Below are 57,016 nucleotides of genomic sequence, written 5' to 3'. Positions count from 1 at the left end.
CAGGTACATCAGCAGGCCCATGGAGAGCGGGACGAGGAGGATCGCGAGGACGAGGAACGGGGTGCCGGTGAGCTTCACATCAGCTCATACGGACGGCAGCCGCTGTTCGGTTGCGCCCCGGCCCGGCGTATGTCGCCAGAAGTCGGACGGGCCGACTTCCTGCGACGTACGGCTCGACAAAAAGCATGAGGCGGGCGCGGTCAGTCGTAGAAGAACTGGCGGAGGTCCTCGACGGAGCCCGGCCCGAAGAGAAAGGCCTCCGCCTTGAGGACCTCGGCGACCGGCGGCGGGCCGTCCGCCGGGAGGCCGCGGAGCCAGATCTCACCCTGCTCTCCGACCGCGTACACGGCGGAGAGCAGGGCCGCCATGCCCGCGGGCCGGGGCGGGGCCGCTCCGGCGACGGGCGCCAGCTCCCAGCCGCCGGCCCCCGCAGCGAGCCGCAGTACGGCGGCCCAGCGGACGATGCGGGCCAGCCGGGCGCGCCACGGCAGTTCATCGGGCGAGGGCGGGCAGCCGACGGCCGCGGCGGCGATGTCGTCGATGATCCGGCGCTCGTCGTCGGTGCGGATCCACCGGCCCTCCTGGGAGCCCTCGATCGCGGCGCCCCACCACTCCCAGGCGCTGTCCATGCGCTGCTCGAACCCGTCCATGAGAGGAGGGTGTCACACCGGCAGGCGGGGGCCGGAAGACGGGCGGCGCACCATGCTGACCGGTGGCCCCCTGCGCCGGTGGCCGTCGAGGTCCCTGGGCCGATCCGCCGAGGTGGCACACGGTTCGGGCACGTGTGATCACGACTCGGCATCCCTTGTCACGGACCTGCGAGGGAGTCGTCACGGGGCCGTCAAGACGGGATCGAAATCGTGGCGGGCGCGTTGACCACTGCGCTATGAACGTCCCTCAGGAGGGCTGCCGCCACGGCGGTCCGCATTGACGGGGGACGTCACGTGAAGACCATCCGCAACAGTCGCACCATGGCCCTGGCCGGCCTGGCCGTGGTGGGCGCGCTCACCATGACCGCCTGCAACGACGACGCGGCGTCGTCCGACAGCGCCAGCACCCCGCCGGCCACCCGGGCGCCGGCCGCGCCGACCGGCGCGCCCACCACTGCGGCGGCCTCCGGTTCGGCGGCCGCGCCGGGCGGCGACGCCACCGGTGCCGTCCCGGGCGGTTCCACCGCGGGCTCCACCGGCGGGGCCCCGGCCCAGGCCGGCCCCACCGCGGCGCCCGGGACCACCCTGAAGATCGGCGACGCCGCGACCGTCCCGTTCAGCTCGGGCAGCACCAAGGGCACCGTCTCGCTCGCGGTGACCTCGATCGACAAGGGCGACCCGGCCGACCTCGCCCCGCTCAAGCTGGGCGACAAGGTCACCGGCATGGTGCCGTACTACGTCCGGTTCAAGGTCACCAACACCGGCAGCACCGACCTGTCCTTCGCCAGCCTGACCCAGGTGAAGGGCACGCTGCCGGACGGCTCGGAGGCCTCCGAGGTGATGCTGATCGGCACCTTCGACAAGTGCCCGCACCCGTCCTTCCCGAAGGGCTTCACCAACGGCCAGTCCATCACCTCGTGCGTGCTGGCGCTGGCGCCGACGGCGACCAAGGTGGCCGGCGCGGAGTACTGGGGCGAGCCGTACACCCTGGGCAAGGGCGTCAACTGGAAGTGACGCGGGACGGCCGGTGGGCGGGGCGGCGTCAGGCCGCCCCGCCCACCGGCCGCTTCTCCGCGACGGCGGCCGCTCAGCCCGCCGGCCGGCCCGCCCCGGGCCCGCCGTGGATCCGCAGGAAGGCGTCCACGCCCGCCGTCGCGATCCGCTCGACCTCCTCCGAGGCCACCGGCAGCGCGCCCCAGAAGGAGCGCTCGGCCACGCCGTGGAAGGTCAGCAGGGTGAACTGCTCGGCGGCCAGCTCCCCGTCCTCGACGGCCAGCAGTCCGCGCCCGCTGAGCGCCGCGAAGTGCTGCGCGAGGTCCCGCTGGGAGGCCACCGGACCGGCCTCCAGCCAGGCCTCCAGCACGTCCACCGGGATGTTGGCCACCTCGGCGCGGATGGCCCGGCCGAGCGCGCCGTGCTCGCCCGCGGAGAGGACGGCGTTCGCCCGCTCGACCGCGAAGTCGGTCAGGTCGCGGCGCAGGTCCACCACCCGGTCGAGGTACTTCGCCATCAACTCACGGATGCGTTCGGTGAGTTCGGCTGAGTTCTGGAGCGCCACCGACAGGAAGAGGGTCTCCTTGTCGGCGAAGTGGTTGTAGACCGTGCGCTTGGACACCCCGGCCTCGGCCGCGATCGCGTCCATGCTGGCCCGGACGTAGCCCTCGCGCCCGAAGACCGTCGTCGCGGCCCGGGTGATCGCCTTGCGCTTCTCCGGTCGTCCCGCTCCGCCTGTGGTGGCCACGGCCCTCCTCCTTCTCCGTCGGCGCCCTCGCCGACCGCTCAGAAACTGCTCGGTGTAGTGTATGCAGATCCGTTCGCGATCGGACTTGCCACCGAACAGGCGTGCTCTATGCTGCGTACGATCTCTACACCTCTGTAGAGCGAATCCGAAAACGTGCCCGCCCCCGAGCAGCGACGGGAAACCGAGAACGGGAACCGGCCGGCCGAACACCAGCGTCCCGTACTGGCAGCGCCGCTACCGCTCTTCCACGGCTGACCCGGCGCAGCGTCGAGCGGCGCGCGAAGCACGGGAACACCGGGGGTGAGCGAGTGGCGGGGCAGCGAGGACGGTCGTCCGACCAGGGTTCACGGCGGCGGGCGACGGGCCGCCCCGCAGGCCCCGCGCGGCCCTTCTCCGGCGGGCCGGCCCTGCCCGGGGTGGTGGGCGTCGGGCTGCCGCTGGTCGGCGCGGTGGTCGACGAGTTCTCCGGGCCGGGCATGGGCATCGTCTTCGCGGTGTGCGCGGTGCTCGGCACCGGCTTCGCGGCCGCGCTCAGCACCCGCCGCGGCTGGTGGTGGGTGCTCGCCGCCTCCCCGCTGGTCGTGCTCGGCGTGACGGCCGCGGTCGAGTTCTCGGCGAACTCCGAGAAGTACCGGGGCAACGCCTTGGCGACCGGCTCCGCGAAGTGGGTGGTGCACGGTTTCCCGGTGATGGCGCAGGCCGCGGCCGCGGCCGCGGTGGTGATCGTGGCCCGGGTGGTCCTGGACCGGAGGGGGCAGCAGCATGGCTGAGGACCGCGAGCAGCAGGGGGGCCGTCGGCCCGCCGCCCGCAGGAGCACGGACGACGCCCCGGCGGGCCGCCGCGGCCCCTCCCCGCTGCTGATCGCCACCCGGGTGCTGGCCACCACGGTGGGCCTCACGGTGTTCGCGGCCAGCGGCGTGGTCTGGTACGAGTACACGTCCCTCACCGACGGCATGACCACCTCCAACGCCATCGCGCAGACCAAGAAGGACGCCCCCAAGCACCTGGACAACTCGGTCAACCTGCTGCTGATCGGCCTGGACAGCCGCAAGAACATGGACGGCTCCGACCTGCCCCCGCAGTTCGTCCAGGACGAACTGCACGCCGGCCACAGCTCGGACGTCGGCGGCTACAACACCAACTCGCTGATCCTGCTGCACATACCGGCGGGCGGCGGCAAGGTGCAGGCGATTTCCATCCCGCGCGACGACTACGTGATGACCCTCAACGGGGACGGCTCCCAGCAGGGCATGCACAAGATCAAGGAGGCGTACGGGATCGCCAAGGAGAAGTTCAACGGCGGCTCGAAGGCCAAGGGGCTCAAGGGTGCCGACCTGGAGAAGGCCGGCCGCGACGAGGGCCGCGCGGCGACGATCCGCACCGTCCAGACCTTCGTCGACCAGCCCATCGACCACGTCGCCGAGGTCAACCTGATGGGCTTCTACGACATCGCCAAGGCCGTCGAGCCGATCCAGGTCTGCCTGACCCACGACACCAAGGACCCGGCCATGGAGGGCCAGGGCTCCGGCGCCGACTTCAAGAAGGGCATCAACACCCTCAACGCCTCCCAGGCGCTCGCCTTCGTCCGCCAGCGCCACAACCTGGACGACGGCAAGGGCAACACCGGCGACTTCGCCCGCACCCACCGCCAGCAGGCCTTCATCTCCTCCGTCGTGCACAAGCTCAAGCAGGACGGGATCATCAGCGACATCGGCAAGCTCAAGGACCTGTTCGGTGTCGTCCAGAAGGACCTGGTGATCGACAACGAGTGGAACGTCCTGGACTTCGCCCAGCAGGCCCCGGCCCTGACCGGCGGCAATGTCGAGTTCAACACCCTGACCTTCGACGGCTTCGGCACCAGGAACGGCCAGGACGTGAACCTGGTCACCCCGTCGAAGATCCAGAAGGTGGTCAAGCAGGTGTTCGGCTACGCCGACGCCGCCGCTCCCGCCGCCCCGGCCGACGGCGCCACCGACGCCCCGCCCACCGAGGCCGCCGCCCCTTCGCCGACCGCGACCACCCCGGCCAAGGCGGTCGCCCCGGCCACCGTCGAGGTGTTCAACGGCTCCTCGGCCGCCGGGGTCTCCTCCGCCACCGAGGCCAAGGCCCTGGTCGCGATGGGGTTCAAGGAGGGCAGGACCGGCCCGGCCGCCGGCAAGCCCAAGGCCACCACGGTCACCTACGGCAAGGGCGCCAAGGACGCCGCCGACCAGATAGCCGCCCGCTACGGGGTCACCGCCACCGAGTCGGCCGCCACCCCCGCGGACCACGTCGTGGTCACCCTCGGCAGCAGCTTCACCGGCGTCGCGGGCGACAAGCCCGCCGCCCCCAGCGGCCCCGCCCCCACCGGCGACCCCGCCGCCAACCTGCCGATGCAGGGCCCCGGCGTCGACGCCGAGTCCGACGGCGGCATCCCCTGCGTCTTCTGACGCGACCGGCACCGCAGCGAGGGAGGCCCCCATCGGGGGCCTCCCTCGCTGCCTTTCCCCCACCGGTGTTCCGGGCCGGGCACCTCTGGCGCAATTCTCCGTACTATGTATAGTGTACTGCGTACGGGATAACCGTGCGCCATGACGAGAGGGCTCCGCCATGCAGATCACCGACACCGCCGTCTCCCTGACCGTCGAGGACACCGGGACCTCCGCCGCCTTCCTCCGGCGGCACTTCGGCTACACCGAGCAGATGTCCGCCGACGGTTTCGTCTCGCTCGCCCACCCGGGCGGCGGGGTCAACGTCGTCTACCTGCGGCGCGGCCTGGAGGTGCTGCCCGAGGAGCAGCGTCACCGCACCGCGGACGGGGTGGTCCTGGCGTTCGTGGTCGAGGACATCGCCGCCGAGGAGCGGCGGCTGCGCGAGGAGGGGGTCGCGATCACCCTGCCGCTGCGCGAGGAGCCGTGGGGCGAGAAGCTGTTCCAGGTCACCGACCCGAACGGGGTCGTGGTCGAGCTGGTCGAGTGGGTGAAGCAGTAGCCGTTCCGCGGAACGCGGGCGCCCCCGCCCCGGGAGACCGGGACGGGGGCGCCGAACTCGCGGCGGCGGACGGTCGGCCCACCGCCCGGGTGGGTCAGTCCACCGTCCAGGTGTCGCTGCCCGCCAGCAGCGTCGCCAGGTCGCCCGGACCGCGCTGCTCGACGGCCGCGGTCAGCTGGCTCTCCATCAACTCGTCGTAGACCGGCCGCCGGACGTCGCGCAGCACGCCGATCGGCGTGTGGTGCAGGGTGTCCGCGTCGGCGATCCGGGAGAGCGCGAAGGCGGTGGCGGGGCTGGCCGCGTGGGCGTCGTGCACCAGCAGCCGCGCCTCGTTGTCCGCCGTGACCGGCGCCGTGAACAGCTCGCCGTCCGGGCCCCGGAAGACGCCGTTGGCCGCCTGCGCGCCGAAGCGGATCGGCTGACCGTGCTCCAGCCGGATCAGCGCCTCGTCCCGGGTGCCGGCCTCCTTCAGCACCTCGAAGGCGCCGTCGTTGAAGATGTTGCAGTTCTGGTAGATCTCCACCAGCGCCGTGCCCTCGTGCTCGGCCGCGGCCCGCAGCACCGACTGGAGGTGCTGGCGGTCCGAGTCGATGGTCCGGGCGACGAAGGAGGCCTCGGCGCCGATCGCCAGCGACAGCGGGTTGAACGGCGCGTCCAGCGAGCCCATCGGGGTGGACTTGGTGATCTTGCCCAGCTCGCTGGTCGGTGAGTACTGGCCCTTGGTGAGGCCGTAGATCCGGTTGTTGAACAGCAGGATCTTCAGATTGACGTTCCGCCGCAGCGCGTGGATCAGGTGGTTGCCGCCGATCGACAGCGCGTCGCCGTCGCCGGTCACCACCCACACGCTCAGGTCCCGCCGGGAGGAGGCCAGCCCGGTGGCGATCGCCGGCGCCCGGCCGTGGATCGAGTGCACCCCGTAGGTGTTCATGTAGTACGGGAAGCGCGAGGAGCATCCGATCCCGGAGACGAACACGGTGTTCTCGCGCCTGACGCCCAGCTCCGGCATGAAGCCCTGCACCGCGGCCAGGATCGCGTAGTCCCCGCAGCCGGGGCACCAGCGCACCTCCTGGTCCGTCTTGAAGTCCCGGGCGCTCTGCGGCGCCTCGGCCTTGGGCACCAGTCGCAGCGACGGGAAGCCGCGCTCCTCGGAGTCACCGTCGCTCATGCGCCGCTCGACGGGTCGCTCGCTCCGCTCGCTCATCGGTGGTCCTCCTCGTCCAGGCTGCCGATCGCCGCCCACAGCACGTCCGCCAACTGGGCCGCCTTGAACGGCAGTCCGCGCACCTGGTTGTAGGACTCCGCGTCCACCAGGTACTTCGCCCGCAGCAGCAGCGCGAGCTGCCCGAGGTTCATCTCGGGCACGATGACCTTCTCGTAACTGCGCAGCACCGCACCCAGGTTGGCCGGGAACGGGTTGAGGTTGCGCAGGTGCGCCTGGGCGACCTCGCCGCCGTCCGCGCGCACCCGGCGCACCGCCGCGGTGATCGGGCCGTACGTCGAACCCCAGCCGAGCACCAGGACCCGGGCGTCGCCGGTCGGGTCGTCGACCTCCACCGGCCTGACCGTGATGCCGTCGACCTTGGCCTGCCGGGTGCGGACCATGAAGTCGTGGTTGGCCGGGTCGTAGGAGATGCTCCCGGTGCCGTCCTGCTTCTCGATGCCGCCGATCCGGTGCTCCAGGCCGGCCGTGCCGGGCACCGCCCAGGGCCGGGCCAGGGTGTGCGGGTCCCGCAGGTACGGCCAGAAGGCGCCGTCCTCGCGGTTCGGCTCCGTCGCGAACTTCGGGTCGATCTCGGGCAGTTCACCGATGTCCGGAATCCGCCACGGCTCCGAGCCGTTCGCCAGGTAGCCGTCCGAGAGCAGGAAGACCGGGGTGCGGTAGGTCACCGCGATCCGGGCCGCCTCCAGCGCCGCGTCGAAGCACTCGGCGGGCGTGGCCGGGGCCACGACCGGCACCGGCGCCTCGCCGTTTCGTCCGAACATCGCCTGCAGCAGGTCCGCCTGCTCGGTCTTGGTCGGCAGGCCGGTGGACGGGCCGCCGCGCTGGATGTCCACCACCAGCAGCGGAAGTTCCAGCGACACCGCCAGGCCGATCGTCTCGGACTTCAGCGCCACGCCCGGCCCCGAGGTGGTGGTCACGCCGAGCGCCCCGCCGAAGGCCGCGCCGAGCGCCGCGCCGATGCCGGCGATCTCGTCCTCGGCCTGGAAGGTGCGCACCCCGAAGTTCTTGTGCTTGGACAGCTCGTGCAGGATGTCCGAGGCCGGGGTGATCGGGTACGAGCCCAGGTAGAGCGGCAGGCCCGAGCGCTGGGCGGCGGCGATCAGCCCGTAGGCCAGCGCCAGGTTGCCGGAGATGTTGCGGTAGCGCCCGGCAGGCAGGGCAGCCGGGGCGATCTCGTAGGAGACCGCGAAGTCCTCGGTGGTCTCGCCGAAGTTCCAGCCCGCCCGGAAGGCGCTGATGTTCGCCTCGGCGATCTGCGGCCTCTTGGCGAACTTGCCGCGCAGGAAGGCCTCGGTGCCGTGGGTGGGCCGGTGGTACATCCAGGACAGCAGCCCCAGGGCGAACATGTTCTTCGCCCGCTCGGCGTCCTTGCGGGCCAGCCCACTGTCCTTGAGCGCCTCCAGGGTCAGCGTGGTGAGCGGCACCTTGTGCAGGTGGAAGCCGTCCAGCGTACCGTCGCCCAGCGGGTCCGCCGGGTAACCGACCTTCGCCAGCGCGCGCTTGGTGAACTCGTCGGTGTTGACGATGATCTCCGCGCCGCGCGGCAGATCGGGCAGGTTCGCCTTCAGTGCGGCCGGGTTCATCGCCACCAGCACGTTCGGGGCGTCGCCCGGGGTGAGGATGTCGTGGTCGGCGAAGTGCAGTTGGAAGGACGAGACCCCCGGCAGCGTGCCGGCCGGCGCCCGGATCTCGGCCGGAAAGTTCGGCAGCGTGGAGAGGTCGTTGCCGAACGCGGCCGTCTCCGAGGTGAACCGGTCACCGGTGAGCTGCATCCCGTCACCGGAGTCGCCGGCGAACCGGATGATCACCCGGTCGAGTCTGCGGACGGGCTTGGCACCGCCGGGCGGCGGGCTGCCCGGGGCGTGCGGACCGGCGGGGCCGGCTGCTCCGGGGCGCTGCGCACCGCTGCCGGTGCGACCCCCGTCGCCGTCCGATCCGTCCACTGCCTCTGACTGATCGACCTGACTGGTCACTGCCGCGGACCTCCTCGTGGGCACACCACCGCGGGCGCGGCCCCGTGCCCCGTCCGCCTGGTGCACCGCTCGCATCCTATGCGCGCGCACACGAGCCCGGTCGGAACTCCGGCAGGAAATTCCACCCGCCCGCGACTCTCGCCGCATCCACCGACAACGCTCGGCCACCGGAGATCATTCCGCGTACGGAGCACCGCGCCGCGGCGGCTCCCCGGGCCGCGGGCGGGCACGCCCGGGGAGCCGTCGCGGTCAGGAGTTCAGGTAGGTGAGCACCGCGAGCACCCGACGGTGGTCCTCCGGGCTCTGTGCCAGGCCGAGCTTGAGGAAGATGTTGCTGACGTGCTTCTCCACCGCCCCGTCGGAGACCACCAGCTGCTTGGCCACCGCCGCGTTGGTGCGCCCCTCGGCCATCAGCCCGAGCACCTCGCGCTCGCGCGGAGTCAGGTTGGCCAGGACGTCGCCCTTGCGGCTGCGGCTGAGCAACTGCTGCACCACCTCCGGGTCCAGCGCGGTGCCGCCCTCGGCGACCCGCACCACCGCGTCGGCGAACTCGCGCACCTCGGCGACCCGGTCCTTCAGCAGGTAGCCGACGCCCCGGGTGGAACCGGCCAGCAGCTCGGAGGCGTACCGCTCCTCCACGAACTGCGACAGCACCAGCACGCCCAGGTGCGGGTAGCGCCCGCGCAGTTCCACGCAGGCGCGCAGGCCCTCGTCGGTGTGGGTCGGCGGCATCCGCACGTCCGAGACCACCACGTCCGGCAGGGCGTCGGAGGCCGCCAGGTCATGGACGGTCTTCACCAGGGCGGCGCCGTCCCCGACCCCCGCCACGACCTCCAGGCCGCGGTCGGTGAGCAGCCGGGTCAGACCTTCCCGCAGCAGTACGGAGTCCTCGGCGATGACGACGCGGCGCATGGCGACCTTCCGGGCAGGCGTGAACTGACGGGAGCCAGTCTCCCCCATCCCTGCGGCGCCGTGGGCGGGGATCACATGGTGCGGATCGCCACCGCGTCGCACAGCCCGTCCAGGGCCGCCTTCGCCGCGCAGTCCGGCAGCGGGGCCAACAGCGCCCGGGCCTCCTCGGCGTGCCGCAGGGTCTCCCGGCGGGCGCGCTCCAGGGCGGGGTGGGCGCGCAGCAGGCGCAGCGCCTCGGCGTGCAGGTCGTCGTCGGAGAGGTCCTTGGCGAGCAGTTCGCGCAGCCGGGTGTCGTCCGGGTCGCCAGGGTCGGCCGGCATCTGCTGGAGCAGCAGGGTCGGCAGGGTGGCCACGCCCTCGCGCAGGTCGGTGCCGGGGGTCTTGCCGGACTCGTCGCCGTCGCTGGCGATGTCCAGCACGTCGTCGGCCAGCTGGAAGGCGATGCCGATCCGCTCGCCGAAGTCGCCGAGGGTCTCCACCAGCCACGGCTCGGCGCCGGCCATCAGCGCTCCTATCCGGCAGGAGACGGCGATCAGCGACCCGGTCTTGCCCGCCAGCACGTCCAGGTAGTGCAGCAGCGGGTCCCCGTCCGGGCCGGGGCCACGGGTCTCCAGGATCTGGCCGGTGACCAGCCGCTCGAAGGCCTCGGCCTGCATCCGCACGGCCTCCGGGCCGAGATCGGCCAGCACCTGGGAGGCGCGGGAGAACAGGAAGTCGCCGGTGAGGATGGCCACCGAGTTGTCCCAGCGGGAGTTGGCGCTCTCCGTCCCGCGGCGCACCGGAGCCTCGTCCATCACGTCGTCGTGGTACAGCGTGGCCAGGTGGGTCAGCTCGACCACCACCGCGGCCGGCACCACGCCGGGCGCCCCCGGGTCGCCGAACTGGGCGGCGAGCAGCAGGAGCAGCGGACGGAAGCGCTTGCCGCCGGCCTCCATCAGGTGGCTGGCGGTGACGGTGATGAAGGGGACGTCGCTCTTGACGGCCTCGGAGAGCGCCGCCTCCACCGCTTCCAGCCCGGCCTGGACGTCACGGGTCAGGTCGCGGTCCTGCACGCTGAGCCCGAAGGGTCCCACGACGGTCACGAAGACCACTCCTCTGTCCCTGGTCGATCTAGCGGCCTGGTCCCTGAGTGCCGCCGCTGGCCATACAGGCAGGGTATCCGGTCGTGAGTGGATCACTGCACGGGCGTGCGGATCCTGTCATGACCGAGCCGGAAGGCCTGGTCAGGAGCGCTACGCGGGCGACGCGGCGGTGGGGGCGAATTCGTCTGGAAACAAAGGCTGGAGATCGGCCCGGACATCCGGACCGACCTCCAGCAAACCGACCGGTGACGGTCAGTACGCGAACAGCGAGGCCTTGGACGCGAGGTCCAGGAAGTACTGCGGCAGCAGACCCAGCCCCAGCGTCACCAGCACTCCCACCCCGATGGCCGTCGCCGTGAAGGCGCTCGGGATCGCCACCGTCGGACCGCCCGGCTTCGGGTCGGAGAAGAACATCAGCACGATCACCCGGATGTAGAAGAACGCGGCCACCGCCGAGCTCAGCACACCGACGATCACCAGCGGCGTCGCCCCGCCGGCCGCCGCCGCCTGGAACACCGCGAACTTCCCGGTGAAACCGGAGGTCAGCGGGATCCCGGCGAAGGCCAGCAGGAACAGCGCGAACACCGCCGCCACCAGCGGCGACCGCCGGCCCAGCCCCGCCCAGCTGGACAGGTGGGTCGCCTCGCCCTTGGAGTCCCGCACCAGGGTGACCACGGCGAACGCACCGAGCGTCACGAAGGAGTACGCCGCCAGGTAGAACAGCACCGAGGACAGGCCCTGCTTGTTGACAGCGATCACCCCGGTCAGGATGAACCCGGCGTGCGCGATCGAGGAGTACGCCAACAGCCGCTTGACGTCCTGCTGGGTCACCGCCAGCACCGCGCCCACCACCATGGTCAGGATCGCCACGCCCCACAGCACCGGTCGCCAGTCCAGCCGCAGCCCGGGGAACGCCACGTAGAACAGCCGCAGGAACGCCCCGAAGGCCGCGACCTTGGTGGCCGAGGCCATGAAGCCGGTCACCGGGGTCGGCGCGCCCTGGTAGACGTCCGGCGTCCAGGAGTGGAACGGCACCGCGCCGACCTTGAACAGCAGGCCCACCGCCAGCATCGCCAGGCCGGTCAGCAGCAGCACGTCGCTCCGGGTGCTGCTCAGCTGCGCCGCGGTGGTCATCGTCTTGCCGGAGACGATGTCCGCGATGTCGACCAGCTTCACGCTGCCGGCGTAGCCGTACAGCAGCGCCGTGCCGAACAGGAAGAACGCCGAGGCGAAGGCGCCGAGCAGGAAGTACTTGACCGCCGCCTCCTGGGACAGCAGCCGGCGGCGGCGGGCCAGCGCGCAGAGCAGGTACAGCGGGAGGGAGAAGACCTCCAGCGCCACGAACATGGTCAGCAGGTCGTTGGCGGCCGGGAAGAGCAGCATCCCGCCGACCGCGAACATGGTCAGCGGGAACACCTCGGTGGTGGTGAAGCCGGCCCGGACCGCGGCCCGCTCCTGCTCCCCGCCCGGGGTGGCGGCCGCCTGGGCGGCGAAGGCGTCGGCGGGCTCGCCGCCGGCCTTCGGCTCCAGCCTCCGCTCGGCGTAGGTGAGCACCGTGACGACCGCGACCAGGAGGATCACGCCCTGCAGGAACAGCGCCGGGCCGTCCAGCGCGACCGACTCCATGGCCAGCAGGTCGATCCGGGGCGCGCCGTGGCCCTGCGCGGCCAGCACCACCACGGCGACGAAGGCGCCGACCAGCGCGACCAGGGAGAGCGAGACCTGGGTCCAGCGCCGCAGCCGCCGGGGGACGAACGCCTCCACCAGGACGCCGGCCACGGCGGCGCCGAACACCACCAGCATCGGGGAGAGTTGGCCGTACTCGACGTGCGGTGCGGGGATGCTCGGGGTGTTGCCGCCGGCGGCGGCGAGCACTGCGCTGGCACTCACTTCTGCTCACCTCCTGAGGTGGCGGCGACCGGGTGGGCCGGCGCCGGGTCGGTCCGGTGGACCTGCGAGAGCGTCGCGTCCACCGAGGGGTTCACCAGGTCGGTGAGCGGCCTGGGGTAGACGCCGAGCAGGATCGTCAACGCCACCAGCGGTGCCACCACGGCCAGTTCGCGGACCTTGAGGTCGGGCATCGACCGCACGCCCTCCTTGACCGGGCCGGTCATGGTGCGCTGGTACAGCAGCAGCGCGTACAGCGCGGCCAGCACGATGCCGACGGTGGCGATCACGCCGATCGCCGGGTAGCGGGTGAAGGTGCCCACCAGCACCAGGAACTCGCTGACGAACGGGGCCAGCCCCGGCAGCGACAGGGTCGCCAGACTGCCGATCAGGAACGTCCCGGCGAGCACCGGGGCGACCTTCTGGACCCCGCCGTAGTCGGCGATCAGCCGCGAGCCGCGGCGGGAGATCAGGAAGCCGGCCACCAGCATCCACGCGGCGGTGGAGAGGCCGTGGTTGACCATGTAGAGGGTCGCGCCGCTCTGGCCCTGGCTGGTCAGCGCGAAGATGCCCATGATGATGAAGCCGAAGTGCGAGATCGAGGCGTAGGCGACCAGCCGCTTGATGTCCTTCTGTCCGATCGCCAGCAGCGCGCCGTAGACGATCCCGATCAGCGACAGCACCAGGATCGCCGGGGCGAAGGTCTTCGAGGCGTCCGGGAACAGCCCGAGGCAGAAGCGCAGCATCGCGAAGGTGCCGACCTTGTCCACCACGGCGGTGATCAGCACGGCGGTGCCCGCGGTGGCCTCGCCCATCGCGTTCGGCAGCCAGGTGTGCAGCGGCCACAGCGGGGCCTTCACCGCGAAGGCGAAGAAGAAGCCCAGGAACAGCGCGTTCTGGGCGGTGCCGGACAGCTTCAGGCTGCCTCCGGCGACCGCGTCGGTCAGGGTCGGCAGGTCGAAGGTGCCGAAGCCCTGGTCCTGGGCGATCACGTACAGGCCGATCACGGCGGCCAGCATCACCAGGCCGCCGAGCAGGTTGTACAGCAGGAACTTGACGGCCGCGTAGGAACGCTGGCGCGCCGACTCGGGGCCGCCCGCCCGGTCGCCGAAGCCGCCGATCAGGAAGTACATCGGGATCAGCATGGCTTCGAAGAACACGTAGAACAGGAAGACGTCGGTGGCGTAGAAGGAGACGATCACCATCGCCTCCACCGCCAGGATCAGGGCGAAGAAGCCCTGGGTCCTCCTGCGCCGCTCAAAAGTGCCGGGGTCCAAGGTCCCGTCCGGCGCTGCGGGCCCCGGGTCGGCGTCGTGCCAGGAGGCCAGCATCACCATCGGCACCAGGACGGCCGTGAGCAGGGCGAGCACCGCGCCGATGCCGTCCACGCCGAGCGAGAAGGTGATGCCGAAGGAGCGGATCCAGCTGTACGACTCGGTCAGCTGGTAGCGGGCGCCGTGCGGGTCGAACCGCAGCGCCACCGCGGCGGCCAGCGCCAGGGTGACGGCCGAGACGGCCAGCGCGACGGTCTTGGTGGTGCGGCGCCGGGCCTCGGTCGCCCCGGCGGGCAGGGCGGCGGTCAGCACCGCACCGGCCGCCGGGACGGCGCAGGTGGTGGTCAGCAGGACGCTCATGGCCGCACCTCCCGCCGCGTCTCCCCGCCCCGAGCCGAAGGGCGCGCCGGTGCCGGAAGTGATGAGCGACGAGCGACCGACGCAGGAGGGACTGCCGGAGCGAAGAGTGTCGGCGCCGGGTCGGAGCGCCCGGAGGCGAGCGGGCGAGCAACTGTCATCAGACGGACCTCATCAGGAGAGTCGAGGCGACCAGCACCAGCGTGCCGCCGAACATGGAGAGCGCGTACGAGCGGACGAAGCCGTTCTGGACCCGCCGCAGCCGGCCGGACAGGCCCCCGATGACGGCGGCCAGGCCGTTGACGAAGCCGTCCAGGCCGCGGCTGTCGAAGAAGACCAGGGTCGCGGTGAGCGCCGAGCCCGGCCGCACCAGCACGGCGTGGTTGAAGTCGTCCTGCAGCAGGTCGCGGCGGGCGGCCCGGGTGAGCGGGGAGCCGACCGGCGGCACCACCGGGACGGGCGAGCGCCCGTACATCACGTACGCGAGGCCCAGGCCGGCCAGCATGCAGACCGTGGTCAGCCCGGTGACGGTCCACGAGCTGAGCGGCGAGTTGCCCTCGCTGTGCCCGGTGACCGGCTCCAGCCACTTCAGGAAGGAGTCGTTGATGTCGAACAGCGCGCCCGCGAACACCGAGCCGACGGCCAGCAGCACCATCGGGATCACCATGGTCCTCGGCGCCTCGTGCGGGTGCGGGAGGTTGCCCTCCGCGTCGGGCTGCCAGCGCTTCTCGCCGAAGAAGGTCAGCAGCATCACCCGGGTCATGTAGAACGCGGTGACCGCCGCGCCGACCAGCGCGCACAGGCCGAGGATCCAGCCCTCGGTGCCGCCCTCGGCGAAGGCCGCCTCGATGATCCGGTCCTTGGAGAAGAAGCCGGACAGGCCGGGGAAGCCGATGATGGCCAGGTAGCCGAGGCCGAAGGTGGCGAAGGTCCAGGGCATGTGCTTGCGCAGGCCGCCGTAGTGACGCATGTTCACCTCGTCGTCCATGCCGTGCATGACCGACCCGGCGCCGAGGAACAGCCCGGCCTTGAAGAAGCCGTGGGTCACCAGGTGCATGATCGCGAAGACGTAGCCGATCGGGCCGAGCCCCGCCGCCAGCACCATGTAGCCGATCTGCGACATGGTCGAGCCGGCCAGCGCCTTCTTGATGTCGTCCTTGGCGCAACCGACGATCGCACCGAACAGCAGCGTCACCGCGCCCACCACCACCACGGCGGTCCGGGCGTCCGGCGCCAGGTTGAAGATCGCCGCCGAGCGGGTGATCAGGTAGACCCCGGCGGTCACCATGGTGGCCGCGTGGATCAGGGCCGAGACCGGGGTCGGGCCCTCCATCGCGTCCCCCAGCCAGGACTGCAGCGGCACCTGCGCCGACTTGCCGCAGGCCGCCAGCAGCAGCATCAGGCCGATCGCCGTCAGCTTGCCCTCGCTCGCCTCGTGCGCCGAGTCGAAGACCGGGGTGAAGGCGAAGGAGCCGAACTCCGCGAACATCAGCATGATCGCGATCGACAGGCCCATGTCGCCGACCCGGTTGACGATGAAGGCCTTCTTCGCCGCCGTCGCCGCGCTCGGCTTGTGCTGCCAGAAGCCGATCAGCAGGTACGAGGCCAGGCCCACGCCCTCCCAACCGAAGTACAGCAGCAGGTAGTTGTCCGCCAGCACCAGCAGCAGCATGGCGGCCAGGAACAGGTTCAGGTACGCGAAGAAGCGGCGCCGGCGCTCGTCGTGCGCCATGTAGCCCACCGAGTACAGGTGGATCAGCGTGCCCACCCCGGTGATCAGCAGCACGAAGGTCATCGACAACTGGTCCAGCCGGAACGAGACGTCCGCCTGGAAGGCGTTCACCGGCACCCAGCTGAACAGGTGCTCCGTCACCGCCCGGTGCTCGCCGTCGCGGCCGAGCATGTCCCAGAACAGCGCCAGGCCGAAGCCGAACGAGAGCGCGGCGAGCGCGGTGGCCAGCCAGTGGCCGAACCGGTCGAAGGCCCGGCCGCCGAGCAGCAGCAGGGCGGAGCCGGCCAGTGGAGCCGCCACCAGCAGCGGAATGAGAGAGTTCACCGAAGGTCCTCCGCCTACAGCTTCATCAGGTTGCTGTCGTCGACCGAAGCGGAGTGCCTGGTCCGGAAGATGGAGACGATGATGGCGAGGCCGACCACGACCTCCGCCGCAGCGACCACCATCGTGAAGAAGGCGATGATCTGGCCGTCCAGCGTCCCGTGCATCCGGGAGAACGTCACCAGCGCCAGGTTCGAGGCGTTCAGCATCAGCTCCACGCACATGAACAGCACGATCGCGTTGCGCCGGATCAGCACCCCGGACGCCCCGATGGTGAACAACAGGGCCGACAGGTACAGGTAGTTGACCGGGTTCACTGCGCGTCCTCCTCGCCGTTCTCGTGGTTGGGCACCGGTTCCAGGGACTTGCGCGGACCGGCCACGGCGGGCCGCTCCGAGGACGGCCGGCCCAGCCAGTCCGCCGTGCTGTTCTCCAGCTCCGCCATCCGCTGCAGCATCGCCTGGCTGACGTCCCGGACCTGGCCGCGCTCGCGCAGCGTCGCCATCACCGAGTCCTCGGCGACCGTGCCGTCCGGCAGCAGCGCCGGGACGTTCACCGCGTTGTGCCGCGCGTACACGCCCGGCGCCGGCAGCGGCGGCACCTGGATGTTGTCCCTGACCCGCTGCGCCGCCAGCTCGCGCTGGGTCCTCGGCGCCTTCACGTGCTCGCGGTGGGTCAGCACCATCGCGCCGATCGCCGCCGTGATCAGCAGCGCGCCGGTGACCTCGAAGGCCCACACGTACCGGGTGAAGATCAACCGGGCCAGGCCCGGCACGTTGCCCTCGGCGTTCGCCTCGGCCAGCCCGGTGAAGTGGTCCAGCCTCGCGTTGGCGATCCCCGCGATCAGCAGCACGCCGAAGCCCAGCCCGCACAGCACCGCGGCGAACCGCTGGCCCTTCAGCTGTTCCTTCAGCGAGTCCTCGCTGGTCACGCCGACCAGCATCACCACGAACAGGAACAGCATCATGATCGCGCCGGTGTAGACCACGATCTGCACCACGCCCAGGAACACCGCGCCCTGGGCCATGTAGCAGACCGCCAGCGCCATCATGGTCGCCGCCAGGCACAGCGCGCTGTGCACGGCCTTGCGCATCAGCAGCATGCCCAGCGCGCCGCCGACCGCGATCACCGCGAGCACCCAGAACTGGACGGCCTCACCCGTGGAGGTCGTCCCGGTGGCCGCCGCCAGATGTGCGATCACGGCCGCACCTCCTTCTCCCGGTCGGTGCGCTCCTGCTGGACCGTCCCCGGCGCCGCCGCGGTGACCTCACCCCGGTAGTAGGCGCCCTCGTCGGTGCCCGGGAAGATCGCGTGCGGGGTGTCGACCATGCCCTCGGACAGGCCCACCAGCAGCTGCTCCTTGGTGAAGATCAGGTCCTTGCGGGAGGAGTCGGCCAGCTCGTACTCGTTGGTCATGGTCAGCGCCCTGGTCGGGCAGGCCTCGATGCACAGCCCGCACAGGATGCAGCGGGCGTAGTTGATCTGGTACACCGCGCCGTAACGCTCGCCCGGCGAGTAGCGCTCCTCGTCCCGGTTGTCCGCGCCCTCCACGTAGATCGCGTCGGCCGGGCAGGCCCAGGCGCACAACTCGCAGCCGACGCACTTCTCCAGACCGTCCGGATGCCGGTTCAGCTGGTGGCGGCCGTGGAAGCGCGGAGCGGTCGGCTTCTTCTGCTCCGGGTACTGCTCGGTGAGCCGCTTCTTGAACATGGCCCTGAAGGTCACGCCGAAACCGGCGGCCGGGCCGAGGATCGACGGCCGGTCGGCCCGCTCAGGCCGGCCCGTCTGGTCGGACGACATCGCGGATCAGCTCCCTTCGGAATGGTCGGCCCCGTTGAGGGCGTCCTGGAGTTGCTTCGGGGCGCGGCTGGGCCGGCGTGGCACCGGCGGGAGCACCTGGCCGGGCAGCGGCGGCACCGGGTACCCGCCCGCCATCGGGTCGAACGCCTCGGCCGGCCCGTCCTCGGACGCCGCGGCCTCCTCGGGCTGCTTCCTCAGGGCGTCCCGCACCAGCGCCAGCAGCAGGACCGCGCCCACCGGCGCCCCCACGTACAGCACCACCTGGCCGAAGCCGTACCCCTCGTTGCGCAGCGCCCGCACGCTGGTGATCAGCACCAGCCACACCAGCGAGACCGGGATCAGCACCTTCCAGCCCAGCTTCATGAACTGGTCGTAGCGGAACCGGGGCAGCGTGCCGCGCAGCCAGATGAAGAAGAACAGCAGCAGCTGGATCTTCAGTGTGATCCACAGCATCGGCCACCAGCCGTGGTTGGCGCCCTCCCAGAAGGTCGACACCGGCCACGGGGCGCGCCAGCCGCCCAGGAACAGGGTCGAGGCCACCGCCGAGACCGTCACCATGTTGACGTACTCGGCCAGCATGAACATCGCGAACTTCAGCGAGGAGTACTCGGTGTTGAAACCGCCCACCAACTCGCCCTCGGCCTCCGGGAGGTCGAACGGCGCCCGGTTGGTCTCGCCCACCATCGCGATGATGTACACGATGAACGACACCGGCAGCAGCGCCGCGAACCAGGTCGGCTGCTGGTGCGCCACGATCTCCGAGGTCGACATCGAACCCGAGTAGATGAACACCGCCGCGAAGGACAGGCCCATCGCGATCTCGTAGCTGATCATCTGCGCCGAGGAGCGCAGCCCGCCCAGCAGCGGGTACGTCGAACCCGAGGACCAGCCCGCCAGCACGATCCCGTAGATGCCCACCGAGGCCGTCGCCAGCACGTACAGCAGGGCCACCGGGAAGTCGGTCAGCTGAAGCGGCGTCCGGGTGCCGAAGACCGACACCTCGTTGCCGGGCGGACCGAACGGGATCACCGCGAAGGCCATGAACGCCGGGATGGCGCAGACGATCGGGGCCAGGACGTAGACCACCTTGTCCGAGCCCTTGACCACCAGGTCTTCCTTCAGCGCCAGCTTCACGCCGTCCGCCAGCGACTGCAGCAGGCCCCACGGGCCGTGCCGGTTCGGCCCGATGCGCAACTGCATCCAGGCCACCACCTTGCGCTCCCAGACGATCGCGACCAGCACCGTCAGCACCAGGAAGGCGAAGCAGAACACCGCCTTCAGCAGCACCAGCCACCACGGGTCCTGGCCGAAGAAGTGGAGCGTCTCGTACGGCTGCGAAGTCATCGGACCTCCCCTTCCCGGGCCCCGGAAGCGGCCGCGGAACCGGCCGCGGAACCGATGCCGGTGCCGGCGCCGGCCGCGGAACCGGTCGCGGTTCCGGTGCCGGCGACGGCCGCGGAACCGGCCTGTTCGAGCTCGGCCGCGGCGATCGTCACCAGGTGGCCGACGGTGGTGCCGAGCGCGCGATGGGCGCCGCCCGGCGTGGAGTTGAGCGGGATCCAGACCGTACGGTCCGGCACCGACTCGGTGACCTCCAGCGGAAGCACCAGCGACCCGGCCGGGCCGGTCAGCCTCAGCGCACCGGCCGCCTCCGCCCCGACGCCCTGCGAACCGGTCACCAGCGCACCGACCTCCTTCGCGGTGGCCGCCGAGAGCCGGGCCACCGCCCGGTGCCGGGTCCCCGCCAGGTGCGGATCGCCCTCCTGCAGCGAGCCCCTGTCCAGCAGCAGGCGCCAACCCGCCAGCACCGCCTGGCCGGTGGCCGGCCGCGGCAGCACACCCGGGTGCGCCGCCGGAGCGGCCGCCCGGTCGCCCCGCCACGGCTCGAAGCGGTCCAGCTCCAGCCGGGCCGCCCGCACGTCCGTCAGGCCCAGCCGGTGCCCCAGCGCGTCCGCCAGCATCGACAGCACCCGCAGGTCCGACTGGAGGTGCCGGCCCATCTGCTGGTCCGGCTTCAGCGCGGCCTCGAACATCCGCACCCGGCCCTCCCAGTCCAGGAAGGTGCCCGCCTTCTCCGCCACCGCCGCCACCGGCAGCACCACGTCCGCCCGCTCGGTCACCGCCGACGGACGCAACTCCAGCGACACCACGAACGCCGCCGCCAACGCCTCCACGGCCAGCGCCGGATCCGACAGGTCCTCCGGATCCACCCCGCCGACCAGCAGCGCGTCCAGGTCGCCCTGCACGGCCGCGGTCAGGATCTGGCCGGTGTCCCGGCCCGGGCGCGACGGCAGCTCCGCCACCCCCCACACCGCGGCCGCCTCCGCCCGGGCCGCCGCCGCGGCCACCGGACGGCCGCCCGGCAGCAGGCCCGGCAGCGCACCGGCCTCCACCGCCCCGCGCTCGCCCGCCCGGCGCGGCACCCAGGCCAGCTCGGCCCCGGTCGCCTGCGCCAGCCGCAGCACCGCCGTCAGCGCACCCGGCACCGACGCCAGCCGCTCACCCGCCAGGATCACCGCGCCCGGGCGGCGCAGCAGCTCCGCCACCCGGCCCGCGTCGTCGTTCAACGGCTCGTCCGCGGCCAGCGCCGCGAACCACTCCGGCTCGGTGCCCGGCGCCGCCGGCAGCAGCGCACCGCGCAGCTTCGCCAGCCCCCGGGAGGCGAAGGCCGCCACCGAGAACACCTTCATGCCCTTCGCCCGGCTCGCCTTCCGCAGCCGCAGGAAGACGATCGGCGACTCCTCCTCCGGCTCGAAGCCCGCCAGCAGCACCGCCGGGGCCTGCTCCAGCCGCTCGTAGCTCAGCCCGGTGCCGTCCACGTCCACCCCGCGCCCGGCGACCGCCGCGGCCAGGAAGTCCGCCTCCTCACCGCTGTGCGGGCGGGCCCGGAAGTCCACGTCGTTGGTGCCCAGCACCACCCGGGCGAACTTCGCGTACGCGTACGCGTCCTCCACCGTCACCCGGCCGCCCGCCAGCACACCCGCACGGGCCCCGCGTAGCCCCTCCGCCGCCCGGGCCAGCGCCTCCGGCCAGGACGCCGGCACCAGCTCGCCGTCCACCCGCACCAGCGGAGTCGTCAGCCGGTCGCGCTGCTGGGCGTAGCGGAAGGCGAACCGGCCCTTGTCGCAGTTCCACTCCTCGTTCACCGCCGGGTCCTCGCCCGCCAGCCGGCGCAGCACCTTGCCCCGCCGGTGGTCGGTGCGCTGGGCGCAGCCCGAGGCACAGTGCTCGCACACGCTCGGCGAGGACGTCAGGTCGAAGGGGCGCGAGCGGAAACGATAGGCCGCCGAAGTCAGCGCACCCACCGGACAGATCTGGATGGTGTTCCCGGAGAAGTACGACTCGAAGTCGTCCCCCTCGCCCGTGCCCACCTGCTGCAGCGCCCCGCGCTCCACCAGGTCGATGAACGGGTCCCCGGCGATCTGCTGCGAGAACCGGGTGCAGCGCGCGCACAGCACGCAGCGCTCCCGGTCCAGCAGCACCTGACTGCTGATCGGCACCGGCTTCTCGTAGGTGCGCTTCATGCCCTCGAAGCGGGAATCCGCGTCGCCGGTGGACATCGCCTGGTTCTGCAGCGGGCACTCGCCGCCCTTGTCGCAGACCGGGCAGTCCAGCGGGTGGTTGATCAGCAACAGCTCCATCACGCCGCGCTGCGCCTTCTCGGCCACCGGCGAGCTCAGCTGGGTGCGCACCACCATGCCCTCGGCGACCGGGATCGTGCAGGAGGCCACCGGCTTGCGCTGGCCCTCGATCTCCACGATGCACTGCCGGCAGGCGCCGGCCGGGTCCAGCAGCGGGTGGTCGCAGAAGCGCGGGATCTGGGTGCCGATGGTCTCGGCGGCCCGGATCACCAAGGTGCCCTTGGGGACCTTCACTTCGACGCCGTCGATGGTGAGCGTGACCAGTTCGACCGCGGTGTCGTCGCTCCTGGAGGCGGTTGGCTCAGTGATCGTCACGCGTGCACCTCCCTTTCGGTGGCGGACTGGTGGCCGGGGCGGGGGCCGTCGGCCCAGACGGTGGAGGCGGCCGGGTCGAACGGGCAGCGGCGCTCGGCCAGGTGCTGCTCGTACTCGGCCCGGAAGTACTTGAGCGAGGAGACGATCGGGCTGGCCGCGCCGTCGCCTAGCGCGCAGAAGGACTTGCCGTTGATGTTGTCGGCGATGTCGAGGAGCTTCTCCAGGTCCCCGTCGACGCCTTCGCCGGCCTCGATCCGCCGCAGCAGCTGGACCAGCCAGTAGGTGCCCTCCCGGCAGGGGGTGCACTTGCCGCAGGACTCGTGGGCGTAGAACTCGGTCCAGCGGGTGACCGCCCGCACCACGCAGGTGGTCTCGTCGAAGACCTGCAGCGCCTTGGTGCCGAGCATCGAACCGGCCGCACCGACGCCCTCGTAGTCCAGCGGGACGTCGAGGTGCTCCTCGGTGAACATCGGGGTGGAGGAGCCGCCCGGGGTCCAGAACTTCAGCCGGTGGCCGGCCCGGACGCCGCCGCTGAGGTCCAGCAGCTGGCGCAGGGTGATGCCCAGTGGCGCTTCGTACTGGCCCGGGTTGGTGACGTGGCCGGAGAGCGAGTACAGCGTGAAGCCCGGGGACTTCTCGGTGCCCAGGCCCTTGAACCACTCCTTGCCGCGGGCCAGGATCGCCGGCACCGAGGCGATCGACTCGACGTTGTTGACCACCGTCGGGCAGGCGTACAGGCCAGCGATCGCCGGGAACGGCGGCCGCAGCCTCGGCTGGCCGCGACGGCCCTCCAGCGAGTCCAGCAGCGCCGTCTCCTCGCCGCAGATGTAGGCGCCGGCGCCGGCGTGCACGGTGATGTCGAGGTCCACGCCGGAGCCGAGGATGTTCCGGCCCAGCAGCCCGGCCTCGTACGCCTCGGCCACGGCCGCGTGCAGGCGGCGCAGCACCGGGACGACCTCGCCGCGCAGGTAGACGAAGGCGTGGTCGCAGCGGATCGCGTAGGAGGCGATCACCATGCCCTCGATCAGCGAGTGCGGGTTGGCGAACAGCAGCGGGATGTCCTTGCAGGTGCCCGGCTCGGACTCGTCGGCGTTGACCACCAGGTAGTGCGGCTTGCCGTCGTTCTGCGGGATGAACTGCCACTTCATCCCGGTGGGGAAGCCGGCGCCGCCGCGGCCGCGCAGGCCGGAGTCCTTGACCAGGGCGATCACGTCGTCCGGGGGCATGGCGAGGGCCGCCTTGAGGCCCTCGTAGCCGTGGTGGCGGCGGTAGGTCGCGAGGGTCCAGGGGCGGCTGTCGTCCCAGGGGTCGGACAGGACGGGGGTGAGCAGCTTCTCGGCCGACTCGGCGGAGGTCATCACGCTTCGGTCCCTTCCTGGCCGTCGGCCTTCGCCTCTGGGCCCCGCTCCTCGTGGCGGGGTTCCTCTTGCAGGGGCTCCCCCTGGTGGGGCTCCCCCTGGTGGGGCTCGTCGTGGAGGGGCTCCTCATGGAGGGGCTCCTCGTGGCGGGGGGAGACGACCTTGGCTCCGGGGGTGCCGGGCAGGGCCTCGCCCCGGGCCAGCCGCAGGCCGGCCAGCGAGGGCGCGCCGCCGGCGCCGGACTCGTCGTTGGCGCCGGGACGCTCGTCGGGGAAGCCGGCCAGGATCCGGGCCGTCTCCCTGAAGCCGCACAGCCGGGCGCCGCGGGTGGGCCGCACCTCGCGGCCGGCCCGCAGGTCGTCCACCAACTGCCGGGCGCTCTCCGGGGTCTGGTCGTCGAAGAACTCCCAGTTGACCATCACCACGGGGGCGTAGTCGCAGGCGGCGTTGCACTCGATGTGCTCGATCGAGATCTGGCCGTCCTCGGTGGTGGCGTTGTTGCCGATCCCCAGGTGCTGCTGGAGCTCGGCGAAGATCTGGTCGCCGCCGAGCACGGCGCACAGGGTGTTGGTGCAGACCCCGACGTGGTACTTCCCGGCCGGGCGCCGCCGGTACATCGTGTAGAAGGTGGCGACGGCGGTGACCTCGGCGGTGGTGAGGTCCAACTGCTCGGCGCAGAAGCGGATCCCGGTCGGGCTGACGAAGCCCTCCTCGGCCTGCACCAGGTGCAGCAGCGGCAGCAGCGCCGAACGGGCCTGGGGGTAGCGGCCGATCAGCTCGGCGGCGTCGGCGGCGAGCCGGGCGCGCACCTCCTCCGGGTAGGGCGGGGCCGGCAGCGCCGGCAGTCCGAGTTCGACGTTGGTCACCGGTCCACGCCTCCCATCACCGGGTCGATCCCGGCCACCGCGACGATCACGTCGGCCACCTGGCCGCCCTCGCACATCGCCGCCATCGTCTGCAGATTGGTGAACGACGGATCCCGGAAGTGGACCCGGTACGGGCGCGTCCCGCCGTCGCTGACCACGTGCACGCCCAGCTCGCCCTTGGGCGACTCGACCGCTACGTACGCCTGGCCGACCGGGACCCGGAAGCCCTCGGTGACCAGCTTGAAGTGGTGAATCAGGGCCTCCATCGAGGTGCCCATGATCTTGCGGATGTGGTCGAGCGAGTTGCCCAGGCCGTCCGGGCCGACGGCCAGTTGGGCGGGCCAGGCGATCTTCTTGTCGGCCACCATGACCGGGCCCGGCCGCAGCCGGTCCAGGCACTGCTCGACGATCCGCAGCGACTGCTTCATCTCCTCCAGACGGATCAGGAAGCGGCCGTAGGAATCGGCGGTGTCCGCGGTGGCGACCTCGAAGTCGTAGTCCTGGTAGCCGCAGTACGGGTCGCTCTTGCGCAGGTCGTGCGGCAGACCGGCGGCGCGCAGGATCGGGCCGGTGGCGCCGAGGGCCAGACAGCCGGCCAGGTCCAGGAAGCCGACGTCGACCAGGCGGGCCTTGAACACCGGGTTGGCGGTGGCGAGCTTGTCGTACTCGTGCATCCGAGAGCGGAAGGTGCGGACCGCCTCGCGGATCTGGTCCACCGCGCCCGGGGGCAGGTCCTGGGCGAGGCCGCCGGGGCGCACGTACGCGTGGTTCATGCGCAGGCCGGTGACCAGCTCGAAGACGTCCAGGATCAGTTCGCGGTCCCGGAAGCCGTAGACCATCAGGGTGGTGGAGCCGATCTCCATGCCGCCGGTGGCCAGACAGACCAGGTGGGAGGCGATCCGGTTGAGCTCCATCATCATCACCCGGATGACACTGGCCCGCTCCGGGACGTCGTCGGTGATGCCGAGCAGCTTCTCGACCGCCAGGCAGTAGGCGGTCTCGTTGAACAGCGGGGTCAGGTAGTCCATGCGGGTCACGAAGGTGGTGCCCTGGACCCAGCTGCGGAACTCCATGTTCTTCTCGATGCCGGTGTGGAGGTAGCCGATGCCGCAGCGGGCCTCCTTCACCGTCTCGCCGTCGATCTCCAGGATCAGCCGCAGCACGCCGTGGGTGGACGGGTGCTGGGGGCCCATGTTGACGATGATGCGTTCGTCGTCGGCCCGGCCGACCGCCTCCACCACCTCGCCCCAGTCGCCGCCGGTGACGGTGAAGACCCGGCCCTCGGTGGTCTCGCGGGCGTCTGCTTCCTCGTAGTGCTGAGTGCTCATCAGCTGTACGACCTCCGCTGGTCGGGTGCCGGGATCTGGGCGCCCTTGTACTCGACGGGGATGCCGCCGAGCGGGTAGTCCTTGCGCTGCGGGTGGCCCAGCCAGTCGTCCGGCATCATGATCCGGGTGAGTGCCGGGTGGCCGTCGAAGACCAGGCCGAAGAAGTCGTAGGCCTCGCGCTCGTGCCAGTCGTTGGTCGGGTAGACGCTCACCACGGAGGGGATGTGCGGGTCGGCGTCCGGCGCGGTGACCTCCAGCCGGATCAGCCGGCCGTGGGTGATCGAGCGCAGGTGGTAGACCGCGTGCAGCTCGCGGCCCTTGTCGCCGGGGTAGTGCACTCCGCTGACACCCAGGCACAGTTCGAAACGCAGTGCCGGGTCGTCGCGCAGGATGCGCACGGCCTTCAGGAGGTGGGCGCGGTCGACGTGGAAGGTCAGCTCGGCGCGGTCGACCACGGTCTTGTCGATCACCTCGGCCGGGTCCAGGCCCTGCTCCTCCAGGGCGCCCTCGAACTCGTCCGCCACCTCGTCGAACCAGCCGCCGTACGGGCGTTCGCTCGGGCCGGGCAGCACGATCGGGGCGGACAGGCCGCCGAAGCCCGAGGTGTCGCCACTGCCCCGGGTGCCGAACATGCCCTGGCGGCGGCCGACCACCTCGACCGGGATCTCGCGCACCGGCTGCTCGCGGCGGGTCTCGGGTACCTGCTCGTTCATCGCAGCTGCCCCCGCATCTCGCTGACCGGGGTGGCCTTGAGGGCCAGGGCCTCGCCGAGTTCCTCGGCGCGGCGCCGGTTCACGCCCAGCGGCTCGTGCTGGATCTTGTCGTGCAGCTTCAGGATGGCGTCCATCAGCATCTCCGGGCGGGGCGGGCAACCGGGCAGGTAGATGTCCACCGGGACGATGTGGTCGACGCCCTGGACGATCGCGTAGTTGTTGAACATCCCGCCGGAGGAGGCGCAGACGCCCATCGAGATGACCCACTTCGGGTTGGCCATCTGGTCGTACACCTGGCGCAGCACCGGGGCCATCTTCTGACTCACCCGGCCCGCCACGATCATCAGATCGGCCTGCCGGGGGGAGCCCCGGAAGACCTCCATGCCGAACCGGGCCAGGTCGTAGCGGCCGGCGCCGGTGGTCATCATCTCGATCGCGCAGCAGGCCAGACCGAAGGTGGCCGGGAAGAGTGACGCCTTGCGCACCCAGCCGGCGGCCGTCTCCACGGTCGTGAGCAGAAAGCCGCTCGGCAGCTTCTCCTCGATTCCCATCAGATCCCTCTCAATGCCCTCAAGTCCTCTGGTACGTCCGGCGGTACGCCCGGGGAGCGTCCGGGTGGCGCCCGGCGAGCGCCCGGTGTGCCGGGACCCCGGGAGCCCGGGAGAACGTCCGGGGAGCCCGGGAGAACGTCCGGCTCCTTGGAGCTTGTCCGCTCGTTCACAAGGGCGGCGGCGCCACCCCTGGCTCAGCCCCGCTCCGGGGCTCAGTCCCACTCCAGGGCTCAGTCCCACTCCAGGCCACCGCGGCGCCAGACGTAGGCGTAGGCGACGAAGACGGTGGCGATGAACAGGAGCATCTCGACCAGCCCGAAGATCCCCAGGGCGTCGAAGGTCACCGCCCAGGGATAGAGGAAGACGATCTCGATGTCGAAGACGATGAAGAGCATCGCCGTCAGGTAGTACTTGATCGGGAACCGACCGCCGCCCACGGGCTGCGGGGTCGGCTCGATGCCGCACTCGTACGCCTCCAGCTTGGCCCGGTTGTACCGCTTGGGGCCGGTGAGTGAGGCCATCACGACGGAACCGACCGCGAACGCCGCCGCGATGGCACCGAGTACGAGGATCGGCGCGTAGGCATTCATAGCCCCGCTCCCTCCGTCCAGTCGTCCTTGACTGCAGATCGGAACCGGCGGGTCACACTGAGGTGAACCCGCGCTCCAGTTCCCGAGATCCACCTCATGTGAGGCAGTTCACAAAGCCTGGAACGAGCGCATCCTATGCCCGGTGGCCTGTGATCTGCGACACGCAGTTCGTCGCCATCTTTGTGATCTACGACACCATGTGAATGGTGGCGAATGTGAACATGCCCAGAGTTGTCAACGCAAAGGAGTCAAATGGCCACAAGCAGTCGCATTCAAGTTTGAAGCGGCTGGTCAGGGACGAGTTCCTATATCAACTATGCGTCGCTGTTGGCAAATTTCCGGGCGCCATGTTGACGTGTTATAGCGGCTCACTCGGAGGGGTGGCGGGGGGAGGAACGATTGCTTGACCTTTCGTTCACAAGGGGAGCGAAGTTGCCGTGGGTGTCCCCCTCCCCCTCCCCCTCCCGCCGCCCGCCGCCCGCCGCCCGCCGCCCGCCGCCCGCCGCCCGCGCCAGGGTTGCCCACCGACTGCCGGTGTCACCTGCGCTGAGCCGGCCGGTCTCAGCGCGGAGCTGCTGCGCGCGCAGCTCCGGCAGTCTGTGGGCCCCTGGAGGCCTGCCCTCCTCCTCCGCCGCCTCCGCCGCCTCCGCCGCTGTCGCGGCATGCCTCCCGCTGCGGGCAGGCCCAACTTCCTGGTGCGGCCCTCACAACCCTGGGCCCGCCTCCGCCTCCGGCCTTGCCTCCCTCTCGTTCTCGGGGCTCGCCCTTGTGAGGGCCTCCTTCATCCGCTTTCGCCCTGCGGGCCAGGCACCCGGTTACCGGTTACTGGCTGCCTGTTCCCACACCCAGGCCGCGACGCCCACCCGGTTGCGGGCGCCGAGCTTGCGCTGGATGTTGGCGAGGTGGTTCTTCACCGTTCCCGGTGAGATGAAGAGCCTGGCGCCGATCTCGGCGTTGGTCGCTCCGTCGGCCACCAGCTCAGCGATCTCCTTTTCTCTCTCGGTCAGTTCCTCCACCGGCCCGGCTGTCAACGGGCCCGGTACGCCTGCCGCGGCCGCAGGCCCGGGCATCGCGCTGGATCCGGGCACCGCCATGTGCTGGAGCAGCCGGACCGTGATCTGCGGGCTGATCAACGCGTCCCCGGCCATCGCCGCACGGACCGCCTCGATCAGCAGTACCGGCCCGGAACGCTTCAGCAGGAAACCCGCCGCCCCGTGCCGCAAGGCCGTGTGGACGTACTCGTCCAGGTCGAAGGTGGTCACCACGATCACCTTGCACTGGTCGGCCAGCTGCCGCGTGACCTCCAGGCCATCGAGCTTCGGCATCCGGATGTCCGCGAGCACCACGTCCGGCCGCAGTCTCTTCGCCTCCTGCACCGCTGCGGCGCCGTCCGCCGCCTCGGCTACCACCGTCATGTCCGGTTGGACGTCCAGGATCATCCGGAACGCGCTTCGGACGTCGGCCTGGTCGTCGGCCACCAGGATTCGGATCGGCCTTGCACTGTTGCTCATCTGCTCTTCTCTCCTGCACCCGCACTGGTCCTCATCGGGGTTTCCGGTCGCTCCGGTTCCGCCCGCCCGGCCAACGGCAGCCTCGCCGTCACGCGCCAGGTCTGTTGCTCGTGCGGACCTGCCTCGAACACTCCGCCCAGGGCCTCCACTCGCGCCGCCAGTCCTGGCAGTCCGCTGCCGCCGCCACTGCGGGGGCGGACGACCGACCCCGGCGACCGACCGTCGTTCGTCACGGTCAGCTCCAGCCAGTCGCCGGCGCAGCGGGCCCGGATGTCGATGCGGCGGACGCCCCCGGCATGCCGTCGGACGTTGGTCAACGCCTCGACGACGATCCGGTGGACCGTCCCACCCACCTCGCGCGGGAGCGGCTGGTCCGGCAGCTCCAGTTGGACCTCGGCACCGCCGGCGGCCGTGAACTGCTCGGTCACCTGAACGAGTTCGCCGAGGCCCGGCTGTGGGCTGCGGCCACCGGCTTCTTCGCTTCGAAGCAGCTGAACGGTCCGGTCCAACGAGGCCAGGGCCCGCTGCCCCGCCTGCTCTATCCGCTCGAACATCTCGGCCGTCCGTGCCGGGTCGACGGAGGCCAGGTACGCCCCCGCCTGGGCCTGGGCAACCATGCCGCTGACGTCGTGCGCCACGAAGTCGTGGAGGTCGTGGGCCAGTTCGATCCGCTGAGCCCGCCTGGCTTCGGCGACCGCGCGGGCCCGGCCCTCGTCCAGGCCGCGCAGGTAGAGCCCGATCAGCACCGTCGGCAGGGACAGCATCGATCCGAACCCGAAGAGCGTGAGCGCGTCGGCGGGTCCGTCGAACCGGGACGGCCAGAGCGCGACCGCTCCGCATGCCGTCCAAGCGGCCGCCGCACACCGCGGGCCGTCCTCGGACCGCAGGCTGAGGGCCACTGCGAGCAGCAAGCCGGCCAATTCGGCCAGGCCGACCAGCCCCGTCCAGCGATCCGCCTCCGTCCAGCGGCCGGCGAACCAGACGGCGCCCGAGACCGCCGCCGAGACCGCGCCGAGCGCGGTGGTCACCGCCGCCGATCCGTACCGCCTGCGGAGCAGCCAGGCCGGCAGCAGCAGGACCGGGACGGCCAAGGACAGGAGCTGATTCATCGTCACCGCCTTTCATGGACTCTTCGACTGCCGTCACAGTACGACGGGCCGCAGCGGGGCCACCTGTGCCGATCGGCATATTTCACAGGCGGGTTGAGCAGCCAGAACAGCCCGATCGGCACTGCCGGCGTCCCCCGGCGGACCTCCACTCTTGAGTCGTCGCACCGGCCGAGGGGGTCGGGCCGAAAGGAACCCACGATGTCGAAGCCCGTGATCAACGCCCGTGTCGCCACCGCCCGCCGAGCCCGTGCGGTCGGGGCGGTCGGGGCGGCCGGCGAGACCGCGCCCACTGCCCCGGGCGTAGCCCCCGCACCCCGCTGGGCCCAACTGGCGGCAAAGGCAGCCGTCCTGAGCACCGTCCCCTCGGGGGTGTGGCGCATCGTCTTCGGCTTCGGCGTCCCGGTCGGCTTCACCGGCGCGACGGCCGCGGCTTTCGGGGCGCACCAGCCCGGTTGGGGGACGGTCTACTGCGTGGTCCTGAGCGCCCTGGCGGAGGCTCTGGCCTTCCTGACCCTCGGCCTGGTCCGGCCCTGGGGGCTGGTGGCGCCCAGGTGGATCCCGCTGATCGGCGGCCGCCGGGTCCGGCCGCTGGCCGCGATCGTCCCCGCTCTGCTGGGCTCGGCGATACTCACCGCCCTCGGCATGGAGGGGCTCTTCGGCCGCTGGGCCCACAACCTGGCCGAGCCGGATGCGCCGCACGGCTTCGCCGGTCTGGTGATGACGGCCGCGTACCTGCCGCTGGTGGCCTGGGGTCCGCTGCTCGGCGCGGTCACTCTCGACTACGCCCGTCGGACGTTGTGGCGGCGCCGGTGATGACGACGTCGGGTCACGCCGGGACCGGCTCCCGCGTCTGCTCCCCGGTCCCGGCATCCGCCACCGTGCCTGTCCCGTCCTCGCTCCCGGTCGGGCGCGGCGTGGGGGCGGTGCGCCGACCCCACTCGGTCGCGACCAGCACCAGGGCCCCGCCGAGCAGGGCGAGCGGGCCCATCCGGTTACCGGCGACGGTGATGCCGAAGATCGCGGCCCACAGCGGTTCGGTACCGAGCAGCAGGCTCACCCGGGACGGCGAGGTGGCCCGGACGGCCCACATCTGAACGAAGAAGGCGAAGAGCGTGCAGAGCAGGGACAGGTGCAGCAACCAGGCCCACTGGCCGGCTCCGTACGAGAGCGCGACGGTCCAGGGGGCGGGCCCGACGGCGAGTGCGACGACGGCGAACACTGCGGTGGCGACCGCGAGCTGGACCCAGGTGACGGCGAGCATGTCGGTGTTGCGAACAGCCCGGGTGCGGGCCATCGCGAGGACGTACGCGGAGCGGACGAGGGCGGCGCCCAGTACCAGTAGGTCGCCGAGCGTCGGAGGGCGCAGCCCGCCGTCGCCGGTGAGCAGTGCGACGCCGAGGACGGCCAGTCCGGCGGCCGCGAGGAAGGCTCGCGGTGGTGCGGTCCGGCCGAGGGCGCTCTCGCCGAGCGGGGTGAGCACCATGGCGAGGCTGATGATCAGCCCTGCGTTGGTGGCGGAGGTGTGGACGGCGCCGTAGGTCTCCAGCAGGAAGATACCGCTGAGGACGAGGCCCAGTGCGGCGCCACCGAGCCACTCGGTGCGGGTCAGCTTCCGCAGGGCCCGCCACGCGGCCAGCCCGAGCAGCGGCAGCACCAACCCGAAGCGCAGCACCAGCATCGCCACGACCGTCCCGGGCTCGGCCACCCGTTGCACGGCGAGGAAGCTCGACCCCCAGACCACTGCCACGAGTAGGACCGGCAGATCACGAAGGACCGATGAGTATGAGGATGAGGACAGGGAGGCACGCATGAGGAGGATCCCTCCGAGCGAACGGAACCGGCGGGTGCGAGGACCGTACGGCGTCGGACGGACCCAGGAGCTGGGCGTGTGGCTCAGCGGCGGACGGGGTGAGGGATGGAGCAAGGGGGCGCCATCCTCGCGCACCGGCCCGCCGGTGATCAATGCCCCTGCTGGGTGCCGGCGGGTCAGGAGGCGAGCAAGCCGTTCGCGTCGGCGATGGCCTCGATGTCGGCTGGGGTGCCGGACATGATGGCGCGGACGTGCTCGGTGACGAGTTCGACCGGCCAGTCCCACCAGGCGGCGCGGAGCAGGCGTTCGATGTCGGCGTCGTCGAAGCGGCGCCGGATCGGGTGGGCGGGGTTGCCGCCGACGATCGTGTAGGGCTCGACGTCGGCGGTGACCATCGCACCGGCCGCGATGATCGCGCCGTCGCCGATCCGGACACCGGGCAGGACGGTGGCGCCGAATCCGAACCAGACGTCGTTGCCGACGACGGTGTCGCCCCGGCTGGGAAGGCCCGTGACGATGTCGAGGGTCTGCTCCGTCCAGCTGCCGCCGAACATCGTGAAGGGGAAGGTGGACGCACCGATGGTCGGGTGGGCGGCCCCGGCCATCAGGAAGCGGGTTCCGGTGGCGATCGCGCAGTACTTGCCGATCACCAGCCGTTCGGGGCCGTAGGCGTAGAGGACATTGCGTTCCTCGAAGCGGGTGGCGCCGTCGGGGTCGTCGAAGTAGGTGTACTCGCCGACCTCGATCCTCGGGTCGGTGACGAGCGGGCGTAGCAGGACCACCCGGTCGTGGCCGACGAGCGGGTGGAGAGCGGTCGGGTCGGGGATGGCGGTGGTGGTCACGCAGGCTCCTCTCGTAATGCGACTTCAGTCGCATTACGATGAGCATGGCAGGATTGCCGCCCCACAGCAAGCCTTAATGCGACTGGAGTCGACTTTGAACGAGCCCACCCGCCCCGACCAGCAACCCCGCACGCCGTCCCCACGCCCGGGCGGCCGCAGCGCCCGGGTCCGTGCGGACGTGGTCGCCGCCACGCTCGCCGAGGTCGCGGAGAAGGGCTACGACGGTCTCACCGCCGAGGCGGTCGCGGCCCGGTCCGGCGTCCACAAGGCCACCCTCTACCGGCGCTGGGGCGGGATCGACGGCCTGGTCGCGGACGCCCTGACCGCCTCGGCCGACCAGCCCTGGCCGCTGCCCGACACCGGAGACCTCCAGGAGGACCTCCGCCGGATCACCCAGGAGGTGTTCAGCGTCTTCACCGACCCCGAGCAGAGCCCCACGCCCACCGCGCTGATCTCCGCCGCCCAGCGCTCCGATGCCGGCGCGGCAGCCCTTCGCGACTTCTTCACGGCCCGCCACCACCAGGCTGCCGAGGTCGCCGAACGGGCCGTCACCCGAGGAGAGTTGCCGGCCGGAACGGACGGCGCCGAGGTCATCAGGGCCGCCACCGCCCCGCTCTACTACCGACTGTTCGTCACCGGCGAAGCACTGGACGCCCGCACCGCCGAGCGGGCCGCCGACGCCGCCGCCCTGGCCGCCCGCGCCGGACTGTTCGCCTCCATCCCGACCGACCCGGAACCCGACACCGCACCGAACACCCCCGACCAGTAGCCAAGGCGCGGTGACTGAACGACCCCGCAACCCAGCTGACTGCCCATGACCACCACCCGGCAAAAGGAGTCCCAGCCGTCCCGACCCCTACCGGAGACCCATCCGGCCGTGGATGATGCCTCCATGACAAGCATGCCGTCCACCACCCCCCGGAAGGCCCGTCACGTGAAGCGCAAGCACTGGGCGCTGGTCGCCGCCGCCACCGTCCTCCCGCTCGCGGCGAGCACCGGCACCGCCGTCGCGGCGCCCTCCGGCTCCACTCCCGCCCAGAGCACGGCCTGCACCTACACACCCGCCGTCCCTGCCGACAACTTCAAGGGCATCCCGGTCTTCGACGCCCAGAAGGCCGCCCGCCCCTACCACGCGACCCTGCGGACCAACCAGGGTCCGATCACCTTCGAGGCACTGACCGACAAGGCGCCCTGCACCACCTTCTCGTTCCGTTTCCTCGCCGAGCACGACTACTTCGACCGCAGCCACTGCCACCGCCTCACCACCCAGCGGATCTACGTCCTGCAGTGCGGGGACCCCACCGGGACGGGCAGCGGCGGCCCGGGCTACTCCTTCCCGGACGAGAACCTGACCGGCGCCACCTACCCGGCGGGCACGGTGGCCATGGCCAACGCCGGTCCGAACACCAATGGCAGCCAGTTCTTCATCGTCTGGAAGGACACCAAGCTCTCCCCCGCCTACACCCCGTTCGGCCGGGTCACAGCCGGGCTGGACGTCCTGCAGAAGATCGCCGCCGCCGGCGAGGACGGCCAGAACGGCCCCGGTGACGGCTACCCCAACGTCCCCGTGAACATCCGCAGCGTGAAGATCAGCAAGCACTGACCAGCGTCCGGCCGGCGGGGTGGGCCGGGCGCAGCCGCCCGGCCCACCCCCGTGGCCGCTCCCGTACGGTGGCATCACCAACGACACCGCAGGGAGCAGCGCCGCATGGACAGCCGGATCTGGGAGAGCGTCGACCACCTGGTCGCTTGGCTGGACGAGCACAGCACGCAGTCGCCACAGGAGGAGCGCCTGCTGCGGCTCCTCAAGCTCTCGGAGGAGGTCGGCGAGGTCGGCGCGGCGGTGATCGGCGCCACCGGCCAGAACCCGCGCAAGGGCGTCACCCACACCTGGGAGGACGTCCAGCACGAGCTCTGCGACGTCGTCTTCAGCGCCCTCGTCGCCCTGCGGACGCTCACCCCCGACGCGGCCCGGGTGTTCGCCGAGCGCCTGGCCTACGTCGAACAGCGCTCCGCCGCCTCCCGACGCCCGGTCGACGGGCCCGAGGAGACGGCGGCGGCCAAGAAAGCCTGAAACGAAGCCCGGCAGAGAGCCCACGGAGAGCCCCACGAAGCCCCGGACCCAACCGTCAAGGGCCAAGTCTCCGACACCAGGCCTCAGAACCCAGGCCTCAGGCACCGAACACCAGTCACGGGCGTCAGGCGTTGGGCGCGACCTTCGCCAGCCCGTTGATCACGCGGTCCATCGCGTCGCCGCCCTTCGGATCGGTGAGGTTGGCGAGCAGCTTGAGGGTGAAGCGCATCAGCAGCGGCCGGGGCAGGCCGTGCTGGGCGGCGAGCTGCATCACCTTGGGGTTGCCGATCATCTTCACGAAGGCCCGGCCGAGCGTGTAGTAGCCGCCGTACACGTCCTTGAGGATGCGCGGGTAGGCCTGCAGGGCGCGCTCGCGTCCGCCGTCGGTGAGGCGGGCGTGGGCCTGCACGATGACGCCGGCGGCGATCTGGCCGGATTCCATCGCGTAGGCGATGCCCTCGCCGTTGAACGGGTTGACCATGCCGCCCGCGTCGCCGACGAGCAGCAGGCCGCGGGTGTAGTGCGGCTGCCGGTTGAAGGCCATCGGCAGTGCGGCGCCTCGGATCGGTTCGGTCATGTTCTCGGGGGTGTAGCCCCACTCCTCCGGCATGCCGGCGCACCAGGCCTTGAGCACCTCGCGCCAGTCGAGTTCGCCGAACGCGGGCGAGGAGTTGAGGATGCCGAGGCCGACGTTGGAGGTGCCGTCGCCCATGCCGAAGACCCAGCCGTAGCCGGGCAGCAGCTTGCGCTGGCCGCCGCGGGTGTCCCACAGCTCCAGCCAGGACTCCAGGTAGTCGTCGTCGTGGCGCGGCGAGTTGAAGTAGGTGCGGTAGGCGACGCCCATCGGGCGGTCCTCGCGGCGGTGCAGGCCCATCGCGAGCGAGAGCCGGGTGGAGTTGCCGTCGGCGGCGACCACCAGCGGGGCCCGGAAGGTGACCGGCCGCTTCTCCTCGCCGAGCTTGGCGGTGACGCCGACGATCCGGCCGGTGCGGTCGTCCAGGACCGGCCCGCTGACGTTGCAGCGCTCGTAGAGCCGGGCGCCGGCCTTCTCGGCCTGACGGGCCAGCAGCTCGTCGAAGTCGGCGCGCTTGCGGACCAGTCCGTAGTCCGGGAAGGAGGCCAGCTCGGGCCAGTCCAGCTCCAGCCGGACGCCGCCGCCGATGATGCGCAGGCCCTTGTTGTGCAGCCAGCCGTTCTCGGTGGAGACGTCGATGCCCATGTCCACCAGCTGCTTGGTGGCGCGCGGGGTCAGACCGTCGCCGCAGACCTTCTCCCGCGGGAAGGCGGTCTTCTCCAGCAGCAGCACGTCCAGCCCGGCCTGGGCGAGATAGTACGCGGTCGTGGCGCCGGCCGGGCCCGCGCCGACCACGATGACGTCGGCAGTGCTCTCGACCGTGCTGTCCGGCTTCGTCAGATCGGCTGCGGTCTCGGACACGTGGACACACTCCTGGAGCTGCGGCGGGGGGATGGCGGCTTTTGTCTCCGGCAGTCTAGTTCCGCTGACGTCGCCGGACTCGCCCGCGCCCCGTCCCGCCCTGCCCCGACCCGGGCCGGGGCAGGGCGGGACGGGGCCGAGGCAGGGCGGGACCGGGGGGCAGGGCGCGGGATGGGCGGCACGGCCCCGCTAGGCGGACTTGTACCCGCGGTGCAACGCGACGATCCCGCCGGTCAGGTTCCGCCAGGCGACCTTCGACCAGCCGCTCTCCTGCATCCGGGCGGCCAGCGCCGGCTGGTCCGGCCAGGCCCGGATGGACTCGGCGAGGTAGACGTACGCATCCGGGTTGCTGCTGACGGCGGTGGCGACCGGCGGCAGCGCGCGCATCAGGTACTCGGTGTAGACGGTCCGGAACGGCGTCCAGGTCGGCGTGGAGAACTCGCAGATCACGAGCTTGCCGCCGGGCTTGGTGACCCGGTGCATCTCGCGCAGCGCCGCGTCGGTCTCGTGGACGTTGCGCAGCGCGAAGGAGATCGTCACGGCGTCGAAGGTGTCGTCCGCGAACGGCAGCCGGGTGGCGTCGCCGGCGGTCAGCGGCAGCTCGGGGTGGCGGCGCTTGCCCTCGGTGAGCATGCCGACCGAGAAGTCGCAGGGGACGACCTGGGCCCCGGCCTCGGCGAAGGGCAGCGAGGAGGTACCGGTGCCGGCCCCGAGGTCGAGCACGAGGTCCCCCGGTCCGGCGGCGACCGCCTCGGCCACCGCCCGACGCCAGGCGCGGGCCTGGCCGAGGGAGAGCACGTCGTTGGTGAGGTCGTACTTGGCCGCGACGTCGTCGAACATGGCGGCGACTTCGTGCGGCTGCTTGTCCAGGGAGGCTCGGGTCACGCCCCCATTCTTCACCCTGTGACGGGCGCCGCGACCAACGGGGCACACCGGGAGGGCGCCACGAGCCGACCGGCACGAACCGACCACGGGCCGACGAGCGACCACCACCGGCCGACGACCGGGAGCGGCCCCCACCGGTCACCCGCTCTGGTGCGACCCCCGCCGCCCGCCCGTACGCCGCCTGCGCCGGGAGCGCTTGCCCTGGGTGATCGCGGGCATCCCCTCGGCCAGCGCCCCGGTCGCCAGCGCGAGGTTGGCGGCGAGCCGGCCCTGCCCGGTGCGGACGGCCACGGCCCGCCGGTGGCGCCGGATGCGCAGCACGCAGATCAGGAACAGCACGACGGCGACCGGCACACTGAACCGGGCCAGTCCCACGCCGACCGGCTGGGGGTAGGTGTCGCCGCAGATCCGCACGGCGCCCGGGTCGTCGGCCGCGTGCTCCAGACAGACCGGGTCGCCGACCTTGGTGCCGTCGGCAAGCGGCAGCGCGGCCGCAGTGTGCGGCTGGCCGCTCACCTTGTAGCTGACGGCGCTGTAGGTGCCGCCGCCGGTCGGCAGCTGGGTGACGACGCCCTCGACTCTCACCGGATGGGCCGCGATCCGGTCGGCCTGGTCGGCCTGGCGCCAACCGAGCAGGCACATCCCGACGGCCAGCACGGCGCTGAGCACGGCGGCGAGGTACCAACCACGGCCCAACCGCGGGGATCGCGGCGGGGGGACGGTCGCGGTTCGCATGGTTCCTGTCCTGGCTTGCCTCCGGGGCCTGGGACACGGCCCCGCCACCCGCGGGCACGGGCGGTGGTGTGGTGAGGGTACGGAGTGAGCTGTCCGGGATCGTATCCGCTGGCGGGCCCTCAGGTCACGGCGAAGGGTCAATCACCCCCCTGCGAGAGCACGGCAGTTCGGGTGCACACGATGCAAGTTCCCTGCGCACCAAGGCAATCCGACTACTGATGAGTACGTCACACCGGCCGGCCGCCGGCCCTCGCGCGGGAGTCACCGCCGCCGGTACACCAACCGCCCGCCCAGCACCGTCGCCAGGCACCCACCTGCAGCCGGTAGCACCCCGTCCCCACCCCCGACCGCCAGCCCCGAGAGCCCCGACACGCCGGACAGGCCCGACAACCCTGACAGCACCGGCAGCCCAGGGAACACCGCGAAGTCCGCCCGCCCACCGGCCGCCACCCGGCCGTGCACGGCCAGCGGCAACGGAAGCACCGCCAGCGGGTCCAGCGACCCGGCGCCGGCGGCAGCACCGGCACCGGCGCCAGCCCCGGCATCGGAAGCTCCCGGCAGCGCCGCCAGCCCCGAACGCGCCACCGCCGTCCGCACCGCGGCCCGTTCGAACGGCCCGGCCACCGCCGTCACCCCGAACCCGAGCATCCGCTGCAGCCCGCGCCGCGCGCTGGCCCCGTACCGGGTCTCGTCGGTGCAGCCCACCAGCCCGTCCACCACCGGCTCGACGCCGATCTCCTCGCGCGGGTCCGGGTGGTAGTCCCGCTCCAACAGCCGCTGCCCCCAGGGGTTGCGCAGCCCGGGCGTGAGCACGGCTGCCGTGCCCCAGTCCCGCACCCGCGCCGACGGGTGCGCCGCCGCCAGTTCTCCGTACGGCCCGACGGCCTCGACCAGTTCGCCGCGCACCACCACCGCCCCGTCGGCGATGGACGGGGCGGTGGGATCGGCCGGATCGGGCAGCACGAGGGCCGCCCGGTGGAGGGTCAGCACCGGTTCGGGCTCCGAGGACTCGACGAGCTCAGCGGGCTCAAAGGACCCGAAGGACTCAAGGACTCAGGGACTCAAGGACCCGAAGGTCCCGACGGACTCGGAGGACTCAGTTGTCCAGGATCTTCAGCTCCGGGTGCGCCGTGCCGCCCTCGATCGCCGTGGAGGCGATGTGCGAGGCGACCCGCGGGTCGACCGGGTCGTTCGCCGGGTCGTCCAGCACCCGCAGGTGCTCGTACGTGGTCGAGCGCTGCGCCGGGACACGGTCGGCGGCGCGGATGAGGTGGATCAGTTCGGTCAGGTTGGAGCGGTGCTTGGCACCGGCCGCCGAGACGACGTTCTCCTCCAGCATCACGGAACCGAGGTCGTCCGCGCCGTAGTGCAGCGACAGCTGGCCCGCCTCCTTGCCGGTGGTGAGCCAGGAGCCCTGGATGTGGGCGATGTTGTCGAGGAACAGGCGGGCGATCGCGATCATCCGCAGGTACTCGAAGACGGTGGCCTGGGTCGAGCCCTTGAGGTGGTTGTTCTGCGGCTGGTAGGTGTACGGGATGAAGGCGCGGAAGCCGCCGGTGCGGTCCTGCACGTCACGGATCATCCGCAGATGCTCGATCCGCTCGGCGTTGGTCTCGCCGGTGCCCATCAGCATCGTGGAGGTGGACTCCACGCCAAGGCCGTGCGCGGCCTCCATGATCTCCAGCCAGCGCTCGCCGGACTCCTTGAGCGGGGCGATCGCCTTGCGCGGCCGCTCGGGGAGCAGCTCGGCTCCGGCGCCGGCGAAGGAGTCCAGGCCCGCCTTGTGGATCCTGGTGATGGCCTCCTCGATGGAGACGCCCGAGATCCGGGACATGTGCTCGACCTCGGAGGCACCGAGCGAGTGGATCACCAGCTGCGGGAACTCGGCCTTGATCGCCGAGAAGGCGCGCTCGTAGTACTCCACGCCGTAGTCCGGGTGGTGGCCGCCCTGGAACATGATCTGGGTGCCGCCCAGCTCGACCGTCTCCGCGCAGCGGCGCAGGATCTCGTCGAGCTCGCGGGACCAGCCCTTGTCGCTCTTGGGCGGCACGTAGAAGGCGCAGAACTTGCACGCCGTCACGCACACGTTGGTGTAGTTGATGTTGCGCTCGATGATGTACGTCGCGATGTGCTCGGTACCCGCGTAGCGGCGGCGGCGCACCGTGTCGGCGGCGGAGCCGAGCGCGTGCAGCGGCGCGGACCGGTAGAGGTCGAGCGCCTCCTCCGGGGTGATCCGGCCGCCGGCGGCGGCCCGGTCGAGCACGGCCTGCAGGTCGGTGCTGGACGCATCGAGGGTGGTCGCTGCGAGCTCGGTCACCTGGCGGCCTTCTCTCTCTCAAGTGCTACTGGGGTACGGCCGAACCAGCCTACGCCAGGCCTTTCGGGCGCCCGCGTCAGCCCGCTGAACTGCGCCTCAGCCGCGCAGCGGCGCAACCCGGCCTCCCCCTTCACCCCTTTCCCTCCTTCGCCCCTTCACCCATTCACCCATTCACCCTGTGCATCGTCCCGGCCGGGTTCCCGGCCGCCGGGTCGGCGGAGGTGAAGCGGATCGTCCCGTCGGCCTGGAGGGTGAGCGTCTCCGTGTTCGAGCCGCCGGTGCAGGCGCCCGGGATCGAGGACTTCACCAGCCGGGACCGGAACACCAGCTCGGTGCCGGTGACCGACCGGAGCGTCCAGGCGCCCTCGCAGCTGATCGAGATCAGGCCGGAGAGGGCGTTGCGGCTGGTGGTGGTCTCCTGACCGACCGCCGCCTGGCGGACGGTGAGGGTGGTGGTGCCGCCGGGCAGTCCCTTGTCGGTGACCATGTCGCCGCTCCAGGTGCCCAGGAACGCCGCCGGCACCGCGTTCGGCCCGCCCGTCGCGCCCGCCGTGCCCGTCCCACCCGGCGGCACCGGAGCGTCGGCCGACGGAGAGGTCGACGCAGAGGTCGACGCAGAGGTCGACGCGGGAGCCGAGGCCGGCGGCCCGTCCGTCCCGCCCGACCCGAAGGCCCCGGGCGACGCGACGGCGCCGCTCGGATCGATGGACGGAAGCGGCATCGGCCCCACGGAAGGCACCGACACCACCGGATCCGGCCGGTGGGTCATCGCGTACAGCCCGTACCCGCTACCCCCGAGCATCGCGGCCACCAGCACCGCCGCCCCCGCGAGCCCGGCCCGCCGCTTCCACGGACCGGCCCCCGCCGGCCGCACCCCCTCCGACTCCGCCCCCGCCCCCGCCCCCGGCTCCGGCTCCGGCACCACCCCAGGCACCGGACGTCCCCCCGGCACCAAGGTCGGAGTCGGCACCACCTCGGCCCCGTCCCCGGCGGCCCCACCGTCGACCGCCGCCTCGGCCCCCTCCAGGTCCAGCAACTCCACCGCGCTGCGCCCCACCCCCGCCGCCAGGGCCGGCGGCAGCCAGTCGCCCCGCGACAGCCGGGCGGCGGCCGCGCCGTCCGGGTCGAGCCGCGCGGCCAGTCGCTGCGGGGTGGGCCGGGCGGCCGGGTCCTTGGCCAGGCAGTCGAGGACGGTCTCGCGCAGCGGCTCGGGCAGGCCGGCCACGTCCGGTTCCTCGTGCAGCACCCGGTAGAGCAGGACGGCCGCACTGACGCCTTCCCCGAAGGGGTGGACGCCGCTGGCGGCGAAGGCCAGGACGGCGCCGAGGGAGAAGACGTCGCCGGCCGGTCCGACGATCTGCCCGTTCGCCTGCTCGGGTGACATGAAGCCGGGCGAGCCCACCACATAACCCGAACGAGTGAACCCGCTGGTGGCGTCCAGGGCCCGGGCGATCCCGAAGTCGATCAGCCGCGGCCCGTCCAGGGTGAGCAGCACGTTGGAGGGCTTGACGTCGCGGTGCACCAGGCCGAGCCCGTGCACGTGGGCGAGCGCTCCGGCGAGCCCGACGCCGAGGGCGCGGACGGAGTCCTCGGGCAGCGGCCCGTGCTCCTGGACGGCGTCGGCGAGTGCGGGGCCCGCGACGTAGCCGGTGGCGACCCAGGGCTGCTCACCCTCGGTGTCGGCGTCCAGGACGGGCGCGGTCCAGGTGCTCCCGACCCGGCGGGCGGCGGCCACCTCCTGGCGGAACCGGGCCCGGAACTCGGGGTCGTCCGCGAGCTCGGTCCGCACCACCTTGACGGCGACGGTGCGGCCCCCGGCCGTCCGGCCGAGGTAGACCCGACCCATCCCTCCCGAGCCGAGCCGCCGCAGCAGCCGGTAGGCGCCCACCCGGCGCGGATCGTCCGACCCCAGTGCCCGAATGCCCCGCATGCCCCGCACGCTCCCCTCGCACGCGTACGCGCGGCTCCGGGCGGGTGCCCGGCCGCGTACGCCGCTCCCGAACCGCACCCCGCGCAATACCTGCCGGGCACGCCTCGGGAGCAGACCGTACCGGGCCGGGCGGACCGCCGTCCGGCCGTAACGACAACCCCCGGCCCACCCCCTCCGGCCCACCCCGCCGGACCTTCCCTCCGGCCCCCGGACCTACTCCCCCGTCCCCTACCCCCCGACCGGCAGCGCCGTCGGCTCCAGCAGCCGCACCGCCACGTCCGGCGCGAAGCCGCTGTCGTGCGCGACCCGCCGGGCGAACTCGGCGACCCCGGCCAACTGCCGCTCGCCGAGCGAGAAGTCGAGCGCCTCGCTGAAGTACCGCTCCAGGACGTCCGCCCCGAAGGCCTCCCAGCGGGCGGCCTGCTCGGCGACCTTGGCGGCCTCGACCAGCGACAGGTCGCGGGACTCCAGGAAGGCCCGGTGGACGGCCGCGGTCAGCTCGGGGCGGCGCTCGGCGAACTCGCGGCGCACGGCCCAGACGGCGAAGACGAAGGGCAGCCCGGTCCACTCCTTCCACATCTCGCCGAGGTCGTGCACGGTCAGCCCGAGGTCGGCGGCCTGCCCGAGGTAGGCGCGCAGGGCCGGGTCGCCGATCAGGACGGCGGCGTCGGCCTCGGCGAGCATCGCGCTGAGGTCCGGAGGACAGCTGAAGTAGTCCGGGCGAACGCCTTCGCGCTCCTCCAGGAGGAGTCGGGCCAGCCGGACGGAGGTGCGGCTGGTGGAGCCGAGGGCGACCCGGCGGCCGTCGAGGTCGGCGAGCGGCACCTTGCTCACGATCAGGCAGGACATCACCGGACCGTCGCTGCCGACCGCGATGTCGGGCATGACGAGCAGGTCGTCGGCGTTGCGCAGGTACTCCACGCAGGTGATCGGCCCGATGTCGAGGGAGCCGCCGACGAGCTGGTCGCTCAGCTTTTCGGGGGTGTCCTTGGTGAGGTCCAGGTCGAGCAGGTTGCCGGTCCTGGCGAGGCCCCAGTAGAGGGGGACGCAGTTCAGGAACTGAATATGGCCGACCCGCGGTCTGACCGGGGTGTTCTCTTCGGGCTGGTCGGGCTCCCGCTTTTGCGCGTCCGGTGCTGCCACTGCGCCGCTCCCTTGCTGTTCGTGCGCTCCCCCGCAGCGTATGCCCGCTGTTCGGGACGGCTCGCACCGGCCACCCGACACGCGCGGGAGCGCCCCTCGTCAGAGCGGTGACGGTCCGGCGCGCGCCCCCAACGCGCCTTCCACCGCCCGCTCCCAGCCTTCTTCCCGCCCGATCCGGAGGCCCACGACACGCACCGTCCGGAGGGCAAGTGACCTCTGGTCGTCACAGCGGCCGCATGCTAGCGTTGCCCTCAGTTGCAGTTTGATTCCCCTTGCAGTACTTGAAGCCTGCGGAGCATGTAACCGCGGGCTTTTTGTAGTTTTTCAGCAATATCGAAAAACTTCGGACTCGTCCGGAGGCAGGGCGATCAGCGCAGCGGACCGGGGACCACACGGTGTGGCCCCCGACACGCATCGCAAGGAGAACGGCATGGCTCAGGGAACCGTCAAGTGGTTCAACGCTGAGAAGGGCTTCGGCTTCATCGCCCAGGAGGGCGGCGGCCCCGACGTCTTCGTCCACTACTCCGCCATCAACGCGAACGGCTTCCGTTCGCTGGAGGAGAACCAGGCGGTCACCTTCGACGTCACCCAGGGTCCGAAGGGCCCGCAGGCGGAGAACGTCACCGCCGTCTGACCATCCTCTGATGTTCTGATCGCTCGGGACCCCTTCGGGTCCGCCGGCGGCTCCCGACAGCCGTCACCATGAGCACAAGAGCAGCACCCAAGGGGGCCTGCCCATCGCGGCGGGCCCCCTGCCTTTTCGGTTCGCCCGTCTCCGCGGGCCGCGCCGGGGAAGGCGACGAGGAACGCCGAAGGGCCCTCCCCCGTCGGGGGAGGGCCCTTCGCGTACCCGGCCGGAGGACCCGGCCGGAGGAACCCGCCGGAGGAACCCGATCGGGCGAACCCGGGGATCAGGCCGCGGCCACGCCCTCGGCGTCGGCGCGCACCGGGATGACGGCCTTCGGCGCGTCCTCCTCGTACAGGTCCCCGGAGGGGTTGTTGTACGCGGCCACGTCCAGGATCCGCTCCCGCGCCGCGACCACGATCGGCACGACCACCTGACCGGCGACGTTGGTCGCGGTCCGCATCATGTCCAGGATCGGGTCGATGGCGAGCAGCAGGCCGACGCCCTCCAGCGGCAGGCCCAGGGTGGAGAGGGTCAGCGTCAGCATGACGATCGCGCCGGTGAGGCCGGCGGTCGCGGCCGAGCCGACGACCGAGACGAAGGCGATCAGGATGTAGTCCTTGATGTCCAGCTCGACGTTGTAGACCTGGGCGACGAAGATCGCGGCGACGGCCGGGTAGATCGAGGCGCAGCCGTCCATCTTGGTGGTGGCGGCGAACGGCACGGAGAAGGACGCGTACTCGCTCGGGACGCCGAGGCGCTCGGTCACCCGGCGGGTGACCGGCAGGGTGCCGACCGAGGAGCGGGAGACGAAGGCCAGCTGGATGGCGGGCCAGGCGCCCTTGAAGAAGTGCAGCGGGTTGAGGCCCGCGGCGAAGCGCAGCACCAGCGAGTAGACGACGAACAGCACCAGCGCGCAGCCGACGTATATGTCGAGGGTCAGCGTGGCGAAGGGCTTGAGCAGGTCCCAGCCGTACTTGGCGACGGACTTGCCGATCAGGCCGAGGGTGCCGAGCGGGGAGAGCCGGATGACCCACCACAGGGCGGTCTGGGTCAGCTCCAGCACGGTCTCGCTGAGCTTGAGGACCGGGTCGGCCTTGGTGCCGAGCTTGATGATCGCGGCGCCGACCACGACCGCCAGGAAGACGATCTGCAGGACGTTCACCTTGACGAAGGCGTCGACGATGTTGGTCGGGAAGATCCCGGTCAGGAAGTCGATCCAGGTGCCCTTGGAGTCGAGCGCCTTGAGGCCCTCGGTCTTGAGGTTGGTGCCCTGGCCGGGGTTGGTCAGCAGGCCCAGGCCCAGGCCGATGCCGACCGCGATCAGCGAGGTGATCATGAACCAGAGCAGCGTGCGGGTCGCCAGCCGGGCCGCGTTGGTGACGTTGCGCAGGTTGGCGACGCTCACCACGATCGCGGTGAAGACCAGCGGGGGCACGGCCAGCTTGAGCAGCTGGACGAAGATCTTGCCGATGGTCTCCAGGGTGGTGGCCAGCCAGGAGACGTCGGCGGCACGGGCCAGGTAGCCGAGGCCGACGCCGAGCACGAGGCCGGCGACGATCTGCACCCAGAACGGCGTCTTGCGGATGCGGGTGAGCACGGACGGCGACGAGGTCGCCTCGGGCGCTGTGGACATGGGGGTGCGACTCCGGGGAGGGCGTTGCTGACGGTGGGGTGTGGGGCGGAGGCGGCGGCACGGCACGGGGCCGGGCACGGGAGGGGCTCGGGCCCCGGTTCAGGGGCGTGCCGCCGCGGTACAGCTCAGGGCCGTACGGACCGTGGCGCGACAACGGCACGGGCTGTCCACAGCACCGGTCAGAGCACGGGGGCGGGCGGCGCCGGGCAGCTGGCCCGGGCCGTGCATCCGCAGTGCGTCTGAGGTGGTCACGGCCAATACGTTAGCAGTAAAGATTTGAGATGTTCAAAGTAGTTGTTTGAGATGAGCTCGAACTCCAAGCCCGCCTCGGGGCGAGATCCGGGCACGAACGATGCTGACGCCCCATCAGATCAGCCTTCCGGACGGATTGACCGACCGGCAGTTATACGTATAACCTTGACGGTGTCCCCGGCCCTCCCCTGCGCTCCCCGCCCTCCCCGCCCAGACACCGGAGAAGACCACCGATGGGCTACCTCGCCCTGCTCCGCGCCCCGCACGTCACCCGACTCCTGCTCGGCACCCTGCTCGGCCGCCTTCCCGCCGGTATGACCGCCCTGGTGATCGCCCTCGCCCTGCGCGAGTCCGGCGTCCCGTACGGCCGGATCGGACTGGCCACCTCCGTCTACGCACTCGCCGCCGCCGTCGGCGGGCCGGTGCTCGGGCGGATCGTCGACCGGACCGGACAGCCCCGCGTCCTGCTCGCCTCCGCCGTGATCGCCGGCGGCGGGTACGCGCTGCTCGCCCTCGCCCCCGGCTCGCCCGTCGCGGCGCCCCTCGGCGCCGCCGTCGCCGGTCTCGCGATGCCGCCGCTCGAGCCCTGCCTGCGCTCGCTCTGGCCGGACGTGGTCGAGGACGAACAGCTCGACACCGCGTACGCCTTCGACTCCGCCTCCCAGCAGATCCTCTACGTGGCCGGGCCGCTGGCCGTCGCCGGGATCGCCGGACTGTTCAGCCCGGTCGCCGCACTCTGGGTGGCCGCGGGACTGGGACTGGCCGGCGCCCTGGTCGTCGCCACCGCCGCCCCGGCCCGGGCCTGGCGCGCCCCCGCCCGCGAGAAGTCCGCCGGACTGCTCGGCCCGCTGCGCTCCCCGGGCCTGGTACTGCTGCTGGTCGGACTGGCCGGAGCCGGCTGGGCGGTCGGCGCGCAGAACGTGCTCTTCATCGCCTACGCCGAGCGGCACGCCGGCGGACTGCCCGGCGGCGGAGGCACCCTGCTGGCGCTGGCCGCGCTCGGCGGACTGCTCGGCGCACTCGCCTACGGCACGGTCAACTGGCGGCAGAGCACCGCCACCCGCACCTGGCTGATGGCCCTCGCGATGGCCGCCTCCTACCTCCCGCTGGTGACGCTGCCCGGCCCGTACCCGATGGCCGCACTGGCCTTCGTCTCCGGCATCCTGCTGGCCCCGCTGCTCGCGGCCGCCTTCGTGCTGGTCGCCGAACTCGCCCCGACCGGGACGGTCACCGAGGCCTTCGCCTGGCTGGTGACCCTGTTCGCCACCGGCAACTCGCTCGGCTACGCCGTCTCCGGGCACCTCGCCGAGGGCTCCTCGCTCCGGCCGGTCGCGGTGTGCGCGGCGGGCGGGATCGCGCTCGGCGCAGCGGTGCTGTTCGGCGCCCGCCGCTGGTTCCGCTCCGCGCCGACGGCGCCGCGCTTCGAGCCCGTCGGGGCCGTCGAGCCCGCCGAGCCCGTCGAGCCCGCCGAGCCCCTCACGGTGGGGTGACCGGCCCGCCCCCACAGACGACTGCGCCCGCCGGGGGTCTGGCCGGCGGGCGCAGTCCTTTCCTCGGAGCCGCAGCCCCGTCAAGGCCGCGCCGGGGGCGTCAGCGCGCCGGGGCCGTCGAGGAGCGCCGCACCAGGGCGGTGGCCAGCGGCGCCACCGGCGCCACCCGCTCGCCGCGCAGAAGTCCGGCCAGCGCGGCCGCCCCCGCCCGGCCGAGCTCCTCGCCGGGCAGGTCGACGGTGGTCAGCGGCGGGGCGAGCAGCCCGGAGACCGCGACGTTGTCCATGCCGACCACCGACAGGTCGTCCGGCACCCGCAACCCCCGCTCGGCGGCCGCCTGGTAGACGCCGGAGGCGACCACGTCGTCGTCGCAGATCACCGCGCGCGGACGGTCCGACCGCTCCAGCAGCTCCCCCGCCACGCTCCGCGCGGCCGTGTACCCCTCGTTCAGGCTCACGCCCAACTCCACGACGTCCAGGCCGAGTTCACGGACGGCCCGCTCGAAGGCGGCCTGCCGGACCCGGAAGGTGTACGCGGCGTGGGTGGAACGCAGGTGCCCGATCCGGCGGTGCCCGAGGGCGGCCAGGTGCTCGACGGCGGCCCGCATCCCGCCGGCCACGTCCAGTTCGACGGTCGGGCGCGCCCGGTCGGTGCCGGGATCGGCGTCCAGGAAGACGGCAGGGGTGTCGGGCGGCAGTTCGCCGAGCTGGCTGTCGTCCGGGGAACAGATCAGCAGGCCGTCGAAGCGGCCCGCCGTGGCGGCCTCGGCGAGGGTGGCGCTGCCCCAGCCGGAGCTGACCACAACCGCCAGGCCGTGCCGGCCGGCCTCGTGGTGCACACCCTCCAGCACCCGGCCGAAGAACGGGCCCTGGAGGTTCGGCACGGCCAGCATGATCATCCCGCTGCGGCCCAGCCGCAGCTGGCGGCCGGCCGCCTGCGGGCGGTAGCCGAGGCTGCGGGCGGCCTCGCGGACCCGCTCCCGGGTCGCCTCGGAGACCCGGCGGCCGGCCTCGGCGCCGGAGAAGACCAGCGAGACGGTGGCCTGGGACACTCCGGCGAGCCGGGCGACGTCCCGCCCGGTGGGCCGGCGCACGGGGGCAGGCCACGTCCCGGCGGACCGGTCGGCCCCGGCCGGCCGGTCGGCCTCGACGGACCCGTCGGGCTCGACGGCCCGGTCGCCCCCGGAAGGATCAGCAGCCACGGCGGGCCGCGCCCGGCGTCAGCTCTGCCGGGAGGCGGTCGCGCGGGCGGCGTCGTCCGCGGCGTCCTCCTCGGCGTTCTGGCTGGCGATCCGCTCGGCGGTGCGGCTGCGCATCCCGGCGACCTTGGTGGTGATCTGGGTGGACATCTCGTCGCGCTGCTTGCTCAGCAGCACGTAGCTGAGCGGCGCGGAGGCGACCGCGGCCAACAGGACCAGGAAGACCACCCCGGCCTCGCCGCTCACCGGGATGACCCCGAAACGCCCCAGCAGCAGGGCCACCAGCAGGCACCCGAGGAAGATGCTGGCCCGCATGGAGGTGTAGCGGAGCGTGGCGTGCGACTTCTGCGGGCCGTTGCTGCTCACTGGGACACATCCTTCTGGTTCGAGCCGGGGCGGGACTTCCCAGTGAAGCATGCCTGACACCCGGCGCGGGCCACGGGTCCGCCGCCCCTGGCCCGGGGAAGCCCGTGGGAAGCCCCGACGGGCCCCGAGGGTTCAGCGCAGGTCGAGCCACATGGTGATGTCGTCGCGGTCGTCCCCGGGGGCGACCCGGATCGCGGCCGGCACCCGGCCGACCTCCCGGTAGCCGCAGCGGGTGTAGAAGCGCTCCAGGCCGAGGCCACCGCGCGCGGTGAGCCGCAGCGACTCCAGGCCCCAGGCGCGGGCGACCCGTTCGGCCTCGGCGAGCAGTTCGGCGCCGTAGCCGAGGCCCTGGAAGTCGGGGTGCACCATGACCCGCTTGAGCATCCGCCAGTGCTCCATCGGTGCGAAGCGCATCGACGCGAAGAACAGCACCCCGACCAGCCGGCCGGTCGCGCTCTCGTGCGCGACCAGCAGCCGGTCGGGGCCGTCCGGGTGGACCCCGGCGAACTGGTGGTCGGCGGTGTCCCAGACCTCGTCCTCGGTGACCGGAGCCACGAAGCCGACCGCGCCGCCCGCGTTGGTCACGTCCGTCCACAGCCGTACGACGGCGGTGCGCAGGTCGGGGTCGAGCTTCGGGTCCAGGGTGAAGGTGAGCGCCATGGAGCGGAGCCTAGTGTTCCGGTCGAACGTGCTTACGAGAGGGCGGGCACCGCCCGGTCGGTCGGCCGGCCGGTGCGCAGCGCCAGGCAGAGGCCGACCGCGACCGCGCACAGTGCGCCGGCGCCGTACCAGGTCAGGTCGTAGTTGCCGAGCGCGTCGCGGGCCAGGCCGGCCAGTCCGGCGACGACGGCCGCGCCGATCTGGTGGGCGGCGAGCACCCAGCCGAAGACGATCGGGGCGTCCTCGCCGAAGTGTCGGCGGCACAGGGCGACGGTCGGCGGCACGGTGGCCACCCAGTCCAGGCCGTAGAAGACCACGAAGGCGAGGATCGGCGGCTGGAGCGAGCCGGCGAGCAGCTGCGGCAGCAGGAGCAGGGAGACCCCGCGCAGCCCGTAGTAGACGGTGAGCAGCAGCCGGGAGTCGACCCGGTCGGTGAGCCAGCCGCTGAACACGGTGCCGGCCACGTCGAACAGGCCGATCAGGGCGAGCAGGCTCGCGGCGGTGGTGACGGGCATGCCGTGGTCGTGGGCGGCCGGGATGAAGTGGGTGCCGACCAGACCGGCGGTGGTGGCGCCGCAGATCGCGAAGGAGCTCGCCAGCAGCCAGAACGGCCGGGTGCGGGCGGCGTCGCGCAGCACCCGCAGGGTGCGGGCCAGGGCGCGGGCGTCCCGCACCGGCTCGGGCGGGGCCTCGGTGGCGCCGTACGGGAGCAGGCCGAGGTCGGCGGGGCGCTCACGCATCAGCAGCAGGACGGGCACGGCGACGGCGCTGGCGGCCAGCGAGACCACGACCACGGCCGAGCGCCAGCCGTGCTGTTCGACCAGCCAGGCGCCGACCGGCAGGAAGACCAGATTTCCCGCTGCTCCGGCGGCGGTGAGCACACCGGTGACCAGTCCCTGGCGGGCCTGGAACCAGCGGCCGGTGATGGTGGTGGCGAAGGCGCCGGCCATCGAGCCGCTGCCGAGGCCGACCAGTACGCCCCAGCACAGGACCAGTTGCCAGGGCTGGCGCATCAGCATGGTCAGGCCGGCGCCGACGGAGATGGTCAGCAGCGCGCAGACGACCACCAGGCGCACGCCGAAACGGTCCATCAGGGCGGCGGCGAAGGGGGCGGTGAGGCCGTAGAGCGTGAGGTTGACGGAGGTGGCGCTGGAGATCGTCCCGAGCGACCAGCCGAACTCGTTGTGCAGGGCGTCCATCATCAGGCTGGGCGTGGAGCGGAAGCCGGCCGAGCCGAGCAGGACGAGCAGGGCGACGGCGGCGACCACCCAGGCGTAGTGCACCCGGGGGCGCCGGCCGGGCGCGGGGGCGGTGGGCGTGGAGGCGGCGAGGGCGGCGGGCGTGGAGGCGGCGAGGGCACTGCGTTCGGTCACGTGGACGAGTCTCCCGAGCCCGCGCCACCCGGACGAGTGGCCTGAATGACAGCTTTCGCAAGAATCGGGCCACGCCCTCGCGTACCCTGACCCGGACGCGCCCCGCTCCGGTCGGGGAGGCGGGAGTCCGAGGACGGGGCCCCGGGGAGGGAACGGCATGGCGCACCTGGTCGCGGTACTCGCCCTGGAGGGCGCGATCGCCTTCGAACTCGGCATCCCCGCAAGGATCTTCGGCAACGCCAAGGACGACGCCGGCCGCCCGCTGTACCAGGTGGCCACCTGCACCCTGGACGGCGGGCCGGTCGCCACCAGCGCAGACTTCCGGATCGCGGTCGACCACGGGCCCGAACTGCTGGAGCGGGCCGACACCGTGGTGCTCCCCGCCTCCCACGACTCCGACCCTGACCTGGCGGACGCCCCCTTCACCCCCGAACTCGCCGCCGCACTGCGGCGGATCCGGCCCGGCACCCGGCTGATGTCGATCTGCACCGGCTCGTTCCTGCTGGCCGCCGCCGGACTGCTGGACGGCCGCCCGGCCACCACCCACTGGCGCTACACCGAGCTCTTCGCCCGGACGTTCCCCAAGGTCCTGCTGGACCCGGACGTGCTCTACACCGACGACGGCGACATCCTCACCTCCGGCGGGGTCGCCGCCGGGGTCGACCTGTGCCTGCACGTGGTGCGCCGCGACCACGGCAGCGCGGTGGCCAACGCGGTGGCCCGCAACTGCCTGGTGCCGCCCTGGCGCGACGGCGGCCAGAAGCAGTACGTGGAGGCGCCGAGCCCGGTGACCTCCGGCGGCACCGGCACCGGCACCGCGGCCGTCCGCGCCTGGGCACTGGAGCACCTGGAGGAGCCGCTTCCGCTGCGCCGGCTCGCCGACCGGGCGGGCATGAGCGTGCGGACCTTCACCCGGCGCTTCCGCGAGGAGACCGGCGCCAGCCCCGGCCAGTGGATCACCACCCAGCGCACCGAGCGGGCCCGGCAGTTGCTGGAGCGCACCGACCTGACGATCGACCAGGTCGCCCGGCGGTCCGGCTTCGGCACCGGCACCTCGCTGCGGCTGCAGTTGCGCGGACGGCTGGACGTGGCTCCGAGCGCCTACCGGCGAACGTTCCGCACCCCGGCGTAGCGCCGAAGGACGGTTCCCGCGCGGCCGAGGGCCGGGCGAAGAGCCGACCGCAGCCGAGTGAAGCCGAGTGCTGAGTGAAGCCGAGTGAATCCTGGGAGAAGACTGGCGCTAGGCCGGAATCCGCCCCCGGGGAGCGGCGCACCGGACGGCGGCCGGCCGCGTACGCGCCTGGCGCAGCGTGGCGGGCCACCGTCCGATCGCGGCGCACGGCCCCTGAACCCGCGCCGCGGCCTCCGCACTCGCCGAGGAGCGGGCCGCGCCCGGCGGTCCACGATCCCCCCTGCTGACGCGATCCCCCTGGACAGCAGCACCGTGGCGCGGACGGACGTCCCCTCGGCGTCCCCTCGCAACGGAGAGCCGCACCCAAGCGTGATCAGTCGGATACGTCACGTCAATGGGTAGTCCGAAATTCGGAATGGTTGCGTCAGCTTTCGGCCGGTGATCACCGCCGTGGTCCACGCCACCCGGCAGCGGCGCCCGAAGGCCCGTGGAGAGCCGCTGAAGTCCGCTGCCGGAAGCCGCTATTGAGCCAAAGCGGCCCAGTCCGCCCCGGCCATCGGGTCCACCGGTCGGGCCTGGGTGTCGATCTCGCACCAGACCCGCTTGCCCGATCCGTCCGGGTACCAGCCCCAGCGCTCGCAGAGCAGCTCGACCAGTTCCAGCCCGCGCCCGTTGGTCGCGTCCTCGTCCGCACCGGCGTGCCGGGGGGCCGGGGCGGTCCGGCTCGCGTCGGCCACCTCCACCCGCAGCAGGCCGCACGGACCGGCCTGCGCGGAGCCGTCGGCCACTGGCAGGCAGAGTCGCAGCACGGCCGGACAGCCGGTGTGCACCACGGCGTTGGTGACCAGTTCCGAGACCACCAGCACCACCGTCTCGGCCATCGGTGCGTCCGGGTCCACTCCGTGGTTCAGCAGCCGCGAGCGCACCCACCGGCGGGCCCGGCCGACCTCCGAGGGGTCCGCCTGCACCGCAAGCTGTACCTGAAGAACCTGCACCGCTCCACCACCCGCACTCGCAGTTCGGCCAACGTCCCGATCGGGCCGGATCAGCCGGCCGGCGGGGCCCTCGCGCTTCGCCCGGGGCCACCCGGGGCTCACCCGGGCGCTCGCCGACCCGTCCGCCCGCGCCACTCGCCCGCGCCAACTCGTCAGTCGCACACAGGCCGCGACACGAATACGCCTCAGGATGGGCGGGCGGACGGACGGCAGCAAGCGCTTCGGGCATATTCCGGCGATCGGGGGACAGGGCAGTGCATACTGTCCCGCTCACTCACGCGAGCCTCGTACCGGCACTCGTCCGGCCCGGGCCGACGCCGGTCCCGCTCAGCGCGTGTCGGACACGCCCTGGCGGGAACCTACCGCCGGAGGCCCCCACGGCCCTGCCCGCCACTCGCGAACCACCCGTGCGACATATGTCCAGCGGGTCTCGAACAGCGGCCTCCGCGGACGGTCCCGCGAGCGGACGTCCCGCCATGTGACGAACCGTCGCCGGGATCCACCATCGGGCTCCCCCGGAGCGATGCCGATCCACGGGACGGGGTTCCGTTCTTGCCCGATTCCCTCCCGCCGCGGACCGGCCACGGGATACCGTGGAGTAACGCCGAGCGAACCGGGCAGGAGGGTGGTTCTCGATGGCCACCCCGGACCGGATCCCGCGCTGGGACGAGCAGTTGCAGCGGCGCCTCGCCCGGGGCGAGGAGACCGCGCTCGGCGAACTCTACGACCGGCTCTCGCCGATGGTGCACGGCCTGGCCGGGCGGATACTCGCCGACCAGGTGGCCGCCGACCAGCTCACCCGGGAGATCTTCGCCCAGGTCTGGGAGCACCCCGAGGACTTCGACCCCGCCCAGGGGTCGCTGCGCTCCTGGCTCGGCGCGCTCACCCACCGCCGCGCGGTCGAACGGCTGCGGGCGCGGCGCGACGCCGAGCGGGCGCCGGAGCGCGGCACCGGCGCGACCGAGGAGGAGATCCGCGCCGTGGCCACCGCCGCGCGCGTGCAGTACGTGGTCGACTCCCTGCCCCAACCCCTGCGCGAGACCATCGCGGTGACGTACTACGACGGCCGCACCTACCAGGAGACGGCCCGGCTGCTCGGCATCAGCGAGCAGGCCGCCAAGCAGCGGATGCGGCTCGGCCTGGAGCTGCTGGCCACCGAACTGGCCGACGAACGCGCCCGCCAGGAGCCCCACCCGTCGCGCCGGGACGGCGACGGGCACGGCGACGGCGACGGGCACGACGACGGGAACACCGCCGACGACGGGCACCGCACCGGGCGCGGAGACTGCGACTGCGACTGCGACGAGGGCGAGCGGACATGAACGAGGAGCGGCACGACGCCCTGCGCTCGCTGCTCGGTGCCTGGTCCCTCGGCGCCTGCCCGCCGCGCGAATCCGCCGAGTTGGAGCGGCACCTGCGCGGCTGTGCGGAGTGCACCGAGGAAGCCGCCCGGCTGCGCGACGCGGCCGGCTGGCTCTCCCTGGACGAGCCGCTGGACCAGCCCGGTTCGCTGCGCCAGCAGGTGCTGGACTGGTGCCTGGCCCGCCGCCCGGCCGAACTGCCCGTCCCCGCCTGGGGGATGCCGTACACCGCGGAGACCGCCAAGCTGGACGCGTTGCTGCGCGACCTCGGCCCGGAGGAGTGGCAGGAGGTCGCCGAACTGCCGTGGCACGGCGGCGCCGAGCTGCTGCGCCCGGCCGAGGTGCTGGGCCGGCTGACCGCGGTGGACGGCTTCCTGGCGCTCGCCCTCGGCCTGCCCGACCCGGTCCCGGCGGCTGCCCCGTCCGCCCCGGCGCGGGCACGGGTGGTGGAGCGGCGGGTGCCACCGCAGGAAGCGGCCGTCCCGGCGCCGAGGGTGCCACGGGTGCCACCGCAGGGCGGCCCGTCCACCGCGGTCACCGCGCGCACCGCCCGGCTGCTCGCCGACCAGGCCGGGCTGCCGCCGCAGTCGGTGCGCGCCCGCTGGCGCCAGCAGACCCACGACCTGGTGCGCGGCGCCGCGCTGGCCCCGCAGGGCAGCACCCCGGTCGACCTCGGCTTCGCGGTTCTGCCGCTGCGCGACGCCTTCGTGGACCGCGCCCTGGAGTGCTTCGTGCACGGCGAGGACGTGGCCCGGGCGGTCGCCTACCCGTACGACCCGCCGGCGCCGCAGCACCTGCGGCAGATGGTGGAGCTGGTGGTCCGGCTGCTGCCGCGGGCGCTGGCCGGATTGCGGGCGGCCCGCCCCCAGCCCGCCGGGGCACCGGGCACGGCAGGGCCGGCGGGGGCGACGGCCGTCCGGGAGCCGAGGCGGCTGCGGCTGGTGGTGGACGGTCCGGCGGCCGGCGAGTGGCTGGTGCCGCTGGGCGGCGAGCAGGCCGGGCCGCCCGGCGGTGAGCCGGTGGCCTCGATGGTGCTGGACGGCCTGGAGCTGTGCCAGTTGGCCGCCGCGCACCGCGACCCGGACCGGCTGCCGGTGGGCGAGCACGGTGACCGGGCCGCGGTGCGCGAGGTGCTGCACGCGCTGCCGCTGCTGTCGCGGCCGCGGGCGCTCTGAGAAGGCTCAGGCTCTGCGGAAGCTCAGGCTCTGCGGAGACTCAGGCGAAGACGACGGTCCGGCTGCCGTCGAGCAGCACCCGGTGCTCGCTGTGCCACTTGACCGCGCGGGCCAGCGCCTGGCACTCGACGTCCCGGCCGAGCGCGACCAGCTGGTCCGGGCTGACGTCGTGGGTGACCCGGGCCACCTCCTGCTCGATGATCGGGCCCTCGTCGAGGTCGGCGGTGACGTAGTGCGCGGTGGCGCCGATCAGCTTCACCCCGCGGGCGTGCGCCTGGTGGTACGGCTTGGCGCCCTTGAAGCTCGGCAGGAAGGAGTGGTGGATGTTGATCACCCGGCCGGACAGCGCGGTGCACAGCTGGTCGGACAGGACCTGCATGTAGCGGGCCAGCACGACCAGTTCCACGTCCTCCTTCTCGACCAGGTCGAGCAGCTGCCGCTCGGCCTCGGCCTTGGTGTCCCTGGTGACCGGGATGTGGTGGAAGGGGACGCCGTAGCTCTCGGTGAGGTCCCGCAGGTCGGTGTGGTTGGAGACCACCGCGGCGATGTCCACCGGCAGGGCGCCGATCCGGGTGCGGTAGAGCAGGTCGTTCAGGCAGTGCCCGAACTTGCTGACCATGAGGACGATCCGCATCCGCTGCTCGGTCGGGTGGATCTGCCAGTCCATCCCGAAGGAGGCGCCGATCGCGGCGAAGCTGGCCCGCAGCTTGTCGGCGGTGACCGGCTCGGGGGCGGAGAAGTGCACCCGCATGAAGAACAGTCCGGTCTCCCCGTCCCCGAACTGCTGGCTGTCGATGATGTTGCAGCCGGTCATGAAGAGGTAGCTGGAGACAGCGTGGACGATGCCCTGCTTGTCGGGGCAGGACAGCGTGAGGACGTACTGGGCGCTGGCCGGCTGCTGTTCCACTGGGGGTATCCCGTCCTGAGGTCGTGCGAGTTCGTGAATGGTCCAGCGTGTCACATCCTGGACAGTGGCCGCCCCGCTGCCCGCACTGCGGGACGGCACCGCCCGGCGGACGGGCGGCCTCAGACCTGGGTCAGGATCCGCAGCACGTCCAGCGACCTGGGTGCCGCGTCCGGGTCCTCCCCGTCGCCGACGGCCAGGGCGACGTGGGCCTCGCGGGCGGCCCGGACGGTCTCCGGCCAGCCGGGGTGGCCGAGGTAGGCGGAGGCGGGGGCGTCCGCGCCGACCTCGTGCAGCATCTGCACGGCGCGCAGCACCGCGACGTCGACCAGGGCGGCCTCGGCGGAGTCCCGGAAGATCGTGCCCACGTACTTCTCGGCGGACCAGCGGTCCAGCCAGGTGTCCTCGACCAGCCGGTAGACGGCGTCGGTCACGTCCCCGTAGCCCTCCCGTCCGGCCAGCCAGGCCTCCTGCTGGAAACCGGGGTCGGACAGCATGTGCAGCGCCGAGCGCAGTCGGGCTCGCCAGCGCCACCAGGGCAGGTCGTTGAGCGGCATGCCGCCCATCGTGCTGGAGCGGTGGCCCGGACGAGAAGTGTTTCGGGCGGACCGGTGCGAAGAATCTGTGCTGACGGACATGGTGAACGATCGTACGTTCCCCGTCTGTTCGTGCTCCACTCGCGATCTACACGCGTACCCCTTCGGATTTCGGCCGCCGTTTGCCGAGCGTTCGCATTTCCGCCCTCTCGCCTTGCGGCACCGGGTCTTGGCTGTT

53 protein-coding genes (1 of these 53 only partly in view) are annotated in these 57,016 nt (G+C 72.3%); 13 read left to right on the top strand and 40 right to left on the bottom strand.

Annotated elements, in window-relative coordinates; genetic code table 11:
• Both HS99_RS12605 and HS99_RS12600 read right to left on the bottom strand, forming a co-directional pair.
• On the bottom strand, positions 1-78 hold the 5' portion of the coding sequence (locus HS99_RS12605) for an alpha/beta hydrolase (RefSeq protein WP_030552363.1). Its footprint begins 1,038 nt before the window's first position; 78 of the gene's 1,116 nt are visible here — the first part of the coding sequence; the start codon lies at positions 76-78; its stop codon lies beyond the left edge, outside the window.
• Between the two features lie 122 nt (positions 79-200).
• Positions 201-650 (bottom strand): hypothetical protein, encoded by a 450-nt coding sequence (locus HS99_RS12600; protein WP_030552365.1) that lies wholly within the window; start codon positions 648-650, stop codon positions 201-203.
• A gap of 294 nt (positions 651-944) precedes the next feature.
• Here HS99_RS12600 and HS99_RS12595 point away from each other — a divergent pair, with 294 nt between their 5' ends.
• Positions 945-1,664, top strand: a complete 720-nt coding sequence (locus tag HS99_RS12595; RefSeq protein WP_050366620.1) for a hypothetical protein — start codon at positions 945-947, stop codon at positions 1,662-1,664.
• A 73-nt stretch (positions 1,665-1,737) separates the two neighbouring features.
• On the opposite strand, the gene HS99_RS47745 is transcribed toward HS99_RS12595, so the two are convergent.
• Entirely contained in the window at positions 1,738-2,391 is a 654-nt protein-coding gene (locus HS99_RS47745) for a TetR/AcrR family transcriptional regulator (protein ID WP_030552366.1), read from the bottom strand.
• A 416-nt stretch (positions 2,392-2,807) separates the two neighbouring features.
• On the opposite strand from HS99_RS47745, the gene HS99_RS12585 reads away from it, so the two are divergent.
• The 3 genes from HS99_RS12585 to HS99_RS12575 all read left to right on the top strand — a co-directional run bounded on the left by HS99_RS12585 (position 2,808) and on the right by HS99_RS12575 (position 5,362).
• Positions 2,808-3,161: a DUF6542 domain-containing protein gene (locus tag HS99_RS12585; RefSeq protein WP_141763702.1), complete on the top strand. Its 354-nt coding sequence runs from the start codon at positions 2,808-2,810 to the stop codon at positions 3,159-3,161.
• A complete protein-coding gene (locus tag HS99_RS47740) occupies positions 3,154-4,821 on the top strand; it encodes an LCP family protein (protein ID WP_050366622.1) in 1,668 nt (555 codons plus the stop codon). Before HS99_RS12585 ends, HS99_RS47740 begins: the two co-directional genes overlap by 8 nt.
• 160 nt (positions 4,822-4,981) lie before the next feature.
• Positions 4,982-5,362, top strand: a complete 381-nt coding sequence (locus tag HS99_RS12575) for a VOC family protein (RefSeq protein WP_030286526.1) — start codon at positions 4,982-4,984, stop codon at positions 5,360-5,362.
• Between the two features lie 94 nt (positions 5,363-5,456).
• Here the strand turns inward: HS99_RS12575 and HS99_RS12570 are convergent, their stop codons facing one another.
• From HS99_RS12570 to HS99_RS12475, 20 genes are all read right to left on the bottom strand, one after another.
• Positions 5,457-6,527 carry a 2-oxoacid:ferredoxin oxidoreductase subunit beta gene (locus HS99_RS12570; RefSeq protein ID WP_030286528.1) on the bottom strand — a complete coding sequence of 357 codons (1,071 nt, stop codon included), beginning with the start codon at positions 6,525-6,527 and terminating at the stop codon, positions 5,457-5,459.
• Between the two features lie 32 nt (positions 6,528-6,559).
• Entirely contained in the window at positions 6,560-8,557 is a 1,998-nt protein-coding gene (locus tag HS99_RS12565; RefSeq protein WP_030552371.1) for a 2-oxoacid:acceptor oxidoreductase subunit alpha, read from the bottom strand.
• A 249-nt stretch (positions 8,558-8,806) separates the two neighbouring features.
• Positions 8,807-9,469 carry a response regulator transcription factor gene (locus tag HS99_RS12560; protein ID WP_030286532.1) on the bottom strand — a complete coding sequence of 221 codons (663 nt, stop codon included), beginning with the start codon at positions 9,467-9,469 and terminating at the stop codon, positions 8,807-8,809.
• Positions 9,470-9,540: 71 nt separating this feature from the next.
• Positions 9,541-10,551, bottom strand: coding sequence for a polyprenyl synthetase family protein (locus tag HS99_RS12555; RefSeq protein ID WP_030286534.1), 1,011 nt, complete (start codon positions 10,549-10,551; stop codon positions 9,541-9,543).
• Positions 10,552-10,803: 252 nt separating this feature from the next.
• Positions 10,804-12,441, bottom strand: coding sequence for an NADH-quinone oxidoreductase subunit NuoN (nuoN, locus tag HS99_RS12550; RefSeq protein ID WP_046385991.1), 1,638 nt, complete (start codon positions 12,439-12,441; stop codon positions 10,804-10,806).
• Positions 12,438-14,072 (bottom strand): NADH-quinone oxidoreductase subunit M, encoded by a 1,635-nt coding sequence (locus HS99_RS12545; RefSeq protein WP_030552375.1) that lies wholly within the window; start codon positions 14,070-14,072, stop codon positions 12,438-12,440. Before HS99_RS12545 ends, nuoN begins: the two co-directional genes overlap by 4 nt.
• A gap of 157 nt (positions 14,073-14,229) precedes the next feature.
• Positions 14,230-16,125, bottom strand: coding sequence for an NADH-quinone oxidoreductase subunit L (gene nuoL / locus HS99_RS12540; RefSeq protein WP_030286541.1), 1,896 nt, complete (start codon positions 16,123-16,125; stop codon positions 14,230-14,232).
• A gap of 14 nt (positions 16,126-16,139) precedes the next feature.
• A complete protein-coding gene (gene nuoK, locus HS99_RS12535; RefSeq protein ID WP_030235394.1) occupies positions 16,140-16,439 on the bottom strand; it encodes an NADH-quinone oxidoreductase subunit NuoK in 300 nt (99 codons plus the stop codon).
• Complete coding sequence (locus HS99_RS12530) at positions 16,436-17,320, bottom strand: NADH-quinone oxidoreductase subunit J (protein ID WP_030286543.1); 885 nt, start codon at positions 17,318-17,320, stop codon at positions 16,436-16,438. The genes nuoK and HS99_RS12530 overlap by 4 nt, the downstream gene beginning before the upstream one ends.
• The gene (gene nuoI, locus HS99_RS12525; RefSeq protein ID WP_030286545.1) at positions 17,320-17,922 is read right to left on the bottom strand and encodes an NADH-quinone oxidoreductase subunit NuoI; all 603 of its coding nucleotides are present in this window, start codon (positions 17,920-17,922) and stop codon (positions 17,320-17,322) included. Before nuoI ends, HS99_RS12530 begins: the two co-directional genes overlap by 1 nt.
• A gap of 6 nt (positions 17,923-17,928) precedes the next feature.
• Positions 17,929-19,266 carry an NADH-quinone oxidoreductase subunit NuoH gene (gene nuoH / locus HS99_RS12520; RefSeq protein WP_030286547.1) on the bottom strand — a complete coding sequence of 446 codons (1,338 nt, stop codon included), beginning with the start codon at positions 19,264-19,266 and terminating at the stop codon, positions 17,929-17,931.
• The gene (locus tag HS99_RS12515; protein ID WP_078938693.1) at positions 19,263-21,878 is read right to left on the bottom strand and encodes an NADH-quinone oxidoreductase subunit G; all 2,616 of its coding nucleotides are present in this window, start codon (positions 21,876-21,878) and stop codon (positions 19,263-19,265) included. Before HS99_RS12515 ends, nuoH begins: the two co-directional genes overlap by 4 nt.
• Positions 21,875-23,236 carry an NADH-quinone oxidoreductase subunit NuoF gene (nuoF, locus tag HS99_RS12510; RefSeq protein WP_030552379.1) on the bottom strand — a complete coding sequence of 454 codons (1,362 nt, stop codon included), beginning with the start codon at positions 23,234-23,236 and terminating at the stop codon, positions 21,875-21,877. The genes HS99_RS12515 and nuoF overlap by 4 nt, the downstream gene beginning before the upstream one ends.
• The gene (gene nuoE / locus HS99_RS12505) at positions 23,236-24,081 is read right to left on the bottom strand and encodes an NADH-quinone oxidoreductase subunit NuoE (protein ID WP_078938694.1); all 846 of its coding nucleotides are present in this window, start codon (positions 24,079-24,081) and stop codon (positions 23,236-23,238) included. Before nuoE ends, nuoF begins: the two co-directional genes overlap by 1 nt.
• Positions 24,082-24,098: 17 nt before the next feature.
• Positions 24,099-25,430 carry an NADH-quinone oxidoreductase subunit D gene (locus HS99_RS12500; RefSeq protein ID WP_030286555.1) on the bottom strand — a complete coding sequence of 444 codons (1,332 nt, stop codon included), beginning with the start codon at positions 25,428-25,430 and terminating at the stop codon, positions 24,099-24,101.
• Complete coding sequence (locus HS99_RS12495; RefSeq protein WP_030286557.1) at positions 25,430-26,143, bottom strand: NADH-quinone oxidoreductase subunit C; 714 nt, start codon at positions 26,141-26,143, stop codon at positions 25,430-25,432. The genes HS99_RS12500 and HS99_RS12495 overlap by 1 nt, the downstream gene beginning before the upstream one ends.
• On the bottom strand, positions 26,140-26,694 hold the full coding sequence (locus HS99_RS12490) for a NuoB/complex I 20 kDa subunit family protein (RefSeq protein ID WP_030286559.1): 555 nt from the start codon (positions 26,692-26,694) through the stop codon (positions 26,140-26,142). Before HS99_RS12490 ends, HS99_RS12495 begins: the two co-directional genes overlap by 4 nt.
• Positions 26,695-26,924: 230 nt before the next feature.
• Positions 26,925-27,284 carry an NADH-quinone oxidoreductase subunit A gene (locus HS99_RS12485; RefSeq protein ID WP_030060100.1) on the bottom strand — a complete coding sequence of 120 codons (360 nt, stop codon included), beginning with the start codon at positions 27,282-27,284 and terminating at the stop codon, positions 26,925-26,927.
• 815 nt (positions 27,285-28,099) lie between these two features.
• Entirely contained in the window at positions 28,100-28,795 is a 696-nt protein-coding gene (locus HS99_RS12480) for a response regulator (RefSeq protein WP_030552710.1), read from the bottom strand.
• On the bottom strand, positions 28,792-29,904 hold the full coding sequence (locus tag HS99_RS12475) for a sensor histidine kinase (RefSeq protein WP_050366624.1): 1,113 nt from the start codon (positions 29,902-29,904) through the stop codon (positions 28,792-28,794). Before HS99_RS12475 ends, HS99_RS12480 begins: the two co-directional genes overlap by 4 nt.
• Positions 29,905-30,102: 198 nt before the next feature.
• Between HS99_RS12475 and HS99_RS12470 the strand changes: the two genes are divergently transcribed.
• The gene (locus HS99_RS12470; RefSeq protein WP_232543141.1) at positions 30,103-30,717 is read left to right on the top strand and encodes a hypothetical protein; all 615 of its coding nucleotides are present in this window, start codon (positions 30,103-30,105) and stop codon (positions 30,715-30,717) included.
• A gap of 13 nt (positions 30,718-30,730) precedes the next feature.
• Here HS99_RS12470 and HS99_RS12465 read toward each other — a convergent pair whose 3' ends face one another.
• Together HS99_RS12465 and HS99_RS12460 are read right to left on the bottom strand one after the other, a co-directional pair.
• Positions 30,731-31,714, bottom strand: a complete 984-nt coding sequence (locus HS99_RS12465) for a DMT family transporter (RefSeq protein ID WP_078938934.1) — start codon at positions 31,712-31,714, stop codon at positions 30,731-30,733.
• A gap of 176 nt (positions 31,715-31,890) precedes the next feature.
• On the bottom strand, positions 31,891-32,556 hold the full coding sequence (locus HS99_RS12460; RefSeq protein WP_030552703.1) for a CatB-related O-acetyltransferase: 666 nt from the start codon (positions 32,554-32,556) through the stop codon (positions 31,891-31,893).
• 94 nt (positions 32,557-32,650) lie between these two features.
• Between HS99_RS12460 and HS99_RS12455 the strand changes: the two genes are divergently transcribed.
• The 3 genes from HS99_RS12455 to HS99_RS12445 all read left to right on the top strand — a co-directional run bounded on the left by HS99_RS12455 (position 32,651) and on the right by HS99_RS12445 (position 34,630).
• Positions 32,651-33,325: a TetR/AcrR family transcriptional regulator gene (locus tag HS99_RS12455; protein ID WP_046386739.1), complete on the top strand. Its 675-nt coding sequence runs from the start codon at positions 32,651-32,653 to the stop codon at positions 33,323-33,325.
• A gap of 123 nt (positions 33,326-33,448) precedes the next feature.
• The gene (locus HS99_RS12450) at positions 33,449-34,159 is read left to right on the top strand and encodes a peptidylprolyl isomerase (protein ID WP_046386738.1); all 711 of its coding nucleotides are present in this window, start codon (positions 33,449-33,451) and stop codon (positions 34,157-34,159) included.
• 105 nt (positions 34,160-34,264) lie between these two features.
• Positions 34,265-34,630 (top strand): MazG-like family protein, encoded by a 366-nt coding sequence (locus HS99_RS12445; RefSeq protein WP_030287200.1) that lies wholly within the window; start codon positions 34,265-34,267, stop codon positions 34,628-34,630.
• Positions 34,631-34,754: 124 nt separating this feature from the next.
• Here the strand turns inward: HS99_RS12445 and HS99_RS12440 are convergent, their stop codons facing one another.
• The 7 genes from HS99_RS12440 to HS99_RS12410 form a co-directional block, all read right to left on the bottom strand.
• Positions 34,755-36,044 (bottom strand): geranylgeranyl reductase family protein, encoded by a 1,290-nt coding sequence (locus HS99_RS12440; RefSeq protein WP_030287198.1) that lies wholly within the window; start codon positions 36,042-36,044, stop codon positions 34,755-34,757.
• A gap of 210 nt (positions 36,045-36,254) precedes the next feature.
• Positions 36,255-36,950, bottom strand: coding sequence for a demethylmenaquinone methyltransferase (locus HS99_RS12435; RefSeq protein ID WP_030287196.1), 696 nt, complete (start codon positions 36,948-36,950; stop codon positions 36,255-36,257).
• Positions 36,951-37,088: 138 nt separating this feature from the next.
• Positions 37,089-37,685, bottom strand: a complete 597-nt coding sequence (locus HS99_RS12430; protein WP_072654779.1) for a hypothetical protein — start codon at positions 37,683-37,685, stop codon at positions 37,089-37,091.
• Positions 37,686-37,946: 261 nt separating this feature from the next.
• Entirely contained in the window at positions 37,947-38,675 is a 729-nt protein-coding gene (locus HS99_RS12425; RefSeq protein WP_030552700.1) for an amidohydrolase family protein, read from the bottom strand.
• 106 nt (positions 38,676-38,781) lie between these two features.
• A complete protein-coding gene (gene mqnC, locus HS99_RS12420; RefSeq protein WP_046387239.1) occupies positions 38,782-40,002 on the bottom strand; it encodes a cyclic dehypoxanthinyl futalosine synthase in 1,221 nt (406 codons plus the stop codon).
• Positions 40,003-40,165: 163 nt separating this feature from the next.
• On the bottom strand, positions 40,166-41,932 hold the full coding sequence (locus HS99_RS12415; protein ID WP_199821464.1) for a serine/threonine-protein kinase: 1,767 nt from the start codon (positions 41,930-41,932) through the stop codon (positions 40,166-40,168).
• Between the two features lie 228 nt (positions 41,933-42,160).
• Complete coding sequence (locus tag HS99_RS12410; RefSeq protein WP_030287186.1) at positions 42,161-43,075, bottom strand: menaquinone biosynthetic enzyme MqnA/MqnD family protein; 915 nt, start codon at positions 43,073-43,075, stop codon at positions 42,161-42,163.
• A gap of 430 nt (positions 43,076-43,505) precedes the next feature.
• Here HS99_RS12410 and HS99_RS12405 point away from each other — a divergent pair, with 430 nt between their 5' ends.
• Positions 43,506-43,709, top strand: coding sequence for a cold-shock protein (locus tag HS99_RS12405; RefSeq protein ID WP_030287184.1), 204 nt, complete (start codon positions 43,506-43,508; stop codon positions 43,707-43,709).
• Positions 43,710-43,986: 277 nt separating this feature from the next.
• Here the strand turns inward: HS99_RS12405 and HS99_RS12400 are convergent, their stop codons facing one another.
• A complete protein-coding gene (locus HS99_RS12400; protein WP_043388185.1) occupies positions 43,987-45,336 on the bottom strand; it encodes a dicarboxylate/amino acid:cation symporter in 1,350 nt (449 codons plus the stop codon).
• Positions 45,337-45,821: 485 nt separating this feature from the next.
• Here HS99_RS12400 and HS99_RS12395 point away from each other — a divergent pair, with 485 nt between their 5' ends.
• Entirely contained in the window at positions 45,822-47,078 is a 1,257-nt protein-coding gene (locus tag HS99_RS12395; protein WP_046387209.1) for an MFS transporter, read from the top strand.
• Between the two features lie 100 nt (positions 47,079-47,178).
• Here the strand turns inward: HS99_RS12395 and HS99_RS12390 are convergent, their stop codons facing one another.
• The 4 genes from HS99_RS12390 to HS99_RS12375 form a co-directional block, all read right to left on the bottom strand.
• Positions 47,179-48,171, bottom strand: a complete 993-nt coding sequence (locus HS99_RS12390; protein ID WP_037830434.1) for a LacI family DNA-binding transcriptional regulator — start codon at positions 48,169-48,171, stop codon at positions 47,179-47,181.
• A 126-nt stretch (positions 48,172-48,297) separates the two neighbouring features.
• Entirely contained in the window at positions 48,298-48,642 is a 345-nt protein-coding gene (locus HS99_RS12385) for a DUF4229 domain-containing protein (protein ID WP_030287176.1), read from the bottom strand.
• A 132-nt stretch (positions 48,643-48,774) separates the two neighbouring features.
• Positions 48,775-49,302 (bottom strand): GNAT family N-acetyltransferase, encoded by a 528-nt coding sequence (locus tag HS99_RS12380; RefSeq protein WP_030287174.1) that lies wholly within the window; start codon positions 49,300-49,302, stop codon positions 48,775-48,777.
• A 32-nt stretch (positions 49,303-49,334) separates the two neighbouring features.
• On the bottom strand, positions 49,335-50,675 hold the full coding sequence (locus HS99_RS12375; RefSeq protein ID WP_030287172.1) for an MFS transporter: 1,341 nt from the start codon (positions 50,673-50,675) through the stop codon (positions 49,335-49,337).
• A 157-nt stretch (positions 50,676-50,832) separates the two neighbouring features.
• Between HS99_RS12375 and HS99_RS12370 the strand changes: the two genes are divergently transcribed.
• On the top strand, positions 50,833-51,807 hold the full coding sequence (locus HS99_RS12370) for a GlxA family transcriptional regulator (RefSeq protein WP_030552692.1): 975 nt from the start codon (positions 50,833-50,835) through the stop codon (positions 51,805-51,807).
• A gap of 521 nt (positions 51,808-52,328) precedes the next feature.
• On the opposite strand, the gene HS99_RS12365 is transcribed toward HS99_RS12370, so the two are convergent.
• Entirely contained in the window at positions 52,329-52,802 is a 474-nt protein-coding gene (locus HS99_RS12365) for an ATP-binding protein (RefSeq protein ID WP_046386046.1), read from the bottom strand.
• 635 nt (positions 52,803-53,437) lie between these two features.
• Between HS99_RS12365 and HS99_RS12360 the strand changes: the two genes are divergently transcribed.
• Together HS99_RS12360 and HS99_RS12355 are read left to right on the top strand one after the other, a co-directional pair.
• Positions 53,438-54,124, top strand: coding sequence for a sigma-70 family RNA polymerase sigma factor (locus HS99_RS12360; protein WP_063737835.1), 687 nt, complete (start codon positions 53,438-53,440; stop codon positions 54,122-54,124).
• A complete protein-coding gene (locus HS99_RS12355; RefSeq protein WP_030552712.1) occupies positions 54,121-55,338 on the top strand; it encodes a zf-HC2 domain-containing protein in 1,218 nt (405 codons plus the stop codon). Before HS99_RS12360 ends, HS99_RS12355 begins: the two co-directional genes overlap by 4 nt.
• Positions 55,339-55,378: 40 nt before the next feature.
• Here HS99_RS12355 and purU read toward each other — a convergent pair whose 3' ends face one another.
• Both purU and HS99_RS12345 read right to left on the bottom strand, forming a co-directional pair.
• Positions 55,379-56,245, bottom strand: coding sequence for a formyltetrahydrofolate deformylase (purU, locus tag HS99_RS12350; protein ID WP_370863248.1), 867 nt, complete (start codon positions 56,243-56,245; stop codon positions 55,379-55,381).
• A gap of 119 nt (positions 56,246-56,364) precedes the next feature.
• A complete protein-coding gene (locus HS99_RS12345; protein WP_072654783.1) occupies positions 56,365-56,880 on the bottom strand; it encodes an SCO4402 family protein in 516 nt (171 codons plus the stop codon).
• Positions 56,881-57,016: the final 136 nt, after the last annotated feature.

The organism is Kitasatospora aureofaciens (assembly GCF_001188955.3).
Lineage (GTDB): Bacteria > Actinomycetota > Actinomycetes > Streptomycetales > Streptomycetaceae > Kitasatospora > Kitasatospora aureofaciens.
Note: the sequence above shows the minus strand (reverse complement) of the source record. Positions and strands in the feature narration are given on the sequence as shown.

Coding starts and splice junctions, on each gene's coding strand:
- HS99_RS12480 (WP_030552710.1), bottom strand. CDS start 28,795: ATGAGCAACAGTGCAAGGCCGATCCGAATCCTGGTGGCCGACGACCAG.
- HS99_RS12345 (WP_072654783.1), bottom strand. CDS start 56,880: ATGTCCGTCAGCACAGATTCTTCGCACCGGTCCGCCCGAAACACTTCT.
- HS99_RS12445 (WP_030287200.1), top strand. CDS start 34,265: ATGGACAGCCGGATCTGGGAGAGCGTCGACCACCTGGTCGCTTGGCTG.
- HS99_RS12495 (WP_030286557.1), bottom strand. CDS start 26,143: ATGAACGAGCAGGTACCCGAGACCCGCCGCGAGCAGCCGGTGCGCGAG.
- HS99_RS12500 (WP_030286555.1), bottom strand. CDS start 25,430: ATGAGCACTCAGCACTACGAGGAAGCAGACGCCCGCGAGACCACCGAG.
- HS99_RS12370 (WP_030552692.1), top strand. CDS start 50,833: ATGGCGCACCTGGTCGCGGTACTCGCCCTGGAGGGCGCGATCGCCTTC.
- nuoI (WP_030286545.1), bottom strand. CDS start 17,922: ATGTCGTCCGACCAGACGGGCCGGCCTGAGCGGGCCGACCGGCCGTCG.
- HS99_RS12475 (WP_050366624.1), bottom strand. CDS start 29,904: ATGAATCAGCTCCTGTCCTTGGCCGTCCCGGTCCTGCTGCTGCCGGCC.
- HS99_RS12380 (WP_030287174.1), bottom strand. CDS start 49,302: ATGGCGCTCACCTTCACCCTGGACCCGAAGCTCGACCCCGACCTGCGC.
- HS99_RS12490 (WP_030286559.1), bottom strand. CDS start 26,694: ATGGGAATCGAGGAGAAGCTGCCGAGCGGCTTTCTGCTCACGACCGTG.
- HS99_RS12465 (WP_078938934.1), bottom strand. CDS start 31,714: ATGCGTGCCTCCCTGTCCTCATCCTCATACTCATCGGTCCTTCGTGAT.
- HS99_RS12570 (WP_030286528.1), bottom strand. CDS start 6,527: ATGAGCGACGGTGACTCCGAGGAGCGCGGCTTCCCGTCGCTGCGACTG.
- HS99_RS12415 (WP_199821464.1), bottom strand. CDS start 41,932: ATGCGGGGCATTCGGGCACTGGGGTCGGACGATCCGCGCCGGGTGGGC.
- HS99_RS12450 (WP_046386738.1), top strand. CDS start 33,449: ATGACAAGCATGCCGTCCACCACCCCCCGGAAGGCCCGTCACGTGAAG.
- HS99_RS12355 (WP_030552712.1), top strand. CDS start 54,121: ATGAACGAGGAGCGGCACGACGCCCTGCGCTCGCTGCTCGGTGCCTGG.
- HS99_RS12545 (WP_030552375.1), bottom strand. CDS start 14,072: ATGAGCGTCCTGCTGACCACCACCTGCGCCGTCCCGGCGGCCGGTGCG.
- HS99_RS12560 (WP_030286532.1), bottom strand. CDS start 9,469: ATGCGCCGCGTCGTCATCGCCGAGGACTCCGTACTGCTGCGGGAAGGT.
- HS99_RS12400 (WP_043388185.1), bottom strand. CDS start 45,336: ATGTCCACAGCGCCCGAGGCGACCTCGTCGCCGTCCGTGCTCACCCGC.
- HS99_RS12430 (WP_072654779.1), bottom strand. CDS start 37,685: ATGCGAACCGCGACCGTCCCCCCGCCGCGATCCCCGCGGTTGGGCCGT.
- HS99_RS12395 (WP_046387209.1), top strand. CDS start 45,822: ATGGGCTACCTCGCCCTGCTCCGCGCCCCGCACGTCACCCGACTCCTG.
- nuoH (WP_030286547.1), bottom strand. CDS start 19,266: ATGACTTCGCAGCCGTACGAGACGCTCCACTTCTTCGGCCAGGACCCG.
- HS99_RS47740 (WP_050366622.1), top strand. CDS start 3,154: ATGGCTGAGGACCGCGAGCAGCAGGGGGGCCGTCGGCCCGCCGCCCGC.
- nuoF (WP_030552379.1), bottom strand. CDS start 23,236: ATGACCTCCGCCGAGTCGGCCGAGAAGCTGCTCACCCCCGTCCTGTCC.
- HS99_RS12470 (WP_232543141.1), top strand. CDS start 30,103: ATGTCGAAGCCCGTGATCAACGCCCGTGTCGCCACCGCCCGCCGAGCC.
- HS99_RS12575 (WP_030286526.1), top strand. CDS start 4,982: ATGCAGATCACCGACACCGCCGTCTCCCTGACCGTCGAGGACACCGGG.
- HS99_RS12360 (WP_063737835.1), top strand. CDS start 53,438: ATGGCCACCCCGGACCGGATCCCGCGCTGGGACGAGCAGTTGCAGCGG.
- HS99_RS12600 (WP_030552365.1), bottom strand. CDS start 650: ATGGACGGGTTCGAGCAGCGCATGGACAGCGCCTGGGAGTGGTGGGGC.
- HS99_RS12405 (WP_030287184.1), top strand. CDS start 43,506: ATGGCTCAGGGAACCGTCAAGTGGTTCAACGCTGAGAAGGGCTTCGGC.
- HS99_RS12485 (WP_030060100.1), bottom strand. CDS start 27,284: ATGAATGCCTACGCGCCGATCCTCGTACTCGGTGCCATCGCGGCGGCG.